The sequence below is a fragment of the Radiobacillus sp. PE A8.2 genome (assembly GCF_045635475.1).
In the GTDB taxonomy this organism is placed as follows: Bacteria; Bacillota; Bacilli; order Bacillales; family Amphibacillaceae; genus JBJGXI01.
The window spans coordinates 1-57671 of the sequence record NZ_JBJGXI010000026.1; the positions used below are offsets into that span (position 1 = coordinate 1).

At 36.1% G+C, this 57671-nt stretch carries 53 protein-coding genes, 1 tRNA gene and 1 pseudogene (1 of these 55 running past the window's edge); 17 read left to right on the forward strand and 38 right to left on the reverse strand.

The features are described 5' to 3' along the window. Window positions 1–143 precede the first annotated feature (143 nt). The 3 genes and pseudogenes from ACI6MV_RS14310 to ACI6MV_RS14320 all read right to left on the reverse strand — a co-directional run bounded on the left by ACI6MV_RS14310 (window position 144) and on the right by ACI6MV_RS14320 (window position 2873). Window positions 144–540, reverse strand: a pseudogene (locus tag ACI6MV_RS14310) (VOC family protein). 249 nt (window positions 541–789) lie between these two features. Beyond that, window positions 790–2373 (reverse strand): sensor domain-containing diguanylate cyclase, encoded by a 1584-nt coding sequence (locus ACI6MV_RS14315; protein ID WP_407270995.1) that lies wholly within the window; start codon window positions 2371–2373, stop codon window positions 790–792. Window positions 2374–2591: 218 nt separating this feature from the next. Next, window positions 2592–2873 carry a DUF3892 domain-containing protein gene (locus tag ACI6MV_RS14320; RefSeq protein ID WP_407271058.1) on the reverse strand — a complete coding sequence of 94 codons (282 nt, stop codon included), beginning with the start codon at window positions 2871–2873 and terminating at the stop codon, window positions 2592–2594. 229 nt (window positions 2874–3102) lie between these two features. Between ACI6MV_RS14320 and ACI6MV_RS14325 the strand changes: the two genes are divergently transcribed. Continuing rightward, on the forward strand, window positions 3103–3327 hold the full coding sequence (locus ACI6MV_RS14325; protein WP_407270996.1) for a hypothetical protein: 225 nt from the start codon (window positions 3103–3105) through the stop codon (window positions 3325–3327). Window positions 3328–3377: 50 nt separating this feature from the next. On the opposite strand, the gene ACI6MV_RS14330 is transcribed toward ACI6MV_RS14325, so the two are convergent. From ACI6MV_RS14330 to ACI6MV_RS14360, 7 genes are all read right to left on the reverse strand, one after another. Further along, window positions 3378–3635, reverse strand: a complete 258-nt coding sequence (locus ACI6MV_RS14330; protein WP_407270997.1) for a hypothetical protein — start codon at window positions 3633–3635, stop codon at window positions 3378–3380. Window positions 3636–3756: 121 nt separating this feature from the next. Next, window positions 3757–4062, reverse strand: a complete 306-nt coding sequence (locus tag ACI6MV_RS14335; RefSeq protein WP_407270998.1) for a hypothetical protein — start codon at window positions 4060–4062, stop codon at window positions 3757–3759. A 617-nt stretch (window positions 4063–4679) separates the two neighbouring features. Further along, window positions 4680–5321, reverse strand: coding sequence for a cytochrome c oxidase assembly protein (locus ACI6MV_RS14340; protein WP_407270999.1), 642 nt, complete (start codon window positions 5319–5321; stop codon window positions 4680–4682). A 201-nt stretch (window positions 5322–5522) separates the two neighbouring features. Next, window positions 5523–6935 (reverse strand): sensor histidine kinase, encoded by a 1413-nt coding sequence (locus ACI6MV_RS14345; protein ID WP_407271000.1) that lies wholly within the window; start codon window positions 6933–6935, stop codon window positions 5523–5525. Then, entirely contained in the window at window positions 6932–7606 is a 675-nt protein-coding gene (locus ACI6MV_RS14350) for a response regulator transcription factor (RefSeq protein ID WP_407271001.1), read from the reverse strand. Before ACI6MV_RS14350 ends, ACI6MV_RS14345 begins: the two co-directional genes overlap by 4 nt. Next, on the reverse strand, window positions 7599–8573 hold the full coding sequence (locus ACI6MV_RS14355) for a YncE family protein (RefSeq protein WP_407271002.1): 975 nt from the start codon (window positions 8571–8573) through the stop codon (window positions 7599–7601). Before ACI6MV_RS14355 ends, ACI6MV_RS14350 begins: the two co-directional genes overlap by 8 nt. A 296-nt stretch (window positions 8574–8869) precedes the next feature. Continuing rightward, window positions 8870–9670, reverse strand: a complete 801-nt coding sequence (locus tag ACI6MV_RS14360) for a FixH family protein (RefSeq protein WP_407271003.1) — start codon at window positions 9668–9670, stop codon at window positions 8870–8872. Window positions 9671–9999: 329 nt separating this feature from the next. Here ACI6MV_RS14360 and ACI6MV_RS14365 point away from each other — a divergent pair, with 329 nt between their 5' ends. Beyond that, complete coding sequence (locus ACI6MV_RS14365; RefSeq protein ID WP_407271004.1) at window positions 10000–11283, forward strand: aspartate aminotransferase type Ic; 1284 nt, start codon at window positions 10000–10002, stop codon at window positions 11281–11283. Window positions 11284–11777: 494 nt separating this feature from the next. On the opposite strand, the gene ACI6MV_RS14370 is transcribed toward ACI6MV_RS14365, so the two are convergent. The 7 genes from ACI6MV_RS14370 to ACI6MV_RS14400 all read right to left on the reverse strand — a co-directional run bounded on the left by ACI6MV_RS14370 (window position 11778) and on the right by ACI6MV_RS14400 (window position 22707). Beyond that, a complete protein-coding gene (locus ACI6MV_RS14370) occupies window positions 11778–14900 on the reverse strand; it encodes an efflux RND transporter permease subunit (protein ID WP_407271005.1) in 3123 nt (1040 codons plus the stop codon). Window positions 14901–15263: 363 nt separating this feature from the next. Beyond that, window positions 15264–16658, reverse strand: coding sequence for a sensor histidine kinase (locus ACI6MV_RS14375; RefSeq protein ID WP_407271006.1), 1395 nt, complete (start codon window positions 16656–16658; stop codon window positions 15264–15266). Then, window positions 16651–17337 carry a response regulator transcription factor gene (locus tag ACI6MV_RS14380; RefSeq protein WP_407271007.1) on the reverse strand — a complete coding sequence of 229 codons (687 nt, stop codon included), beginning with the start codon at window positions 17335–17337 and terminating at the stop codon, window positions 16651–16653. The genes ACI6MV_RS14375 and ACI6MV_RS14380 overlap by 8 nt, the downstream gene beginning before the upstream one ends. Before the next feature lie 38 nt (window positions 17338–17375). Further along, the gene (locus ACI6MV_RS14385; RefSeq protein ID WP_407271008.1) at window positions 17376–18047 is read right to left on the reverse strand and encodes a GTP pyrophosphokinase; all 672 of its coding nucleotides are present in this window, start codon (window positions 18045–18047) and stop codon (window positions 17376–17378) included. 378 nt (window positions 18048–18425) lie between these two features. Further along, window positions 18426–20795 (reverse strand): polyprenyl synthetase family protein, encoded by a 2370-nt coding sequence (locus ACI6MV_RS14390; RefSeq protein WP_407271009.1) that lies wholly within the window; start codon window positions 20793–20795, stop codon window positions 18426–18428. A gap of 183 nt (window positions 20796–20978) precedes the next feature. Next, window positions 20979–22226: an ATP-binding protein gene (locus ACI6MV_RS14395; protein ID WP_407271010.1), complete on the reverse strand. Its 1248-nt coding sequence runs from the start codon at window positions 22224–22226 to the stop codon at window positions 20979–20981. Window positions 22227–22634: 408 nt separating this feature from the next. After that, window positions 22635–22707: transfer RNA gene (locus tag ACI6MV_RS14400), tRNA-Val, on the reverse strand. Window positions 22708–23332: 625 nt separating this feature from the next. Between ACI6MV_RS14400 and ACI6MV_RS14405 the strand changes: the two genes are divergently transcribed. Next, on the forward strand, window positions 23333–23926 hold the full coding sequence (locus ACI6MV_RS14405) for a cell wall hydrolase (RefSeq protein ID WP_407271011.1): 594 nt from the start codon (window positions 23333–23335) through the stop codon (window positions 23924–23926). 86 nt (window positions 23927–24012) lie between these two features. On the opposite strand, the gene ACI6MV_RS14410 is transcribed toward ACI6MV_RS14405, so the two are convergent. Continuing rightward, on the reverse strand, window positions 24013–25023 hold the full coding sequence (locus ACI6MV_RS14410; protein ID WP_407271012.1) for a DUF3231 family protein: 1011 nt from the start codon (window positions 25021–25023) through the stop codon (window positions 24013–24015). A gap of 189 nt (window positions 25024–25212) precedes the next feature. On the opposite strand from ACI6MV_RS14410, the gene ACI6MV_RS14415 reads away from it, so the two are divergent. Continuing rightward, on the forward strand, window positions 25213–25773 hold the full coding sequence (locus ACI6MV_RS14415; RefSeq protein WP_407271013.1) for a CBO0543 family protein: 561 nt from the start codon (window positions 25213–25215) through the stop codon (window positions 25771–25773). A gap of 246 nt (window positions 25774–26019) precedes the next feature. Further along, the gene (locus tag ACI6MV_RS14420) at window positions 26020–27228 is read left to right on the forward strand and encodes a TolB family protein (RefSeq protein ID WP_407271014.1); all 1209 of its coding nucleotides are present in this window, start codon (window positions 26020–26022) and stop codon (window positions 27226–27228) included. Between the two features lie 232 nt (window positions 27229–27460). Here ACI6MV_RS14420 and ACI6MV_RS14425 read toward each other — a convergent pair whose 3' ends face one another. Next, a complete protein-coding gene (locus ACI6MV_RS14425; RefSeq protein ID WP_407271015.1) occupies window positions 27461–27661 on the reverse strand; it encodes a hypothetical protein in 201 nt (66 codons plus the stop codon). 67 nt (window positions 27662–27728) lie between these two features. Next, entirely contained in the window at window positions 27729–28574 is an 846-nt protein-coding gene (locus tag ACI6MV_RS14430) for an SDR family oxidoreductase (protein WP_407271016.1), read from the reverse strand. A 270-nt stretch (window positions 28575–28844) separates the two neighbouring features. Here ACI6MV_RS14430 and ACI6MV_RS14435 point away from each other — a divergent pair, with 270 nt between their 5' ends. The 4 genes from ACI6MV_RS14435 to ACI6MV_RS14450 all read left to right on the forward strand — a co-directional run bounded on the left by ACI6MV_RS14435 (window position 28845) and on the right by ACI6MV_RS14450 (window position 31448). Further along, window positions 28845–29567, forward strand: a complete 723-nt coding sequence (locus tag ACI6MV_RS14435) for an alpha/beta hydrolase (protein ID WP_407271017.1) — start codon at window positions 28845–28847, stop codon at window positions 29565–29567. 99 nt (window positions 29568–29666) lie between these two features. Continuing rightward, window positions 29667–30179: a YjcG family protein gene (locus ACI6MV_RS14440; protein ID WP_407271018.1), complete on the forward strand. Its 513-nt coding sequence runs from the start codon at window positions 29667–29669 to the stop codon at window positions 30177–30179. A 9-nt stretch (window positions 30180–30188) separates the two neighbouring features. After that, window positions 30189–30611, forward strand: coding sequence for a GNAT family N-acetyltransferase (locus tag ACI6MV_RS14445; RefSeq protein WP_407271019.1), 423 nt, complete (start codon window positions 30189–30191; stop codon window positions 30609–30611). A 159-nt stretch (window positions 30612–30770) separates the two neighbouring features. Beyond that, a complete protein-coding gene (locus ACI6MV_RS14450) occupies window positions 30771–31448 on the forward strand; it encodes a DUF421 domain-containing protein (protein ID WP_407271020.1) in 678 nt (225 codons plus the stop codon). Between the two features lie 29 nt (window positions 31449–31477). Here ACI6MV_RS14450 and ACI6MV_RS14455 read toward each other — a convergent pair whose 3' ends face one another. The 3 genes from ACI6MV_RS14455 to ACI6MV_RS14465 all read right to left on the reverse strand — a co-directional run bounded on the left by ACI6MV_RS14455 (window position 31478) and on the right by ACI6MV_RS14465 (window position 33055). Further along, window positions 31478–32377, reverse strand: coding sequence for an MBL fold metallo-hydrolase (locus ACI6MV_RS14455; protein WP_407271021.1), 900 nt, complete (start codon window positions 32375–32377; stop codon window positions 31478–31480). A gap of 90 nt (window positions 32378–32467) precedes the next feature. Beyond that, window positions 32468–32653 carry a hypothetical protein gene (locus ACI6MV_RS14460; protein ID WP_407271022.1) on the reverse strand — a complete coding sequence of 62 codons (186 nt, stop codon included), beginning with the start codon at window positions 32651–32653 and terminating at the stop codon, window positions 32468–32470. Window positions 32654–32809: 156 nt separating this feature from the next. Beyond that, the gene (locus ACI6MV_RS14465; RefSeq protein WP_407271023.1) at window positions 32810–33055 is read right to left on the reverse strand and encodes a hypothetical protein; all 246 of its coding nucleotides are present in this window, start codon (window positions 33053–33055) and stop codon (window positions 32810–32812) included. A 208-nt stretch (window positions 33056–33263) separates the two neighbouring features. On the opposite strand from ACI6MV_RS14465, the gene ACI6MV_RS14470 reads away from it, so the two are divergent. Beyond that, window positions 33264–33716 (forward strand): CotY/CotZ family spore coat protein, encoded by a 453-nt coding sequence (locus ACI6MV_RS14470; RefSeq protein ID WP_407271024.1) that lies wholly within the window; start codon window positions 33264–33266, stop codon window positions 33714–33716. A 74-nt stretch (window positions 33717–33790) separates the two neighbouring features. On the opposite strand, the gene ACI6MV_RS14475 is transcribed toward ACI6MV_RS14470, so the two are convergent. After that, window positions 33791–34330 (reverse strand): CotO family spore coat protein, encoded by a 540-nt coding sequence (locus ACI6MV_RS14475; protein WP_407271025.1) that lies wholly within the window; start codon window positions 34328–34330, stop codon window positions 33791–33793. A gap of 218 nt (window positions 34331–34548) precedes the next feature. On the opposite strand from ACI6MV_RS14475, the gene ACI6MV_RS14480 reads away from it, so the two are divergent. Further along, the gene (locus ACI6MV_RS14480; RefSeq protein WP_407271026.1) at window positions 34549–35172 is read left to right on the forward strand and encodes a hypothetical protein; all 624 of its coding nucleotides are present in this window, start codon (window positions 34549–34551) and stop codon (window positions 35170–35172) included. Between the two features lie 15 nt (window positions 35173–35187). Then, a complete protein-coding gene (locus tag ACI6MV_RS14485; RefSeq protein WP_407271027.1) occupies window positions 35188–35760 on the forward strand; it encodes an SF0329 family protein in 573 nt (190 codons plus the stop codon). A 464-nt stretch (window positions 35761–36224) separates the two neighbouring features. Here ACI6MV_RS14485 and fabI read toward each other — a convergent pair whose 3' ends face one another. From fabI to mgtE, 3 genes are all read right to left on the reverse strand, one after another. Further along, a complete protein-coding gene (gene fabI, locus ACI6MV_RS14490; protein ID WP_407271028.1) occupies window positions 36225–37004 on the reverse strand; it encodes an enoyl-ACP reductase FabI in 780 nt (259 codons plus the stop codon). 580 nt (window positions 37005–37584) lie between these two features. Then, on the reverse strand, window positions 37585–39441 hold the full coding sequence (locus ACI6MV_RS14495; RefSeq protein ID WP_407271059.1) for a cation:proton antiporter domain-containing protein: 1857 nt from the start codon (window positions 39439–39441) through the stop codon (window positions 37585–37587). 20 nt (window positions 39442–39461) lie between these two features. After that, a complete protein-coding gene (gene mgtE / locus ACI6MV_RS14500) occupies window positions 39462–40829 on the reverse strand; it encodes a magnesium transporter (RefSeq protein ID WP_407271029.1) in 1368 nt (455 codons plus the stop codon). Window positions 40830–41130: 301 nt separating this feature from the next. Between mgtE and ACI6MV_RS14505 the strand changes: the two genes are divergently transcribed. Both ACI6MV_RS14505 and prpE read left to right on the forward strand, forming a co-directional pair. Next, window positions 41131–42312: an FtsW/RodA/SpoVE family cell cycle protein gene (locus ACI6MV_RS14505; RefSeq protein WP_407271030.1), complete on the forward strand. Its 1182-nt coding sequence runs from the start codon at window positions 41131–41133 to the stop codon at window positions 42310–42312. 90 nt (window positions 42313–42402) lie between these two features. Beyond that, window positions 42403–43146, forward strand: coding sequence for a bis(5'-nucleosyl)-tetraphosphatase PrpE (gene prpE, locus ACI6MV_RS14510; RefSeq protein ID WP_407271031.1), 744 nt, complete (start codon window positions 42403–42405; stop codon window positions 43144–43146). Between the two features lie 64 nt (window positions 43147–43210). Here the strand turns inward: prpE and ACI6MV_RS14515 are convergent, their stop codons facing one another. Genes ACI6MV_RS14515 through yjbM form a run of 3 tightly spaced genes read right to left on the reverse strand, consistent with a single transcriptional unit; the run spans window position 43211 to window position 45576 of the window. Then, entirely contained in the window at window positions 43211–44080 is an 870-nt protein-coding gene (locus ACI6MV_RS14515) for an RluA family pseudouridine synthase (protein ID WP_407271032.1), read from the reverse strand. Between the two features lie 38 nt (window positions 44081–44118). After that, window positions 44119–44925, reverse strand: coding sequence for an NAD kinase (locus tag ACI6MV_RS14520; protein WP_407271033.1), 807 nt, complete (start codon window positions 44923–44925; stop codon window positions 44119–44121). A gap of 24 nt (window positions 44926–44949) precedes the next feature. Then, window positions 44950–45576 (reverse strand): GTP diphosphokinase, encoded by a 627-nt coding sequence (yjbM, locus tag ACI6MV_RS14525; protein WP_407271034.1) that lies wholly within the window; start codon window positions 45574–45576, stop codon window positions 44950–44952. 266 nt (window positions 45577–45842) lie between these two features. Here yjbM and ACI6MV_RS14530 point away from each other — a divergent pair, with 266 nt between their 5' ends. The 3 genes from ACI6MV_RS14530 to ACI6MV_RS14540 all read left to right on the forward strand — a co-directional run bounded on the left by ACI6MV_RS14530 (window position 45843) and on the right by ACI6MV_RS14540 (window position 47863). Continuing rightward, the gene (locus ACI6MV_RS14530) at window positions 45843–46412 is read left to right on the forward strand and encodes a CYTH domain-containing protein (protein ID WP_407271035.1); all 570 of its coding nucleotides are present in this window, start codon (window positions 45843–45845) and stop codon (window positions 46410–46412) included. Between the two features lie 156 nt (window positions 46413–46568). Then, entirely contained in the window at window positions 46569–46970 is a 402-nt protein-coding gene (locus ACI6MV_RS14535) for a globin domain-containing protein (protein ID WP_407271036.1), read from the forward strand. Beyond that, window positions 46967–47863: a ClpXP adapter SpxH family protein gene (locus ACI6MV_RS14540; RefSeq protein ID WP_407271037.1), complete on the forward strand. Its 897-nt coding sequence runs from the start codon at window positions 46967–46969 to the stop codon at window positions 47861–47863. Before ACI6MV_RS14535 ends, ACI6MV_RS14540 begins: the two co-directional genes overlap by 4 nt. A gap of 543 nt (window positions 47864–48406) precedes the next feature. Here ACI6MV_RS14540 and pepF read toward each other — a convergent pair. The 8 genes from pepF to ACI6MV_RS14580 all read right to left on the reverse strand — a co-directional run. Beyond that, window positions 48407–50218, reverse strand: coding sequence for an oligoendopeptidase F (gene pepF, locus ACI6MV_RS14545; protein WP_407271038.1), 1812 nt, complete (start codon window positions 50216–50218; stop codon window positions 48407–48409). Window positions 50219–50359: 141 nt separating this feature from the next. Further along, window positions 50360–51529: a competence protein CoiA gene (locus ACI6MV_RS14550; protein WP_407271039.1), complete on the reverse strand. Its 1170-nt coding sequence runs from the start codon at window positions 51527–51529 to the stop codon at window positions 50360–50362. A gap of 413 nt (window positions 51530–51942) precedes the next feature. Then, complete coding sequence (gene mecA, locus ACI6MV_RS14555) at window positions 51943–52617, reverse strand: adaptor protein MecA (protein ID WP_407271040.1); 675 nt, start codon at window positions 52615–52617, stop codon at window positions 51943–51945. Window positions 52618–52923: 306 nt separating this feature from the next. After that, complete coding sequence (gene spxA, locus ACI6MV_RS14560; RefSeq protein WP_407271041.1) at window positions 52924–53319, reverse strand: transcriptional regulator SpxA; 396 nt, start codon at window positions 53317–53319, stop codon at window positions 52924–52926. A 286-nt stretch (window positions 53320–53605) separates the two neighbouring features. Continuing rightward, on the reverse strand, window positions 53606–54199 hold the full coding sequence (locus ACI6MV_RS14565) for a GNAT family N-acetyltransferase (protein WP_407271042.1): 594 nt from the start codon (window positions 54197–54199) through the stop codon (window positions 53606–53608). Between the two features lie 644 nt (window positions 54200–54843). Then, complete coding sequence (locus ACI6MV_RS14570; protein WP_407271043.1) at window positions 54844–56055, reverse strand: putative glycoside hydrolase; 1212 nt, start codon at window positions 56053–56055, stop codon at window positions 54844–54846. 284 nt (window positions 56056–56339) lie between these two features. Then, window positions 56340–57275 (reverse strand): ABC transporter ATP-binding protein, encoded by a 936-nt coding sequence (locus ACI6MV_RS14575; protein WP_407271044.1) that lies wholly within the window; start codon window positions 57273–57275, stop codon window positions 56340–56342. Then, a protein-coding gene (locus ACI6MV_RS14580; protein WP_407271045.1) for an ABC transporter ATP-binding protein crosses the window boundary here: on the reverse strand, window positions 57275–57671 show its final stretch. It continues 668 nt past the right edge of the window; the window shows 397 of its 1065 coding nt (coding positions 669–1065); its start codon lies off the right edge, out of view — the gene reads right to left on this strand; its stop codon occupies window positions 57275–57277. Before ACI6MV_RS14580 ends, ACI6MV_RS14575 begins: the two co-directional genes overlap by 1 nt.

Below are 57671 nucleotides of genomic sequence, written 5' to 3' on the forward strand. Positions count from 1 at the left end.
ATGGAACCTTATGACAACCATGCTAACACAGGGGGTTGTCTTACTCTCTTAATTAATGCTACTTCACGATCTTTGATTAATACAACCCCACCTCTGACTCTAATAGCAAACACCGCCTGCACGTTCTATGATTTTATTAAATGTTAAAATTGCGGACTTAATTCACTCCATACGTCAAACTTATTCTCGTCAGGATCATAAAAAACAAAATTCCTCCCAGCATGTCCTCTGTTTTCAATCGCATCAACCTTGACTTCACTTGCGATCAAATCTTTATGTAAGCGAGTGTATTGCATCTAATCCATCCACTTCAAATGTGATTGAAAAACATTCTTTCCCATATATATCGTAGAAGTTTGACGATTGACCAGGATCAGATTTTATTAAGAAAAAACTTTGATTGGCCATATCAATTATTGCTTTATCTTCATCCTGATAATTTAAAATGGCATTTAACTTTTCTTTGTACCAGTCAGCAGATAATTGTACATTTGTGACCGGAATATAGCTGGTTCCAACTCTTAATAGTTTATTGCGCATAACGATTTATCCCCTTTCTTCATTTCTAAAACTACTCATAATTGGATAAATAAGCTCGGATGTTATCAAATCTCGATTAACATTAGTTTATTTCATAATACTGATTTTTAGCTGGCTATATAAAGTAATTATACATAACTGCCTATTTTTTAGACTGGATAGGATATAGCCAAAACACCCACCCAGACCACCGTATTATTGGTGGAAGTAACAGAAAGAGCGTCACTTATATGACGCTCTTTCTGTTGCTTAATCCTGGTCCTTCGACCAAACTGTCGTCTTGTTTCTACCCTCTAATTTTGATTGATATAATGCCTTATCGGCCAACCTAAATAATTCCTCTATAGAATTAGTATGGATTGGAAAGACAGAAATACCAAGAGAAATCGTAATCGGTCTACCAACTGGGCTATCCTTGTCGGCAATCGAAGTTCGTAAATCTTCAGCAATTTTGTATGCATCATTAGCCGTTGTATTCTGTAGAAGTAGAACGAACTCTTCCCCACCATACCTGAAAAGTGAATCCGTTCTCCGTATATCAGATTGAATCGATTGAACAAGAAATTTTAAAACGTCATCACCAGCTTGGTGACCATACGTATCATTTATAAGTTTAAAGTGATCTGCATCGATAGCAACTAACGTAAATAATTGGCCATCCATAGACCATCTTTCCATCACTTCATTAAGCTTTCTCCGATTAGGAATACCTGTAAGTGGGTCTGTCATTGCTGCATCCGTTAATTTATTATTATTTCTCTTTACTTCCTCAATCGCTAGCGAAACACTCTTCGTTAAAATATCCGCTTCTCTGTTCCAATGCGCTTTATTTTCAGGAATAGATACTGATTTTCCGGCCACTAGGTTATCAAAAACATTCGCTAATTCAATAAAAGGCTGTGCAAGCTTTCTCGCAAATATAATAGCGATAAACAGAATTATAAAAAATGGTGGAAGCATGTATATGATAAGTCTTTTAATATGAGTTAAAAGTACTTCATTAACATAAGAGACCGGGGTTTGTTGAACGACTCCCCATCCCGTCTCTAGTACAGCACTGTAAGCGGCAAGCATTGATATCCCTTGCGTATTCGTAACGCGTTCTTTTCCACTTATACCTTTTAATATTTTTTGAACAATTGGATTACTTGTTACATCTTCTCCTATTCTGTTACGGTCAGGGTGAAATAACAACGATCCGCTTGGACCAACAACATAATAATATGATCCATTTTCTTCAACAATGTCATTCCCAAGTATCTGATTAAGTACATTTTGTTCTTGTAAGTAAATGGAACCTGCAATCATACCTTTATAAGTTCCCTGCTTATCATATAACGGTTCGCTCATCAGCACAATCAACCGACCTGATTGTGCAACATAGGGTGATGTTAATGTTTGTTTTTTAGACTCGAGCACTTCCTTGGTAATCCCGGTAGCATCATCACCTTTTAGACCTACGCTAATCGGGGCAATATTACGAACAATTCCTGTTTCATCAATCCAAGACAATGAATTAAAATATCTGCTACTTTTTCGCAAGATTTCCAATTGCTCTTGAATTTCATCATCCGTCATCTCTTCATGGTTAGCAAGAAATTCTTTCGTATCTATTAAACTTAACCGCATTGCTCTAAATATGGAATCTACAGTGCTGCTAATTTTATTTGATTTAGAAAAATTCGAGGAAAGATAAGTATTTGTTAATGTTTCTTTCTCAGATTGATAAGAGGAGAATAGCAAGACTATAAATGTAAAAATGACACAAAGTGACACAAGGCCAGTTAATAATGGTGTTAATTTAAATTTTCTTTTGTAAAAAAAGTTCTTCATTGTGAATAACTCCCAAATCATGCAATTTATATAAATTAACTCCAAAACATGTTGTATTATACACTACTTTTTTAAAAATTCATACATTCATCTTATAGATATAAAGTAGAGACGGGGAGTAAAGATTGATATGTAGTTGAAAAAAAGTAGAAGTTAATACAATCACAGATGCACTAACTTCCATTGTTTATGGTTTATTTACGTTATAAATAAATTGACTAGAAAGAAGGCAAATTATCTAAATTATTTTCACTTATACCATCTGGCTCACTACGGATAATATCCCTACCATACTTATGAAAAACATCAACATTCCCTAATTCACCTGTTTTTGCCTCATCTAATGCGGAAATATAGTCTAATTCTCTTCCGCTATCAGTTTTAAATGCAATTAGATCCCCATCATCATTTTTGCGAACAGCAACTATTTTCTCTTTTCCTTGATCTTGATGTGCAATTTTTTCCTCATCTGCTGCTTGTTTTTTATACTCAGAGAATATCTTTTCAAAATCTTGATTATTAATACGAATCACCTCCATGGCTAGAATTAGTATGGTTGTATCTTTTTGAATTTATGTGTAAAGACAACAGATAGCGTATGTAGTTTGTCTTAGGTTATTACAACTGGGCAATCCGTTAAATTTTGTAATACTTTTCACGTTATATTGTAATATCTCTGTAATATTGCGAATATGCTTTAATAGTACGATTAAGAAATGAGGTATATTCATGCGAAGAATGAACCAATGTTTTCAGTGCTATGACCATATGCTAGTGTTGCTTCATGATGTAACACACAACTATATAAGTAGTGACCATAGAGAAGATTATTTCACCAAATATCAAGCATCCGGACTGGGTAAAATTACTTGTCAGTCATGTGGTCGGGAAGTAGAATATACAAGTCGTGAAAATAATAACTGGTACGAAATGGGAACAAAGAAAGTCAATTAAAGTTACTTTTAGCAAAAGGGCAACACTACATTTGCCCTTTTGCTATTTTTTTATCGGTTTTCTTCTTTATTCCCAGTAACATCCACTGCTGCCATATTATTGTTTAAATAAGCAGTCGGTGTGGATTCATTAGGTTGCTCTTCTGAGTAGAACTTTTCATTAAGCTTCATGTTGGCTTCTGCAGTTTTATTTCTTCCACTGGTACTGTTTTCATTCACTTCAACTTCTCCTTTATAAAATTTCTCATTTAACTTAAGATTTGCATTTTTTGCTTCTTTGTTGATTTGATCCTTCTTATAAACTGACACAGACTTTACCTCCTTTTTCAAATCTGTTGTAGATTACTTTTCCCATTTATCCTAGTTATTACACTTTGATAGTGCTTTCCAGATAAAAAGACCTGACTCACTTGCAGTCAGGTCTCCAATCCTATAAAAAATATTCTCTGTAATAAATTAGTGTTCCGATTAGTGCTACTACTGAATAACCCACAGCGGTATAAAAAGAAATAGATGGGCTAAATTTCCGCTCACTCGTTGTATCTTGCTTAATACCAGTGCTGGACTGAATTTGAAGATCCATGCTCCGACTAGTATAACCTCCTGATGAGTTGAAAAATCGTATTACCACGGCAACGAATATACCAACAAAAACAGCGATATCAAAAAATTTCATTTCAAATATCCATGCAACACCGAAATTGATTAACAAAAGAATTGCAATTGTGATTAACATACTAATAAACGTTCGAATCAGAATCATCCCCTTTTTATATGTAGGCTAATATCTATTCTACGATTCACATTCAAGAATGGTTTCATTTTTCCTTAAATAGGAAAAAGGCAGCATCCGCTTAAGCGTGAAATACTGCTTTTTCTCCATCTATTCATTTTAGAAATAAGCTTCTGTAGGTAATTCGAATTCCCATGGGCCGCGAACAATTACTCCTGGTTTGGTTAAGAGAAATTCTTGCCTTCTCCCCCATTCGAGATGCAACAGCAGTAATTGCAACATTGTTTTTAACGGTGTTCTCCGCGATCTTCATATGATTGAAATGTTTCTGCCTCTGGTGAACAAAAGCGCAGAGCGCCGGTTAGCGACGTACGGACTGGACTGAACCGTAGGACCAGAGTATGCTTCGAAGCTTTACCTCGCACGAAGAAAATTGCTCTATATTTTCGAGGAGATAAAGGAAACACGGTGAACGAAGTGAATCGATGTTGACTTATCGTACGGAGGTGAGGGAAGTCTCGCTAGTCGCTGGCGCTCGGAGCTGGCCGTGGCTAAATAACTCAGCAAGATATCCACAACTGTTTATTTTTATAATTTCCTAGACGACAAGAAATTTTTTCTTATGATTCAAGCTTCCCTACTACCCATAAACTACCTTTATGGAACCCAATCATCATAAATGCTGCTAATCCTTGATTTAAACGTGCCGGTAACAACGTACTTTGTATATCATCTATTGTCATTCCTATCGGGAAACAAAATGCCATCGTATATGTTGAAACCATGCTGTCCACAGGAGAAAAAATTGAATCTATTAATAAGATCAAACAGGCAGGCATAAGAATTAATAAATTTACAAGTGAAAACCGACTCATTTTGTTTTTGCTCCATCCCACTTTAAGACAAAATGGTCGCCAAATGTCAATTGCTAATAGAAACAGAATCCACTTTAACACGGAAGAACTAATACCAATTTGTTGAAACAGTTCAATTCCGAAACTCATGTGTTCTAATGTTATTAAAAGTGCAAAACCCGCTAATGATATGAAGAGGCTTAGATCGGCAATGCTTCGAGCAAAATCGGATAAATTCCATCTAATATTTGAAAATCCATGTAAAAGCATTGGTGGAATTACAAAATATAATAGGCATATTTCTAGCATATGTAAACTGTAGGATAAGGGGTTTATTTTACTAAGTGGGAAAGAAAGTTCAGTTATGAAAAGTAGAATGCCTGTGAGGAAAACAATTGTTTTCCTCATATTAAAATGAAGAGAATAATAAATTAGCAGAAAAAGTTGCACAGGTTTGAACCATAACCTTCGCATTATGTTGATTCTTTGATGCAAATCGTTCACCTACCTTTATATAGCCTTTAATCATAACACCCATATTATATGTATCGATACAAGCTAATTATAACGAACCTAATAAAGAACATGCGTAATTCCACATCTTCTTCATTAGATATCAATATCATACAAAGGGAGCATTATAGTTACGGTAGTTCCGTTATTATTAACCGATTCTATCCTCAAATCGCCATCATGTCTTTTAACGATCTGATAGACAATCGAAAGCCCGATACCTGTGCCGCCTTCCTTTCTAGTTCTTGACTTGTTAACACGATAAAAGCGCTCGAACACATAAGGTAATGCTTCTTCAGGAATCCCTGGCCCTGTGTCCTTTATAAAAAGTTTTGCATATAATCCTTCTTGTTCTAAGCATAGCTTCAATTCTTCTCCTGCAGATGTATATCGCAAAGCATTGTCTATAACATTACTTACCACTTGCTCTAATCTGTCTGCATCACCATTCACAATAATGTCCTCGTCTACATCTAAGATAATCTCAATATTCTTTTGGTTGGCTAAGAATTGGAATCGTTCCACAACGTCTAGAATCAATTGTGCAAAAGGCAATGGTTCCCGTCGGATTGGATACGAATCATCCTCCAATTGTGCCAAATCAAGGAGATCATTCACTATTCGAGTAAGTCGCTCTACTTCATTTTGAATAATGGTTATATATTTGTCGGTATCTTCCTTGCTTACTAGTCCGTCATTGATTGCTTCGGTATATCCCTTGATATAACTTAATGGTGTTCTTAATTCATGCGATACGTTTTGTAGAAACTCTCTACGTTTTTTGTCGACTTCCTCCAATGAAGCAGCAAGCACATTAAATGAATGAGCTAAATTACCAATCTCATCTGCTTTCATTATCTTTATCCGCCTTGAGAAGTCACCCTGAGACATTTTCCCAGCTATATCCTCCATCTTCTTTAACGGTTTAATGATGTGATTAATCATTTGAAGACCTATGACCATAATTAGAATGAACACGATTACTAGTGTAACGACTAGTACATCGCGAATAGACTGAAAGGGTTCATATATGTCAGCAAGTGGCATATAAAGAAAAATGACTGCTTTTAATTGCCTCTCCTCAAGTAATGGAATCGTTACTGCTAGTATTTCCTGATTAAATCGTGGGTGTTTTCTTATAAGAATAACTTGTTCCCCATTTAACAACCGCTGTCTTTCCTCGAAGGTAATTAAATTTGTATCCGCAAATCCCTCAAATGGGATCCCCGCGCTTAATAACATCGGATCATCGGTGAAGATAACTGTAGCATCCGAGGTTTCATCAGTCCATGCAATTTTTTCTAGAAATGCATGATGATCTGCAGTCGATGTGTAAAATGATTTTAATGCTTCTCCTTGCATGACTAGGGAGGATTTTTGTTTTTCAACATAAAACTTCTCATATAAGTAATAAGTTAATCCTGTTCCAATCGTTATCATTATAAGAGAAACAACGATGATCGTTGTCCAAATTTTATACTTTAGCCCATAGTTCGCATTCCGTCTCAAATCTCGAATTTGTACCCAACTCCCCAAACTGTTTTAATATAGGCCCCTGCTGAACCCATTTTAATTCGAAGGGTTTTAATATGCGTATCTACTGTTCTTGGAGTTCCAGTACTGTCAAATCCCCATATTTTATCCAGTAATTGATCCCTTGAAAAGACCTGCCCTTGATGATTTATGAAGAACTGCAATAAGCTAAATTCTTTTCTTGTTAAATTCAAGGTCTGGCCCTCTACTTCCACTTTATGTCCTTCGAGATCAATAACCATGTTATCGACTGTCAACAGTTGTTGAGGTAGTCTAAAATTATTAGACCGTCTTAATAACGCTTCCACGCGAGCAATTAATTCTTTTGGACTAAATGGTTTTACAATATAGTCATCTGCACCAATTTTGAGTCCATGGACACGGTCTAACTCCTCGCTCTTAGCGGTTAGCATAATAATCGGTACGTTCGATGATTCCCGCACTGTTTTACAAACTGAAAAGCCATCTAACTTTGGCATCATAATATCTAATATAAGCAAATCAAATGGTTGCCTCTGCCAATAAGATAATGCCTCAGTACCGTCATAGGCAACTACCGTTTGATATCCTTCCTTATCCAAATAGGAGCCTACTAGAGCCACCATTTGCTCCTCATCATCAGCAATTAAAATTTTATATTTAGTCATGCTCTTCACCTAAAATCATCATATAAGGTCCTTCTGCTAACTGTAGCTGTTCCGATAATTGAAAATTGGAGCGATCTATAACCGATAGCGCGTTACCGTCAATACTAGTCACATAAATATTTTGTCGATTCCCCGTGATGTGATATGGATTTGCAGCAACCTCCATCGCTTGAATAACTGCTCGTGTTTGAATATCCACTTGATAAACCATATTCTCCCCATGACAAACAACATAAACATATTGGTCGTATTGATCACCATAAAAACCAACTGGCATCAGGCCCACTTCGATTCGGTCGATCTGCTCACCCGTTTCTGGGTCATATATGTACACTTGATCATTCAGCGAACCGTATGCTCCGTGCCCACCAATCCAAACATTTTCCCCATCATAAAAGATCCCATTTGGACGTTCTACGATCGGAAATTGTAACACTTCCTCGTTGTTATTTACATCCACCACAGATATGGAAGCAGCCTCTGTGTTCATCACATATAATTGATGCTTATTAGAATTATATACCATAGATGTAGGTCCATCACCTACAGATACGCGCGTTTGTATTTTATTGCTTGTTCCATCCATATATCCAATTTGGTCTGTTTCACTATCGGAGAAAAACAAAAGGTTTTCTGCTTCATTATAAAGTAAGTTATTAAATTCCATACTTGTTTTTACTACCTTATCTATTTTTCCATTAAGTAAATTTAGGTTAAACAAACCATCTTCATTCTGGCTAGAAAAAATGATAGTGTTTTCATCAATTTTTTGCATCGCAGTTATTTGATAATCCAATTCACTCGTCGAAACCGTATTGTTATTAAGATCGACAAATGAGATAACGGAATCTTTTATATGTGAAATGATAATAGATTTATCCATGTCTGTTGGGACCACTATTTTCTCCGAGCTACAAGCAACTAAGCATAGTAAGAAAGCAACAAGTATTACATAGTAATTTTTCACGGGACAGATTCCTCCCTTCTAAAAGATTATAAAATAAGAAAAGTAAAGAGTGCCGCCCGAGAAACGTAGCGACCAAAACGAAGCGACTAAGATAAAGGAATCACGCCCCCCCCATAGGGGGTGTATCGACGTTGGACCATAAATCTGCTTTTAGTCGACCTCCATCAAACCTGAATACATGATGACTTATCGTAAGGCGATTCGTGACATCGCTACGTTTCTGGCGCCCGTAACTAGACAATTTTTATGCTTTCTTATTATATCAAAAACGCCTGATTTAAAATCAGGCGCGATATTTATTCGACTTGCACAGTATTCTCTTGGTGTGTATGCAGTTCGTCCTTTTTTACATGTACGACTACATTATACTCTCCTGCGTCCTGAAAAGTTGTGATTGCTGTGTATTCACCTGCGTTTTCTTCCGTTGCATCTAAGTATTGATGTACATCATCTGAATCTCTCCACACTTCAAATCTAACAGAAGCACCGGAAAAAGGAGCATCATCTTGTAGATGTACCATTAGCGATGTCTCTTGACCCGCAGTTATCGTTTCGGAATTCATGAAATGGATAGCTAAATCTGTTGAGTCGTGTGATTCAGCGTTGTGATCATGTGTACTTTCTTCTGTTTCTGATTCATGTTCTGATGCGTCATCGTGCTCATGAGCGTCTTCTTGTTCTTTTTCCTCACTTATATCGCCAACAGTAAAGTCTATATTGGGCATTGTATGCATATCACGAGCAGTCACATGAGAGATAACGGTATAATTACCGGCTTCATCAAAGCTTTTAGAAATAGCATATACTCCATTTTCGTCATGACTTGCCTCTATCATCTCATGGTCCTCTTGACCATCCTTCCAAACCTCAAACATTACTTCTTGTGCATCATCTACATTTTCATCTCCTTGAGTAACCAACGCAGATATCGTTACTTCTTCGTTAAGTTCCGGGTGTTCAGGGTCAACTTGAATATCTACTTCTACAATTTCTGGTATTTCTTGATTTTCCTCTTCAGAATTCTGATTATTACCACATGCCGCAACAAAAGTAATTAATGCTATGCTAATAAACCATGCTAATCGTTTTAATTTCATCTTTATTCCCTCCACTTTATAGACCATTTTTATATTAAACCATAATTGTGAAATCATTGTGAACTTAGCCCATATTACAGTTAGCTTTATTTGTCGTTAGACAATACGATAATTGCTTATCTCTAGTATTGTTCTGTAAAATTTATAATTATCGATATATTCAAACTGAAGAAAATAAGTAATTGTGGTAAAATATTAATCTAGATTAGATTTAAAATAAAATAGTACGCTTGATCGTTTGAGGCTTATAACAATCCCTCATATTCTCACATAATCTTTAACGTATTACAAATGTACTAAAAGGTGTTATTTCAGGGAGGAGATTAATTTTGACTAACTTAAAAAAATTAGATCATCCAGCATTAGAACAACTGCTTGCAAAATTAGAGACAGATTACAAAGCGGTAAAGCTTGAAAACCTTTCCCTAGATATGTCTCGTGGAAAACCGGGTCCAGATCAACTAGATTTGTCTGATGGTTTACTTGATATTGTAAAATCTACAGATTCACTAGAAGTTGAAGAAGGCATTGATATTAGGAACTACGGTGGTGTTGATGGCCTGAACGAAATGAAAGCATTGTTTGCCGACATCCTTAAAGTAAGTCCTAACGAAGTAATTATTGGCGGTAACTCTAGTTTAACGATTATGCATGATACCGTTGCACGAGCGTTATTACATGGTGTAGTAGATAGTAACACAGCATGGATAAAGGCACCTAAGATTAAGTTTCTCTGCCCAAGTCCTGGATATGACCGTCACTTTAGCATTTGTGAATCATTAAATATCGAGATGATCACCGTTGACATGCTCGAGGATGGTCCAGACATGGATGCGGTAGAGGAACTCGTTAAAGAAGATGCCTCGATTAAAGGGATTTGGTGCGTACCAAAATACAGTAACCCTGAAGGCACTACATATAGTGATGAAGTGGTTGACCGCCTTGCTCGTATGGAAACAAAAGCAACTGATTTTAGAATTTTCTGGGATGATGCCTATACAATCCACCATCTAACAGACGAACCAGATCAACTAAAAAATATTCTAACAGCGTGTAAACAAGCTAAAAATCCGAATCGTGTATTCATATTCGCTTCGACATCAAAAGTAACCTATCCTGGTTCAGGCGTAGCTGCGATGGCTGCTAGTGAAGAAAATATTACTGCTATCAAAAAACAGCTCGCTGTCCAAACAATAGGACCTGATAAAATTAACCAACTCAGACATATTCGATTTTTCGAGAATGCTGAAAACCTAGAGAATCACATGAAAAAGCATGCGGAAATTATAAAGCCAAAATTTGATAAAGTACTTCATGTACTTGAGTCCGAGTTAGGTGAATTGCAAATCGCTTCTTGGAAGGAACCTAATGGCGGCTATTTCATCAGCTTAAATACATTAGATGGGTGTGCAAACGAAGTGGTTGCCCTTGCTTCAGAAGTTGGCGTTAAGTTAACGCCAGCCGGTGCTACATTCCCTTATGGAAAAGATCCAAAAGATCGAAACATTCGGATTGCACCAACGTTCCCAACCTTGGCTGAGCTAGAAACAGCCATTCACGTATTATGCTTGTGTGTAAAGCTAGCTAGTGTGAAAAAATTGCTACAAAAGTAAGAAAAGCTCGGGGGCCAGTTTAGAAACTTAGCGACTGAAGCTAATCGATTGAGATAAAGGAATCATGGCACCCGCATAGGGGGTATGTCGAAGTTGGACGACAAGTCCGATTTTAGTCAACTTTCCATGATGAATTATCGTAATGCCCTTCGTTAAGTCACACAGTTTCTGGTGCTCGGATCTAGACTTTCTTATCTGGTAAAAAAAGAGGTTAACATCCTATTTCTAAGGAGTGTTAACCTCTTTTTAAAATTTCAGTCTTTGAATAATAGTTCACGCTCGTTCACAAATTGCTACCCGTGTCTGCTTGTTTCAATCGTATAAAGCCCTAACGTTTGACCAAGTAATTTTGAAACACATGTAATAACTACTTCTGGTCTAATCAAAAGAACAGTACACAAGAAAAGCATCAATTTTCGGTCTCAAAACATTCTCATACATTTGGAATAAAAAAAATAGAATCCCCTTATGGAGATTCTATTTTTTCTATATTACTATGACTTTTTACGGTTGTTAATTTTAGCAGAAACTTCATATACGATAGGAACAATTACTAGGGTTAACAACGTTGAGCTAGTTAAGCCACCAATAACTGTTACACCTAATCCTTTCGAAATAAGTCCGCCACCTTCTGCACCAATCGCTAACGGTATTAATGCACCAATTGTCGCCAATGCTGTCATTAATATCGGACGGAGACGTGTTGCTCCAGCTTCTAACAGTGCTTCTCTCGTGGACATTCCTTCTTTTTCCATATGAATGACACGATCAATTAAAACAATAGCGTTTGTTACAACAATTCCGATTAGCATCAATGCCCCAATCATGGCTGAAACACTTAATGGTTCGTTGGCAATCCATAGTGCTACTAGTCCTCCAATGATTGTAAATGGTAAGGAGAATAAAATCGAAAATGGTGCCAATGCTCCGCCAAATGTAACTACAAGTACAAAGTAAACAATCGCAATTGCAGCTAACATTGCAAGGCCTAGCTGTGTGAATGACTCGGTAATTTGTTCTGTTACTCCACCAAATTCGACTGAAGTGCCAGCAAGATCTAGATCGGTAATCTCCTGCTCAATGTCTGTTGATATAGCTGCCACATCATTCGATAAAACATCGGCAGAAATAGATGCGTACATTCGTCCATCTCTACGTGATATTGTATCCGGTGATTTGCCTTCTTCAACGTCCATCACATCTTCAATCGTTATTGTAGTTCCTAAAGGTGTTTGGATTTCCAATGATTTAATATCATCAATACTCTCGTATGATTTTTCTTCTACTTCAATATAGACTTGAATGTCTTCTCCCTCATGCTTCACCGTAGTGAGCACGGGCGCTTCACCTGTACTACTTAAGTTCATGCCAACTTGAGCGGCCGTTAAACCATATTGGCTCAACTTCTCTTGATTAGCTACAAGTGTATATTGATCATATGCTTCAGATAAACTAGATTCTGCGTTATCTAGCTCATCTTTATTTTGCATAAGTGGAAGAATTTGATCTACAGCACCTTGGATTTCTTCTAAGTTATCACCATAAACAAATAACTCTATTCCACTTCCACCAGCACCTGTAAAGTCTAGACTTCCCCATTCTCCTCGCGCTGTGTCTTCATTTAAAACGTCAATAATCGCTGAGCTTTCTTCACTAAAGTTCTCAAACTCATCATCATACTCAACAAAGAATAGTGCAGAGTTACCTCCACCCATGCCCATCATTGACATCGGACTTCCGCCACCTATGGAGTATTGATAGGTCGTGACACCTTCACGATTACTTAAAAACGTTTCCGCATCTAGCGCAACAGCTTCCACATCTTCTATCGTTTGACCTGGTTCAGGACTATACGTTGCCATCACCATTTTCTGTTCATCAGAAGGCAAGAAGCTTACACCAATTACTGGGACTAAGAAAAGACTTGCAACCAATACAACTGTTGCACCACCGAATGTGATTAACTTATGGTTAAGTACCCAGTCTAAAATACGCTTATAAAAGTTTGCCAATTTACTTGGTTTCTCTTCGTGAGCTTTATTGTTCACTTGTTTGTTATAAAGATTTTTCTTAAATAACGAGTGAGCAAGCATTGGTACAATTGTTACAGCAACAATTAGTGATGCTAATAAAGCAAACACCACTGCTAGAGCGAATGGTAAGAACATTTCTCCTACTTGTCCGCTAACTAAACCTAACGGTAAGAAAACTGCTATCGTTACAATTGTCGATGAACTGATTGGTACAAACATTTCTCGCGTTGCTTCTCGAATTAGCTCTTTTCCTTGAAGCTTTTCACCAGAAAGGGCCATTCGTCTATAGATGTTCTCAATAACGACAATCGAGTCATCAATAACACGTCCAATTGCAACCGTTAATGCACCTAATGTCATGATGTTTAACGTGATATCCATCTGATGCAAAATTAAGATTGCCATCAATAACGACAAAGGAATGGATACAATCGAGATTAATGTTGTTTTGATACTTCTTAAGAACAGCAAGATAATTAATACCGCAAACAGTGCCCCGAATAATGCTTTGTTTAGCATTGTACTAACGGATTCCTCAATCGGTTCACCTTGGTCAAAGGTAGAAGTAACTGTTAAGCCATATTGCTCTTCAAAACCTGTTATTTCATCTTTCACTGCATTAACGACATCTACAGTATTGGCATCCGCTGCTTTGATAATTTGAATACCAATCGATTCTTCGCCATTCGTTCTTGAAATCGATTCTGATTCACTTACAATTTCGATATCAGCAACTTCAGATAATTGCACTGTCGGTATCCCTATTGTAGTAGGTACCTCTTCAGATGCAGGCTGCTCTTGTGATGGCATTTCTCCTGATGGAGCCTGTCCATTTTGTTGAGGTGTGATCGGTATTTCCATCTGTTTTAAATCCTCAACCGTTGCAACATTACCATCTACGACTAAGTTCTTTACTTCCCCATCAAAGTTTGTTAACCCTAGTGGAAAAGAAATATTAGAAGCTTGAATGATTTGTTTTACCGTTTCTTGCGTTAGCCCATACTGTGCCATCGCATCCTCATCAAACTTCATTCGAACTTCTTGTACTTGTTGGCCAGAAATTTGAGCGTCCGCAAGCCCTTCAATTCCTTGTAACACAGGCAATACACTGTCTTCTACAGTTGTAGTTAATTGCTCTAGTGAAAGGTCTGGATCACTAATACTTAGGGCCATAACTGGTAATGCATTTAAACTTAACCTAGAAACTTGTGGATCATTTGCTCCTTCTGGTAAGGATATATTAGCTAAAGCACTTTGCACCTCATTTTCAACTTCATCCATATCTGTATCAAAATTAAATTCGATTTGGACTGAAGATGCATTTGCTAAAGAAGATGAAGTGACAAGTTCCACTCCGGTAATATTTTGCACCCGTTGCTCTATAGGTACGGTTAATTCATCCGCTACCTCATCTGGTGCAGCACCTGGATAAGTTGTTAAAACCGAGATATTCGGCAAGGTAATATCAGGAAGTGTTTCTTGTTTCATATTTAGTCCTGAGTAAAGCCCCGCAACTGTTACCATAATGGTAAGAATCCAAATCGCAAATTTGTTATTCAATGAAAAATCAATAATCTTCTTCAAATGTAACACTCCTTCTTTCTAATCTACTAACTGACCGGTCAGTCACTACATACGAATAATGTCCATAATACAACGATGACATTCCTTTCTCTATCTATTTTTCAACATGTTCATCTTACCAGTTTATTATGAACAGAAAATGAACAAGTAAATATTTAAAAAATTCCATCCAACTGAGTTAACTTCATATTCCCTTATACAGCTATCTGCATCCATATATAGTTTTTGCTACGGTTCAACACGACTATATATGGATGCGAATAACTAAAAGTCCTTATTATGAAATTGACTAAACTAATTAAGGTAGTTGTTTTAAAGGACCTCGATTATTAGGTCTCAAATAACCTCATCGGAGACCACCTTCTATTTTTTCAAAGGAAGTGTAAAGGTGAATTTCGTGCCTTGAGAAGGACTACTTTCCACTTCAATTGTTGTTTGATGCAGTTCAATAATTTCTTTTACGATAGATAATCCAATTCCCGTACCCACTTTTTGAGATCTTGCTTTATCTTCTTTATAAAACCGTTGCCAGATATTTTTTATATTTTCTTTATCAATACCAGGACCATAATCACGCACGGTAAAAACAGCATTGTTATCTCGTGTTGTTAATGAGACTTCAATATTACTTTTATCTGTTGAAAACTGAATCGCATTACGTATCAAGTTCGTTACTACTTGATCAATCTTATCTGGATCGGCATATACCCATATGTCCTTATCTTCATCTGTATTTAATTGTACTTCAACTTGCTTTTTTGTTAACTCTAAGTCCATGCGGGCAATAATTTTCCGCAATTCCTCAGAAAGGTTATAATTTTCCCTGTTGATTTCTAATTTATTTGCTTCCAATTTGGATAAAGCTAACAAATCATTGACTAACTTTATTTCTCGTTCTGTTTGTTCTTTCATTATTTTGAGATAGTGTTTTTCCTTTTCCTTTGGTATCGTGCCGTCGATAATTGCTGTTAAGAACCCATGTACGGACGTTAGTGGCGTTCGCAGATCATGAGATACATTTGCGATAAAATCTCTTCTCATTTTTTCTAATCCTTCTAATTCATCCGCCATAAAATTAAACGTCTCGCCTAATCTTCCAATCTCATCGTTTGATTTAACTTTTACTCGAGATTTAAAATTGCCCTCGGCTATGTTTTTAGCGATTTCACTCATATTCTTGACAGGTACCGTTATTTTTTTTGATAAGAAAAACAGCATAACAGCAATGATTAAGGTAGTTGGAATTAAGGAATATAAAAACAATTTCTTAGCTGCGTTTATATTGTAATAGGCCTCTAAAGTAGTTAAAATAATGGCATGCTCTTGATAATTCCCTGTCAGTGGTGCCCCCATGATCAACACTCTAGGATCGTTTTCCATTCGTTGGATATGATCAATTGCCTTGCCACTCAATACGTCTTCTACAACACTTTTTTCTATTACTAAGTCTGTTTGGACACCAGCTTTATACAAAAGCTCACCACTATTATCATAGAGAAAGTATGTGGCATTATTACCTGATAAACTCAAATTTATCGTTGATTTTACAAGTTCTTGACTCCATCCTTCTAGATATGCTTGATCTAACAATTCTTGAATTGAAGTGATTTGTTCTATGGTTAACTTATTATGGCGATTTTCGATATCATTTCTAAATAATATAAATGCAATTGTTGACAGCAATATAAAAGAAAAGAACATGGTTCCAATAAATGTACCAAACAGCTTCAGAAATATAGTCGAGCGAAACTTACTCATTAGTTACCACCTCAAACTTATACCCTACGCCTCTGATTGTCTTTAATGTCCAACTTGGATTGTCTTTTATTTTTTCCCGAACTCTTTTTATATGAACGTCTACGGTCCTCGGGTCACCATCGAATTCAAAGCCCCAAAGTACATCAATCAGCTGTTGTCTCGTAAATACTCGATTAGGATGAGATGCTAGGTAATACAGCAAGGATATTTCCTTTAAAGGCATGTCTATTTCTTGCCCGTTCAAATATACCCTGTACTCCGTAAGGTTTACTGTTAAGGAGGGATATGTTACGCATTCCTTGGCAGAAAATCCTGAACTAGTTCTTTTTAGCACAGCTTTTATCCTAGCAACCAATTCCTCTGGTTCGAACGGCTTCACCATGTAATCATCTACACCTAAGTCAAATCCCTTCACCTTATCATACGTCTCGCCTTTTGCCGTTAACATGATAATCGGTGTTTCGAAGTCGATACGGATACGCTTGCACACTTCCCATCCGTCCATTTTGGGCATCATAATATCAAGGATAACAAGATCATACGTATCGTTATAAAAACTATCTAACCCAAACTCACCATCGCTAGCAATTGTAACCTCAAATTCATGTTTTTCTAAATACAGCTGAATGATCTCGCTAATGAACGGATCATCCTCTATAACCAAGATTTTTAGTTTCAAGGCTTGTCTCCTCTCTTTCACCTTTTTGAACACGCACTCTAAGTTAACTTGTAATCATCGAGACGAATGACATTTTGATTTTCATAGCTTGACTTTACATTATCCATCTCATCTTTTATGCTTTCCATTTTCTTGTCTAAATAAGTAACTTGATCGGCTGCATTCTTTAACTCTGATAACAATCGATTTGGAACATTTTGATTGAATTTGTAATATATCTTATGTTCTAGGCTCGCCCAAAAATCCATCGCAATAGTTCGAATTTGAACTTCGACTAGTACCGGTTCCCTACGATCAGTTAAAAATACAGGTATTTCAATAATTAAATGCAAGCTCTGGTAGCCATTTGCCTTTGGATTTTTTAAGTAATCCTTCTTTTTCACGACTGTAATATCATCTTGTTGCTCAAGCATATTATAAATTCGATAAATATCTGAAACAAATGAACACGTGATTCGGATGCCTGCAATGTCTTTCACGAATTTTTTTGCATTAGCAGTCGTCACTTCATATCCTTTTCTATTCAATTTGTCGATAATGCTTTCTGGTGTTTTCAGACGTGATTTAACATGTTCAATAGGATTATGTCCATTCACAAATTGAAAATTCTCATTAAGTATTTTTAGTTTCGTATTAATTTCATCTAATGCAAATTTGTAAACAATTAAGAAATCCTTCCATTCATTTAAAACAGTATTCATTTTGTTCATTTACTTACCATCCTTTAGCTTCATTTGAATTTCATACTAGAGCTATTTTTTTATGAACCTCTTATGCTGATTATATGCAGATTGCACAGTCAGTTACAAAACGGTGTGTGGAGTGATTATCAATTAACTCTCATAAACAACCAATCATCTATTTAACATATAAGCGATAATTTATTTACATAGTAGCATTCCAATATGAATAACAAATGAACAAAGGAAAATTATTTGGGACAATGTTTGTATGCGCGGGATAGTCGAGAATGGAGGATTGAATTGTAAATGACTTGTTTTCATAAAGTATGTAGGAGAGGCAGTATGCCTCTCCATTTTCCTGCTCATTGCTTGCACTAAATGCAGATCCCATGTTTTAATAACGGTCTAATAATTTCGATGAATCATATAACTCAGAAAATGATTTAGAAATGGGCAATGATTTTGAACATCCTCTAATGATTCGGTTGCTAGACAGAAATGCTCCCACATTTCTTTTTTTGCTCCTTCATGACCAAGGATTGATACAAATGTGGAGCTATTGTTTTCTGCATCTTTACCAATTTGTTTGCCTAGCATACTTGCATTTCCTTCTACATCAAGTAAATCATCCTTGATTTGAAAAGCGACACCAGCATGATAGGCGAATTTTTTTAATGCGTTCATTTCGGCTTGTTCGACTTGACCGAGAATCGCAGGCATAATAAGTGCGGCCTCGAATCCGAGTCCAGTTTTATAAAAGCACATTAAATTCAATTGTTCTAGTGTTAGTTGTTTTCCTTTTGATTCTAAATCAAGTGCTTGACCTTTACACATTTCAGCAGTCATTTTTGAAGAATACTCTATCAAACGAAGCACGGTCTTTGAATCAAAATCAAGTGATGCTTGCTCTGAAGTGGCTTTCTGGGTTAGAAAGACACTAGTTAATTCTGCTATTGCAATGTTGTACACCTCATGCAGTGTTGGGCGCCCTCTACGAATTGAAGCGTTATCCTGTGATGGCAAATCATCTAATATCAGAGAAGCAGTATGCATATACTCTAATGATTTTAGAAGAGGTATTATTGCTGACCGGTCTAATTGATACGCCTTTACGCCCATGACCCACGTAACAATTGGTCTTAACCTTTTCCCATCTCCTTTAAGACTGTAATTTGCCGCATCAATGATTGGATCATTCATAGTAGAACTAGAATCTGTTTCAGGAATATATAAGATACTGTTTATTTCTTTACGTATTGATTTTACTTGGTTTTTAAATTCTTGCTTTTCCTTACGATCATTTTTTAGAATCGCAAGAAAATGATCCCGTATTAATTTATCAAAAAAATCCACATCATCGGCTTTACGTACCAGCTTTTGAACAATTCGATTGAATGTTGACATATTTACAGTAAATAACTTCATCACCTGATTATATTCTTCTATACCCACTCGTTCTTTAAACCGCTTTAACCCATTGATTGCGCGATCTAATATCACTTCACATGTTTTCATATCTGATTGATATACATCATGAATCAAGTGTGTAATTACCGCCCAGTATAACTCAAAAGGATTGATAAGATCAGGACGAACGTGATGATATTTCAAATAGTAAGTAAACGGTGTAACTGCGCCTACTTCCAAATCATTAAACATATCAGCGAAATCATCTGCCAGCTGGTTGTAAATGCCATAGTAGAATGTTCTATCTTGAAAACCCTCATCCTCAGATGCACTTATTACAGATCGCGCAATTAAGCGTGAACAAGATGATTTCAGTATGATTGGAATATAGATTTCTTCATTCGTATAATTTTGATTGGATAACTGCTTTATCCGATCCACTTCTTGGGAGTGAAAAAACACATACGATTGCTCGAAAAATGAATTTGCCGTTTCAGGGGGTTGGTGTTTTTTTATATATTCAAAAGCGTCTCTAAGCTCTGAATGAACGAACTTGATTAAAGATGCATTCTCACCTGTCCACTCGCCTAGTTCAGGTACAGATCCAGAAACTAATGTCGTTCGTATTAAATCGGAATATTGCTCTTTTTCTTGTTTAGATAAAACTGCAGCATCAAGAAGATCATCAATGAAGGGATATGTTAGACCATAAGAAAAACCAAGCCTAATAGCACGATCAAGCTTTTTTGTACGCTCTTTAACCTGTATTTCTGTATGCATTTCTTCCATCTCGTGCATGACAACTCCGGCAATTGTTTTGATAAGCTTACGCTGTGCATGTTCCACATCCATTCCACTTGGAATATTGGTAGACACTGTCCTTAGTTTATCAATTACCCATATAACCGCTGATTCAACTCCTTCTCGTTGAGCCCACCGGTACAAACCTGCCATAGTAAAATCCTGACCACTGTCACCTTGATCATTTATCACCTGATTTTTCAAGCTTTTGACGACATCTTGAATCCTATCCTGTGTTTCAGACGAAGCCAAAGATTTACCTAAATCCCTCATATAAATATAGGAGATACTTCGATCTAAGTAATTTTCTAGCTTGCCGCTGTGATTGAGCCATTGAATATACTTGTGATACCCCAACTTATCCGAATTTCTCTGGCCACGAACAAATAAAGATAGTATTGAACGGTGGTGTATGTGGTTTGGTTTCCAAGCTTGGAAATCTTTCGTTAAGATCGGCACATACGCCTGCTTTTCGATTTGCACAAGAAGTGAAGTAAAATAGGCAGCAGCCTTTTCTTCCGCTTTCCGATAGCATCTATCGGCATTAATAATTGATTGTTCTTTCATTATGCATACCTCGACTTCATTATATATCTATCGGTCTTGTACTTAAAAATTTTCCAACAAAGTTTCCTCTTAAAAATAAAGTAACATTTTTCATAACAAAAAGCATTTATATCTAGAATATTGTGTTTCAATTAAAAAGTGCCAGAACCCACCTAGTTAGATTGTCTTTGATGGATTCGGCACCTACTTTTTATCGTTTATACGTTGGTATACAGGCATTGTAAGGCTCACGGTGGTTCCTTTACCCTCTTCACTCTGAAACTGAATTTCTCCGTTATGCTCTTTAATTATTTTAAAGCTTACCATTAAACCAAGGCCCGTACCTCCTGATTTTGTTGTATGAAATGGATTACCAAGTAATTCAAGATGCGCTTCCGGAATGCCATATCCTTCATCAGTTATAGTTATTTTAATCTTATCACTTTGTAAGCTTTCTACCTTTATGGTTATTTTTCCACCATCTGGCATAGCTTCCATACCATTTTTAATGATATTGATTAATACTTGTTTTATTTGCTGTGAATTACATTCAACCTCGGGAATATCCTTATCTATTTCATTATTAATTGTAATCGTATCTTGTGTACCATTATGATTCAAAATTTCAACAACATAGTTAATCATTTCATGTATATCGTTCTTCACAAAAACAGTGTCTTTTGGCCTCCCAATAACAAGAAGATCATCAAGTATTGAACTAATTCTCTCAATCTCATCCGTCATTATTTGAAAATACTGATCTTCTGGGTACTTTTCCTTTTGCAACTGTGTTAATCCCTTAAGGGATGTTAGTGGATTTCTTACTTCATGGGTAATCGAAGTAGCCAATTGTCCTACTATAGCCAGTTGTTCAGACTGTTGCAACTCTTCTTTTATCTTTAATCGCGCTTCAAGGTTTGAATAAAAACGAGTTAAATATATGTAAGATAGTATAGCTAAGAAACTGTATAAAACAATAGGTAATAACACTTCTAAATACTGAAATAGTAGACCTATAATAATATATTTACCAATAATTCCAACTAATGTGTAATAGAAGTATCTTTTATTAATAAATAATGATGAAAAGAATATAAACACTAATTCAACGGCACTTCCAGTTGCAAATATATTCGTTGTTCCATAATAAATAAGAAAATTATTAATAATATCGATAACAATAAAACTGAATAAATATACATACTTAACGGCATATACTTTTTCTGTCTTAATTAAATAAAAGGTAGGAATTAGTAAAGGTATGAATATGATGTAAAACCATATGCCAAATCCTCCTGTAGTTATTTCTTTTGGTACATTATATGCTAACGGTGCAGCATAGTTGTACATTAAGTCAAAACCAATAAGAAACAAATAAAAAATGGTTAAAAACAACTTTAATCCTTTAACTTCTTCGTCTTGTAATAGATTGTTAATCGTTTGCTTACTCATAAAGTTACTCTCCCGTATTGAATTTGCTTGACAAAAAATTACGGTTCCTATAAATACTATCATATCTTAAAATAGGAAGTAAGTGGGAAATATTCGTAGATTTTTGCATTATTTTGTAACTTAGACTATCGATACGCGTTGTACTATGTCGAATATTGCGGCTATTTATCTTTCTTTCATTTATGTTATTTGTTTAAATATAAAATAATAATTAACTATTTCCATACTGAATTTCTTGATTTGCAACTTTCAATCATCACACCTATAACCTGAAAATAAAATACCCCCACACAAGATCAATGATTCAGTTTCAATGGGAGAACACCATGTTCCTCATTATTATATTTCCATTAAAAATAGAAGAGTCTAAAACCTTTAAGCAACAAGGATTCAGACTCTTCTCAAGAATGATTCCGACTGGGCTCGAACCAGCGACCTCTACCCTGTCAAGGTAGCGCTCTCCCAGCTGAGCTACGGAATCGTTATATTAATGTTTCTGGGATAATTATTATAATATAAATAACTGTAACACTTGTCAATATAAAATTGCATACATATATATTAACAAGCTTTGTTGCACAAGTATTTTTTGAGATATTACTAAACTTCAATCTATGACTGATGTGCAACTTACGATTTGAAAGCAACATTCATTAATTCTAATAGCAATTTTAAAATACGGGTCAGTTCTCCTAATGAGAAGCTGACCCTTAACTAGTCTATTTATAATTACTTTACACAGCTATCTACAACAACATTTGGTTGTTATATAGTCGGCATGAATTAGTCACTAATATGTTATGTTGTTATCATATTAGCAATTTCTTATATGTATGTCAAAACTCTTATTTGCAGATTATTAAAAAATAACCTAATCTTTTATTACAGCATTGTAATACTCGTTACAATCCATCCAAGATTGACTAGGTGTACCAAAACATTCCATATTTTCACTGTAGGAAGGCATTTCCATACACTCTTTCTATCTATATCTATCAATAGATACCACATCTACTCTAGTATTTACTATTTTTTGGTTAGTGAATTACTATGTTACAGCTGATAGCCTTAAGTAGAAAGCTAGTCTACTAGGAGGTCATCAACGAATGAAAATTATTAAAAGCTTACTATTGACAGCCGCTATTACTTTAGGTGTATGTACGTTGCCAAATGGAGCAGACGCGGCATCCTATAAAGTCCAGTCTGGAGATTCGTTTTGGAAAATTTCAAATAAGTACGGTGTGTCTCTTTATACGTTGCAAAAAACGAATAACCGCCTAGGTAGCAGTCTTTTATATACTGGTGAAACGATTGTAATTCCGGGTTCAATCTCTCAATCTGATAAGGAATTAATGGCAAAACTTGTTCATGCTGAGGCAAAAGGAGAACCCTATGCAGGGAAGGTTGCGGTAGCTACAGTTATTCTTAACCGCGTCGATCATACTGAATTCCCTGACACAATAAAAGGTGTTATTTATGAGCGCTCATCAGGTGGATACTATGCCTTTACACCTGTTCAAAATGGTTACATTAACAATGCAGCTGATGCAGAAGCAATCCGTGCAGTAAATGAAGCATTGGCATTCCGTGGAGAAGGAAGTGGCTCTATCTACTTCTATAATCCTAGAACAGCAAAAAGCAACTGGATTCTTTCTCGTGAAGTAACAATAACGATCGGTAATCACCGTTTTGCTAGATAAAAAACATAGACAAGGACGTACCAGGATAACCTGATGCGTCCTATATCACTTACATAACCCAATCCGTTCGATTGAGTACTCTAAATTCATTTTTTATCTTTTTCCTTCGAAAGATATTCACGATCCGAAGCCTGTGGCGGTCGTTCAAACCAACCATTCTTAATCATTAAATTTGCTCCATCCTCAGCAAACAATCCGATGTCTTTAATATCTTTTGCGTACATGGCAGCGATATCTCGTCGGAAACTAAGTGCTAAAGAGCCGCCAGAATTGCCAATTGACAATGCATTTAATGTCGTTGTTTGAAATAACATGAGCTTGTCAGAGAACGGAGAAATTGTAGAGTTAGAAACCTCTGAATCCCATGTCATTGGAGCAGGAAGTGTACTCTCTTCAAAGATTAATCGATACTTTCTTAAGATTTTCCTAGCTAGTTCCTGTCCTCTAATGAAATAATTTCTCAATTCTTCTGAATTTGCAACCTGCGAAAAGCCAATCATTAACGCTTTTCCATACGTATTATTTGTATAATTCATAAAAATGTGAGCTGCTTCATCCGCTGTAATCGTTCTTTTTTCACCAAACCATCCACGTAAGAAGCTCTGCTTTTCAACAAAATTCGCTCTGTCGGGAAAATCCATATAAGGAGCACGGACAAAAATACCCTTTGATAACATAATCGCTTTTGTTTCATCTTCTAAATCAGCTGATTCATTTAGATAATTTCTGTACAATTTTCTAATGTCCTCTCTCGCAGCCATAGAGAAGGCTGCACCATTAGCAACGATACCTGCTTCACCTAAATTACGAAGGAAATAAAGCATATATGTATCCGAAAACAGTCGTGGAGCTGTCACATTGACATCTTCACTTGAAAACCCAATCGGTACAGGAAATTTTTCATCATTGAAAATATCGGTTAACGTTTTTATGTGATGTTCAGACATCTTAAGTGCTTTCTGAACTACACTCTTTACTTCTTTATCCTCTACTTTTTCTGAAAAATATTGTAATACCGGTAGTGAAGCACTTTCCATCATGTAACTACTCCACAAGGAACCAATTTCGGATGATGCTAACTTAATATTGTGTTTCATCATAATTTACCCCCTATTTTTTTACATTTATATTGCGATAGTCTTTACTACTTTGATAAATATATGAATGTAAACGGGGTATTTCTGGCAAAATCATCTTAACCGTGTTGTAATATCCAAAAGTTATTGGATGTGCTTGGTACTTCGGTAGCATAATAAAGAAAAGAATTATTAAATGAAGGAGATTTTATGACAAGCAATATTGAAATGATGTGGGATGTCGTAGAATTACATAAGAAATTTATACAAGCTGATTTTCAAAGATGGATTACCTATGAGCTCTTTAGTTGGTCATGGTGGTTATTAGTGCTTTTCTTAATCATTCCTTGGATAATTTGGATCAAGTTTTTTGATCGTAAACGATTCATGGAAATCATCTTGTTTGGCGCTTTAACTGTTATACCAACCACATACTTAGATGCGATTGGAAGCGATTTAGGATTCTGGATATATCCGACTGAATTAATACCAATTACGCCGAGAGCGATTGCCTTTGATATGTCACTTGTTGCTATAACCTATATGCTGTTATATCAGTACTTTACAACCTGGAAATCTTTCCTCATTGCTCAGGTCATTATGGCATTACTTTTTGCATTTGTGGGAGAGCCCTTAAGTCATACTTTGAACTTAGTCCTTTACATGAAATGGGTTTACCTTTATTCCTTTATTTACTATATCATTATTGGGATAGCCTCTAAAGCAATCTTGGAAAAAGCAAAACAAATGTACCCACCATATAATTCTTGATTGCAAAAAAAGGAGTCAATTGCATAGTTACCTTACACCAAGCAATTGCGATCTACATATTAGATGCAATTCAACCATAGAATTTCAGTGTTATGAAATCGACTAAGATAGCGAGCTGAAAAAACGAGAGAATTTCGAAAGGTTTTTCTTAGATTTTTTTCTTTACCAGTTAATCCTGATGTTCAATACTTCTCGTACATAATCCACCCAGGAAACAAGATATTAAAATATAAGAGGTGAAAGAAGTTGCGAAAAACAATCATTGCAGTTGTCCTAGTATTATGTTGTTGTCCGATATCTTCTGTCGTGTCCAAAGCAGAACTAGTAAAAGCTGTGTTTATGAGAGATAACAATGTATGGCTGTTACATCAAGGCAAGGAAAAACAAATTACCAACTCAGGTTCTGTTTTTTCTACACCAAGCTGGTCTCATGATGGACAATGGCTATTATACCAACAAGAAGCTCAAGCTGAATTTCAAGAAGTTGGAATGCAGCTTGAGCTTTGGGCTTATCATGTCGATACTGGGAAAAAGCAAAAAATTTTCTATCATGCTTTTTCACCATTATGGTCCTCTAAAGAAAATCTGATCGCATTTAACGCACAAGGAATTTTGAACATTTCAAATCTGAATTCTTTTAACAATGTCGCAACTGGCGTAAATAGTTATACATGGTTACCGGACGCTACTGGCTTCTTGTTATCATCATCAGCTGTGTTGCGACCAGATGGATGGACAAGTCCGATTCTTTTCACTAAAAATATAAACTTTGATCACGATGACCTTGTATTTAATGGTGTTGAAAAGATGTTTACCATACCAAAGGAAATCGAACTTGGTAACCAAAAAATCAATTCAATAAATGCTAGTAGCTTTGAATTCTCTCCTAGCAATCAATGGATATCCTTTATCGTTTCACCAACAGCCTCGTTGTCGATGGATAGTAATGTACTCTGCGTGATTTCAAAGCATGGGGATGATTTTCACGTGTTGGATGAGGTGATTTTTGGTGTTGGTGAACCCAAATGGGCACCAAATAGCGATACCATTGCTTTTATTGCTGGTGGGGGTAGAATTGTTTTTGGTTTTAAAGACAAGCAAATAAAAGTAAAGGAAATGCCCACAACAGGAACGTACACACCTGAAAATTATGCAGAATTAGATTTTGATTGGGTTTCAGATTTTTCACTTGTTACTGCTCGAATCGAAGAACAAGAATGGTCGAATGATTTTAGTAAGCATCCATATCCTGCGTTGTACCTCATAGATCTAAACAAAAATACCCAAACAAAAATAACAAATCCGCCGACAGGATACGGTGATTACAATCCGCAATATTCGAGATCGCTAGAGAAATTAGTTTGGTTAAGAGGTACATCAATTACGATAAAAATCAGGAATTATGGAAAGCTAATCCTGATGGAACAGAAACCGTACCCTGGATTAAAAATGTAGATGCCATTGTTTTTTATGAACCTAACTAAGAAGTTGACAACTATCTTTTCACAGTGTCTTTAAAACATATATTCAAATCATTGCTGAGTATGAACATCAGCAGCTAATAACCGCATTTATTTAACTCGGTGAAATAATAATATTGACTTGCCAGGAGCTATACGTCTTCGATTCTTGTCTAATTAAATAGACGCTTGGAATATTCTCCAAGCGTCCGTATCAAGCACTCTAGTTATCCGCCCATTTTTCTGCGAGTCACACTAGCTTTTTTCGCTTGCTGACTTTTCATTTGAGGCTTTGAGCCATTGCTAAAGCTTGAATTATTACCACCGTTTACTTGTGCCTGTTTCTTACGTTCAAGTTGTAACTTCATTTTTTCTTGAACGGTTAATTTTTTTGTTTCTTGTGCATCATTGTTTTCTATATTAGACATCATTTGTCACCTCAATTTTTACTCATCATACAGCATAATTATAATACATTGCATCTAAAATAGCATCTTAATTTTTAAAAATAACCTTTAAAATGATTCTTTCCCACTGTTGCCACGACAACAATTGTTTTATCCGCAATGTAGTAACTAATCCCTTTCCAATTGGATATCGTAGTTTTTTCACTTGTTTCATTTGGGCCAACTTAGTTATAAGCTTGGCAACCAAAATCGGATCTTCATGCTTTGTCTTACCAGACTCCAACGAGTCAGTAATCCTTTTCATATAGCTGTAGTATGGAGATTTTTGATTCGTTGATTGCTCTACAATTTCCATCCCAGAGCCCCAAATATTTGTGCTAAATGACCCCGGTTCTACAAGCGCAACGTTCACACCAAATGGTTTCATCTCTAATCGTAAACTCTCTGTGTAGCCTTCAAGCGCAAACTTGGATGACACATATGCAGACAAACCTGGAAATGCAGTTCGGCCACTCACACTACTCACATTAATAATTGTTCCACTTCCTTGCTCTCGCATGAGTGGTAATACGACCTGCGTGACAGCCATAACACCGAATACGTTTGTTTCAAATTGTCTGCGATACGTACTTACTTCAATATGTTCGGCGAAGCCACCAATCGCAAAGCCAGCGTTATTTATTAAAACATCTATTTTGCCAAGTGTTTGTATCTTTTCTGCAAAACTTGCAATCGATGCTTCGTCTGTTACATCTAGTTGACAAGGATGGATTCGGTCTAATATCCGTTGATCTGTTGTGTGCAATCTAAATACATCAGCTTTTTCGATGTTACGCATCGTTGCTAGCACACTAAATCCTTGCTTAGCAAGTTCCAATGTTGTTAATAAACCAAAGCCACTGGAAGAACCAGTAATAATAGCTATATTCCCCAAAAATCTGCCTCCTTATTATTTCATTTAATTTTCATAATTAACACACGCTCAGTGGAGAAAGGCTGATCCTATTATATGTGGCGATGAATAGCTGAAATCAAGAATTTGAAATTGATTAATTCACTATTGTTATATATTCTCTTCAGTACAAGTATATCCGATTATTCGTTGTATAGGAATGATACGTTAACATCCATGTTGGTATTAGATATGGTAAACTAAATGTATGTAATTTTAATTGGAAAATCCGTAGATTAAGAGGTGTGTACATTGGGTAGAAAGGGAAAGATGATAGAAAGGCAACTAAATAGTAGCTACTTAGACGAGACGATGACAATAAAATGCTACTTGCCAGAAGTTTTTACACCACTTGGTAACTATCACATTTGTATCATGCAAGATGGGGATGATTATTTTCGTATGGGAAGGGTTGCAACAGTGAGTGACAAGCTTCATGATGACGGAGAAATCGAACCGACTGTTTTTGTCGGTATTCATTATAATGATAAATACGATCGTAAGGAAAAATACCACCCGACAGGATCAAAGCAAAAAGCATATATTGATTTTCTTGTCCGGGAAGTTGTTCCGTTATTAGATGAAGAAATACCTTCTGATCAAGTTGGGGCAAGCCGAACATTAATGGGAGATTCACTTGCAGGTACATTGGCGCTCCAAACGGCAATCACATATCCGCAAACTTTTGGTAAAATTATTATGCAATCACCATATGTCGATAACACGGTTCTGGAAATGGTCGAGCGAGCAGATACGTCTGTTAGTCTTTCGATTTACCATACCATCGGCACAGATGAAACAGTTGTAGAAATGTCGACAGGTGGAGAAATGGATTTTCTCACACCTAATCGTAAACTTGAACAATTACTTAGCCATAAACCATTCAATTACAGCTATTATGAATTAGACGGTCCTCACACATGGAAGCCATGGCAGACGGATCTACCAAGAGCACTAACAAGCATGTTTGGTTAGTGTGGTATTTTACGATGCTTTCGATAGCATCACTTGCTCATTCGCCTGGTATAATATAGGATAATAACACAACGAACAGTAAAAAGGAGGCTATTAAAAATGAGATATGGTATCGTTATATTTCCATCGAAACAACTACAGGATGAGGCTAATTCTTATCGAATGCGTTATGACCCACATTATGCATTAATACCACCACATGTAACGCTTAAGGAACCATTCGAAGCGAATGAGGATGATTTGAAGCAAATTATTCCTGATCTTAGGAACATTGCTAAAGAAACGAAACCCTTTCCTTTGACTGTAAAAAAAGTAAGTTCATTCTTTCCAGTGACAAATACAATCTACATGAAAGTAGAACCGATTGAGGCATTGCTTGATGTAAACGAACGACTTCATTCTGGAAAGTTGCCAAAAGATCAAGCTTTTGCATTCGTACCGCATATTACAATTGCCCAGAAGCTTTCCGATGATGAGTTTTCTGATGTATTTGGAAGCTTGCAAATGCAGCAGTTTGACTTAGAAGAAACAGCGGACCGTTTCCAATTAATGTATCAATTAGAAAACGGATCATGGACAGTATTTGAAACTTTTAAGTTTGGTGAGGAGTAAACACGAGAAATGGAAATAACAATTGTAGAAACAGACAAACAAAAAAATGATGCATACTATGTTAGAAATACGGTATTTGTACAAGAACAAAACGTGCCACCAGAGTTAGAAATTGATGATTTAGAAGCAGAAGCTACTCATTTTGTCGGATACGTAGACGACCAACCGATCGCAGCTGGTCGTCTACGGCTCGTCGATGATTATGGAAAACTAGAACGAATTTGTGTACTAAAGGAATACCGTGGTCTTGCTTACGGACAAAAACTCATATCTGCTATGGAGGCACATATTCAAACGAGCGGATACCCAAAAGTGAAATTAAATGCACAAACACATGCAGAGAATTTTTATAAATTCATCGGTTATGAAACAGTTTCGGATCAATTCATGGATGCTGGTATCCCACATGTAACGATGATTAAGCAATTATAACATTCAAAACTAATGGTAAAACACACGTGATATTTGATAATTTCGTGTGTTTTTTTTATGTTGTTGGCTGGAAATCGTCTAGCACTTTTCACTTATTCTAGTATGAATTCATCATCAATTGTCTATCATGATGAAAGAAAGAATAAAAGGTGGGGTTTTATGGATCATGTTATGCCTTTACTAGTGGAAACATTATTTGGCTTCTTCGTGCTATTTGTCGTCACGAAAGTATTAGGCAAAACACAAATCAGGCAATTAACTGCTTTTGACTTTATTGCTGCACTTATTTTAGGTGAATTAGTTGGTAATGCATTATTTGATGATGAATATGGATTATTTGAAATTGGCTTTGCAGTTTTCCTTTGGGGAGCATTGCTTTATATTACCGAAATAATAACGCAAAAATTCAAGCGAACACGTGCCTTGTTCGAAGGCAAACCAACAATCATTATCCATAAAGGAAAATTACAACGTGAGGCAATGGCCAAATCAAAATTGGACATTAATCAATTACAGCATTTACTTCGTGCAAAGGGCGCATTCTCTGTAACAGAAGTTGATTATGCTGTTCTTGAAACGGATGGTACAGTTTCCGTATTAAAGAAATCATTAGATCAGAACCCCTCACGAAAGGATTTTAATCTGATGGAAGAAAAGGTAACCCTGTCAATGACTCTCGTGTGTGACGGTGAAATCTTTCTAGATAATTTATCGGAAGCTAATCTTGATCAACAATGGCTTGATAATGAATTAAAAAAGCAAAAAATCAATTCAATAAAAGATGTTTTCTATGCTGAATATAAAGAAGGAGAAGCCTTACATGTACAAGCGTACTAGGCTCCTCCTTTTTTCTAGTTAAACTATTTTTATCTGTTGGCAATAAAAATCCATCTACCACCGGTAATATGATGGGAAATTTTTTCTTTTTTGATTAAGGCAAGCAGATAACTGGTTACCGCCGTTCTCAACAACACCCATTGTGAAAGTAGTTTTTCGCCTAGACCAAAATGCTGACACATCTCAGCTACAATCGTTTCGTGACTGATTCCGTTAGGGTATTCTTCCACTTTAGCCTCAACCCAATTTAATAACTTTTCGTGATAGTTAATATTAGCTTGCACGGTTTTATTAAAATCCTCCTCATATTCGCCATGCCCCGGAACAGCGCCTTGGCACCTTATTTCAGTTAATTTGTTCAAACTCTCAATCGCTAAATCTGCATCCGTCATATATGGTAACTTATGCTTATGTAAGTATTGTTCACTTAAATATGCATCACCAGCAAATAAAATATCATCGATTAAAATTGCAAGCTGGTAATGGGTATGACCTGGGAGATTAACAGTTTCAAAAGAAAAATCCCCAACTTGGTAGTGTCCTTCCTCAATGACTTGATCAATTGTGATTGGATTTCCTTCTAAAAATTTGTTCCGTAAATCCTCTAACGGTTCATTACCGCCGAATAAATAGATTGGTTCCATAATCGGATAACGCATAACCGCTTCCTCAAAAATCGGAGCAATTGTATGTACTTCAAACTGTTGTTGTAAGTATTGCGCACCCCCAAAATGATCAGCATGGGCGTGTGTAACAAACAAGTGCGTTATCGGTAACTCATGCTCCCTCAACTGCTTAATTACTTTTTTCATTGCAGATTTATCAATCCCCGCATCAATTAACATCCCCTCCTCGCCAAGATGCACATAGCCAATGTTGACCGGTCCGTGGAAATAAAAACATGTTTTATTCAATTGTTGAAATTCCATATTATTTCTCCTTGTTGAAATTCTTTGTTAACAAATACCACATTATATTATTGCATATTTTATTAGCAATATTAAGTTAAGTACAATTCACTACTCCATGTAATCTTCTATCTGTTTTATTGCTTTGCTAAATTCTTTGTTCCAAAGATCAAATTCTGTCTGAAATTCATTCATCTGCTTCTCGGGGCGTTGCAACCATTTTTCGTTTTTATACAAATGCTTGTCGATCGCTTTTATATGCTTCATCCACTTTAAATCTGGGATTTCATTAGTCATTTTTGTTAACCTCCATTATGTTTACTTATATTTTTAAACAGCTAGAAAAAACGCGCTGAATCTGCCTAAACAAATTAAGTTACTAAGCTTCTTACGCTTTTCATCCGTTCGTAAAAGAAAGAATAGGCAACCCTGGGAGTTGCCTATCTTATCATATTATATCCAAGAAAAAGGTCTTTTTTCTCCTTCATCATCGTCTTTATAATCGTCTCTTTCTTCTTCTACGGATTCTACTTCATCATGTTTTTCATGTCTTTCTTCTTCTACAGCTTCCACTTCTTCTCTTCTAGGTCCAAAGAATGGGTCAACCGGACGACGACGCTTTGGTGGTTCGATCGTTACGTTATCTGCTTTAATTACTAAATCTTTAACGTAGATAACTTTTTTCTTCTTTTCAGACATAAAGATTTTCACTCCTTTGTTGAAAACTTAATCGATATATTCTATGTGAATGTCCTGCATTTGTAATGGACATTCGCCCGATTCTTGTTAACATACGATTTTTTCAAACATTTTTTCAAGAAAAGGTGTTTGCCCACACACTACGGCCGATAATACATACTCTATTAAAGACAAATAAGTCAATAATTATGGAAAGGGGTTAGATACAATGTCTTGTGGAAGTGAATATCACACAGGTAACTGTGTATGCGACATTTTAAGAGATATTGCTGATGCTCAGTCTGACATTATTAGTGATTGTACGACTAGCTGTGAGCAGTCAATTGCCGATTTATTAGGTGATTCTTCTCCTTCAGCTAACGATTTAGACACAGTACCAGTTCTACTTTATTGCAAAGATTGTAAACCATTTAAAGGATTTGGTGCACCTACAGGAGCAATCAACGACGTAACATCAAGCTTTTATTTCCGCGTTAAAACAGTAGATGAAGATTGTTGTGCTGTATTAGAATTATTGCGTGACCCTAACGATCAGGACGACACACCAAGATCTCCAGTAGAGCAGTTTACTGGTAATTTAGAGGCAACTGGCATCTGCATTACTGTAGATGTAAAATGCTTCTGCCACATTACTTGTTTACCTGCTATTAGCGCATTGTAATTTAACGCTAACTAACAGAAGTAATTGGGTCTGCCTGTCTAGGGCAGACCCTTTTTTCATTAAAAACTACTATTCTAAAAACCCATTAATCTAATGTCAATTATCTCATCTATATCTAATTCAATTTTCTTTCTGCCTCTAATCACTACCATAAATACAACTTTATTATCATAATCATAAATTACGCCCCGATAAGATTGTTCTGCTGTTTTCACTTCACATTTCATCTTAGGCACCTGTTTTGGAAGACTTACGAAATAGTTCACTTTTTCTTCCACAGTCATATCTCTAAATCGTTTTCGGTTAGATTGCTCTGTTCCCTTCTCTTCACTTTCCTCTAAGTTGTAATCATTATGCTCATCTAATTCTCGGTCGACAACTCCCTTTTCTACCTCTGCTTCTATTGCAGGTTGTTCTGATTCTTGTTTCAGCTTCATCTTTTTTCTTCTTATTGTTTTTTCATTGGAAGCTGTTGCATCCGCACTTTGTTTATCTATCGTTCTTTTTTTTGGAGTTCGATAACTAGACTGCATGCTAGCAGATGGTTTTTCTAACTTCGGTTGAGTAATATAAAGCATTGGATTATGCAAATGCTTTTTTCTTTTTTTGGGCATAAATAGCTCCCTCCCCTTTTCGCTACTCTTCACGACAGTATATGTAGATGGCTATGATGTGTGCCCAGTTTTTATATTAGATTTTTGCAATCAATTATTAAATAACTGATGATTAACTATAAGAGGAGAGATAAACATTTACTCTGTTTAAAGAAGTGGTTGCTATTTTTTTACTCTGGAAATAAGATGTAATTATATACTATACGAGGAGGAGACAGATGAAGCACTATATATTGTTCTATTCGATACTATTTGGACTAGGTCTTCTATTAGGATTTTTGCAGGTGGACCTCATTTTATCATTTATTATTATATTATTGTTTGGACTACTATTTGTTGGGATCACTTTTCATCCAATATTAATAACGAAAAATGTTGAAAAAACAGAAAATTATTTGATGAATAATAAAAAAAATCCGGTTTACCATTTATATTATGCAATCTCAAACAAGCTAGATAATGAAGTTGAAGATGCAATGGCTCGCGCATTAGCAAAATACAAACGACCGAATAAGGTAGCTATCTTTCAAGTAATCTATTCCATGTATCATGATGATCTTGATAAGGCAAAACAATACGTGGAATTTATTCCTCAAAAAAATTATCAACTTTATTACTATGCATCGATTTTAATTGAGGAAAACAACTTGGACGACGCAACTATTGCCGCTAAGGAACTCCGTGCTTCCGAATGGATGAAGTCAATCATTCTGGGTGAAATCGAACTAAAACAGGAAAACCAAAATGAGGCTAAGCAATATATTCAAAAAGCATTTGATAAAACAAGAGGGATGCAAAGATATAGTATTTACAAGCATTATCAAGAATTGTTGGAGAAGTAAAGAGGTGATACATACTTGCAATTTAGTAAATTTAAAGCAACATTAGAAAGCTTTTTATGTGAAAAATTAATTGGACGCGTGAAAATAAACGCTGCTGTCTATCGAAAAACACATGATCAAACAGGACGTGTATGGATCTCCTTTGATAAACAGGAGATTCTACATGCCTCTACGATAACTTATGAAATGATGCATTCAAAAGTATATAATCAATTAATTGAAGAAAAGCGTTTAAAGCCAATTCCATATAACCAAGATTGGAAAGTGATGTTAGCGTCGGAGAAACGAAAACAGTTGGTGCACGCATCCGACCAGGCAGAGCAACAGCTAATGGAACAAGAAATTTTTAGTGAATATGATGTCTACAATGCACTGTTGCACTATCATTGTTTATCAATCGAACAGGCTTTGAATTCCGATCATACAATCGTAAAGGCATATGCTATGTTTGATAGAAGATTAGGAAAAAGAAAGCTACTAAAACTTATGCCTGTTACAGTTGGACATCCTTTAATTGCAAAGTTTTATTCAATTCGTTGTACTATTGAAGGTATTCGATTCAATGAAAAAAACCTTGCGGAAAGTTAATTCCATCAAGGTTTTTTTGGTTCATTTCGTAAAGTGTGTTTGTTGAACGTCATAGTTGAAGTAAACTCCGTCGTAGTACTCGTGATTTCCGCTCCGGGCAGTCGCTTTCCGCGGGCACGGCTTCAGCTAACTCAGAAGCAAATGTTTTCGGTGGGACGAGTAATCGCAGTCCCAAAATGCGCTTCTGAGTGGATCTTCAGCTCGCGCTGTCCCGCAGGAGTCGACTGCCCGGAGCTCCAATCACCCGACGCAAAGAGAAATCCCGTTAGCAGCGGAGGAAATCCACTTCGACTCCTGCGGGAATAGTGGACTAAGTGAGACCCCACAGCGCGAAAGCGCGAGGAGGCTCACTAGCCCCCCGCGGAAAGCGAAGTGGATTTCCGGAGCGGGTTAACCACTCTCCAAGTTACGACGCATATTAGGATATTTTCCGCAATAACAACAAACTTTAAAAAACAGCTTTTTTAAGACAATCCTAAAATGTTGTAACCAGAGTCAACGTGTATAATTTCCCCAGTTACGCCACGAGAAAGGTCACTTAATAAATAATAAGCTGTATCTCCTACCTCTTCTTGTGTAACGGCACGACGAAGTGGAGCTTTTTCTTCAATTTCTTTTAGTACAGAGTTAAAATCACCAATCCCTTTAGCTGATAACGTACGGATTGGTCCAGCAGAAATAGCGTTTACGCGAACTCCGTGCTTACCAAGATCATTGGCGAGATACTTCATGCTTGCATCCAGACTTGCTTTTGCCACACCCATGACGTTGTAGTTTTGTACAACACGTTCGCCACCTAGGTATGTTAACGTAACAATACCGCCACCCTCTGTCATTAATGGCTGTGCCGCTCTTGCAACAGCAACTAATGAATAAGCGCTGATATTATGAGCAAGTAAATAGCCATCACGGCTTGTATCAACAAACTCACCTTTTAAGTCTTCCTTATTTGCAAATGCAATACAATGCGCCAATCCGTGAATAGTACCCACATCTTGCTTGATCTGATCAAATGCTGCTTGAACACCTGCATCATCGGTTACATCACATTCGTAAAACAAAGCGTCCTGGCCTTCTAGCGTTTCAACAAGATCTTTCACCGGTTTTTCAAAACGCTCATTTGCATATGTGAAAATTAATCGTGCACCTGCTTCATGCAACGAACGTGCAATTCCCCATGCAATACTTCGTTTATTAGCTACACCCATGATCACATATGTACGTCCTTCTAATGAAAAGTTCATTAGTATCCTCCTTGGAAAACCATTAATTTTTATAACTTGTTATTAGTACCTACTACTATTTTATCTTATCTAGTTCTCAAACTCAATCTGTATCACAAAAATTCTAACATATCTTCATTTATCATAATACATAACGAAAATCACAGGACGACCGTTTCTGGGAATCAAACCCAAGAAAACTTCTTGTTTCTGCTGTTTAGATATATTGTAGCTTTCCATAGTGAGATTACTCGTTCCACCGAAAACATATGCATATACCTCTTGTACAATGGTGAGGAATTTATCCTTAGTTGTCGGACGCTAGAGCTAGCCACTAATGAATTTTATATTCGAACAAAAGCGCAAGCGCCCGTTTAGCGACGTATGGACTGGACTGAACCGTAGGAGATAAAGGAAACACGGTGAACAAAGTGAACCGATGTTGACTTATCGTACGGAAGCGGGTGTTGTCTCACTAGTCGCTGGGTGCTGGAGCTGGATGTGGCTAAATAACTTAGTAAGATATCTACAGTTGTTTAATTTTATAATTTCCTAGACAATCAAAAAACCTGCCCCATTCGTAATTGGGCAGGTTAGTATATTAGCTAAATTCTAATGTAATCCTTAATTCTTCCACATATTCCTGTGAACCTGTTACAATCAGGCGATCACCCAACTTTAATTCTGTATCACCGTGTGGAACAATGGAATCTTTCCCACGAAAAATACGAACCATGATAACGTCACCTGTAAATGGAAATTCTCTTAAGGTAATACCGCTGTATAAAGGATTATTCATGTTAATTTCATACAAAGCACTTTCCTGTGTTGTTAAAATATCAACTACATGTGGTGCAACGATTAATGCTTTTAACAGCGTTTTTGTTGACAATATAACCGAAAATACGTGGATGCCCTTCTCTTTTAAAGCTATATCAGTCTGTGCTGATTCCGCTCTAGCAATAACACGCTCTATGCCTTGTTCTTTTGCATAGATCGCAATTTCTGCATTTTTTGCCTCATCCCCGGTTGTTACTACTAGCATATCGACATCAAATACACCATTCTCAATTAATGTGTCTAGGGAATAATCATTTAACTCCGTAATATCAAATACGGATCGTGTAATTTTATCATCAATTTTTTCTAATTTAGCATGGTACAAGTGAGCTTCAAATAATGATTGGTCCAATTCACGAACAACTGGTAAAGTTGCTTGATTAGAACCAACAAAAGACACGATTTGCTTATGATCATCATCCACCTGACGCACATAAAATTTCTTAAAGAAAGGTGGTGTAATTATACAGGTAAGTACGGCTGTTAAGATTAGCGCACTTTCCATTTGGCTATCAATGACTCCAATTCGTTCACCAATTGTAGCGGCTGCGATCACGAGAGAAAGTGTTGAAGTTAGAATCATTCCCGAGCTAATTACTGCACGCCAGTCGTACCACTTTTTCATAATTAACACTGGTACTAATTTGGACAACAATAAAGCGATAAGCAGTAATGGAATAAGTAGCAACACCATTGGATCACCAAAAAGTGTCCATATGTCAATTTCCACACCAATCATCACAAAGAAGATTGGGATTAGAAATCCATAACCAAAGCTGTCCATTTTATGGACAAGATCCTGATTTGGTGACAGGAGAGAAACCAATGCACCAGCTAAGAACGCACCAAGTATGTTTTCAGCTCCGACAGTTTCGGATAAAGCTACTAAGAAGATAATTAATGTAAAGACGGCCCTTGTACCAATTTGGATCGTCCCTTTAGACATCGTTTCCACAAACGTCTGATTCCGGAAATACTTTCCAACGAAGTAAAGCAAAATCCCTGCTCCAAACAATATAAGTAATAACCACATGTTACCCGTTTCTTCTCCATATATGGAAACAAATACGGCAAGCAAGATCATCGTAATTAGATCAGCAATAACAGCAATAAGTAAAATCGTTTGACCAATTGTCGTCTTCATCGCTTGTGCTTCCTTAAGTGTTGGCACAACAACACCTAAAGAAATCGTTGATATGATCAATGTCATTAAAAAGACATTATCTATAAATCCAGACAGTACAAATAAATAACTTAGCAGTAATGACAAAATTAAAATTCCAATAAAAACAAAAGAAGCTAGAATTACTGGATTAGGAGCATTGGCAGTACCGTTATTCTTTTGTTTATGATGTTTCTTTTTATTAGCAAAAATCGAAAAGTCTATCTCTAATCCACTTAGAAACATTAAGAAGATAAATCCTAATGTTGATAATGTTTCAAGCCAATTGCTCTCTTCGACAATATTAAACCCACTATGACCAATGATTAACCCAATAATAATTTCTGCTACAACTACGGGTATTGCTTTCAGTCGTAGTCGGTGCATTAATATCGGTGTTAAAAATGCAGCGAGAATAACGATGACCAACGAGGTGACAGATTCCCCATGCTCCACCATACTTTATAAATCCCCCTTTATTTCAATAATACATCCATAAATACAGATGCCATACCAAAATATATTAATATAGAAATAATATCATTAATTGTTGTAATGAACGGTCCTGATGCAACAGCCGGATCAATTTTGAATCGGTGCATGATTAGCGGAACTATAGAACCTGCTAAAGTTGCTATAACTAGTGTAGCCATAATTGAAATACCGACTAACAATCCAAGAGCAAAACTGTTTTTCCATAAAAAGACAACCAACGTTATGATAATACCACAACATGTCCCTGTTATAAGCCCTGTACATGCTTCTCGTATAACCAGTTTCCATTTTCCTTCTTTTCCATAATCACCAGTTGCAATCCCTCTGACTGCAACTGCAAGGGCTTGGGTACCTGTATTCCCAGCCATACCTGCAATTAATGGGATGAAAATAGCTAAAACCGCAACTTCATCTAGGGTTGCCTCAAATTGCCCAATTAGACTAGCAGTAAGCATCCCTAAAAATGATAAGATAATAAGCCACGGAAGTCTTTTTTTTGCTGATGAAAAAGCACTGTCGTCCGGACGCTCTGTATCAGAAATACCTGCTAATTTTGAATAGTCATCGCTAGCTTCTTCTTCCATTACATCCATAATGTCATCAACAGTAATAATTCCTAATAAATGATTTTGAAAATCGACAACTGGAAGTGCTAGAAAGTCATAATCGCGCATCCGGTGCGCCACTTCTTCCTGATCTTCTCCCACATCAACGGACACAACACGATCACTCATTACATCAGCAATCAGCCAATCTCCTTCGGCTACGATTAAATCCCGAAGCGATATTACACCTACCAATCTTTTTTGATTGTCGACAACATAGTTATAATAAATCGTTTCCGCTTCTGGTGCTTCTTTCCGTAACTGTCTCATTGCTTCTTTAACGGTTTGTCCTGCATGTATAACTACAAATTCATTGGTCATGATACTACCAGCAGTTTTTTCTTCGTAATGAAGTAACTCTTTAATTTCTGCAGCAGCCTCTTTGTCCATGATCGTTAAAAAGCTCGCAACTTTATTTTTGTCTAATATATTTAAAATATCAACGGCATCATCCGTAGACATTTCAGCAAACACTTTAGCAGCAAAAATCGAATTCATTTCTATAAAATAATTTTCTACCACTTCAATATCTACATTCTCCATTACATCTGCTACTTCTTCTGGAGATAAATATGTATATGTACGATAACGAAGTTCCTCAGAAAGGCTTTCGAATACTTCTGCCTGATCGTAAGGATGCATTTCTAAAAATTCAGCTCTAAACTGGTCTATTTGTTCATTTAGTAAGGTTTCTTCTACCTTAGCAAGTTGTTGTTCTTTATCTTGTACTTCGATGTTTTCCATAACGATCCTCCCTATGGCGATAACTTGTTTATCGTAATTGTCCTTATTATTTTTGTCAACGCAGGAATTTGTCTTCTAAGAGAAAACTTTTCTTAAAAAATAGTTATTTATGATGTAAACTAAGATTAGTTGTTTTTAAAATATTTTTGAAGTTTTTTCAAAAAAGTAGTTTAAATTAGATTCCTAAGTTTTTAATTCAACAACTAATAATTCTTATTTTATATGAAAAAATAAATTGCAAACACTATTTTGTCTTATTTGCTTACAAATAAATTCTCCCTTTAGAAAGAGGAATAACTAGATGAACCGTAATAACACACAATACAACAATATAGATTACTCACTTATTTTTATCGTTTTATTACTCGGCATAATAAGTTGCTTCACTTTATATACGATTGAACCGACGCTACCTTCAAAATATGATGAATCAGATTTTTTCATCCATCAGGTAATATGGTACATTCTAGGCTCTATAATGATCGTGCTGATTATGTTAATCGATTATGATCGTCTACGGCAAATTGTTTGGTTTATGTATGGAGCAGGAATAATTGCACTTTTAATGTTACACTTCAATTTTCCTTCTACTATCGTTCAAGAAATAAACCATGCTCGGAGCTGGTTTATATTCCCTGGTGTTGGTACCATTCAACCAGCTGAGTTTATGAAAGTGGTTCTAAGCATAACGCTTGCCCATGTGATCGTACATCATAATGAAAATTTTAAGTATCGTACAACAAAAAGTGATTTAATATTACTTATTAAGATTATTTTACTCGCACTTCCCCCTATGATACTCATTGCGTTGCAACCGGATTTAGGAAGTTTTCTAGTACTAGTAGCAATTACAGCTTGTATTATTTTAGTGTCCGGGATTAGATGGAGAATATTATTTTCCATTGTTGGTATGGCTGGAATTGGAACTGCGCTAGTAATAATTGCTTATATGGTATCACCGGGAAAAGTACAAAATATCCTTAATAAAATTGGATTTGAACATGTTCAAAGTCGCTTTTACGGTTGGCTATACCCTGAAACCTATGGCGACTCGGGATATCAACTAATCCGAGCAAAGTTAGCAATTGGGTCTGGTCAAATGTCAGGAAAAGGTATTGGTGATTTTGAAGTTTTATCGATCCCTGAACGACACACTGATATGATTTTCACAGCGATAGCCGAGCAATTTGGCTTTATAGGCTCAAGTGTATTGATTACATTATTCTTCTTATTAATATACCGGCTTATCTATATCGGACTACAGAGTAATGATCAGTTTGGCAGCTTAATTATCACAGGTATTATAGGAATGTTTACTTTTCAAATTTTTCAAAACATCGGCATGTCAATACAGCTATTGCCAATTACCGGGTTACCACTTCCTTTTATAGGTTATGGCGGAAGCTCAACAATGACATATCTACTCGCAATCGGAATTGTACTAAATATTCATCATCGAACGAAGGAATATATGTTTGATTAGAATACCCTAGGGTGGTTAATGCTATAAATTGTAGCTGCAACCACCCTTTTTACATACCTAATATGAACAATGATGAAAGGAAGTGTGCAGATGAAAGTAGACATCATCGGTGATATTCATGGTTGCATGGATGAACTAACACAATTATTTGATGAACTTGGTTATCGTTGGGAGAATAATATACCAAAGCATCCTGAGAATAGACTGCCTGTTTTTGTGGGAGATTTAACCGACCGTGGTCCCAATTCAATTGCAGTAATCCAACTCGTCTACCGTCTCGTCATTGAAGAACAGCTTGCCAAGTACGTCCCTGGCAATCATTGTGACAAACTGTATCGGTATTTCCAGGGCAATAAAGTGCAGCAAAAGCACGGATTAGAGACAACAGTAGCAGAGTATCAAGCATTAAATAATAAACAACAAAAAAGTGTCCGATATCAATTCATGACATTGTACGAGCAGGCTGATTTATATATTGTTTTACACGATGTAAATGCAGTTGTAGCACATGCAGGTATTAGTGAAGAATTGATTGGTAAAACAAGCAAAAAGGTAAAAACCTTTGTACTATATGGGGATATTACCGGAGAGTCACACGAAGATGGACGTCCTGTTCGCAGAGATTGGGCTCAGGAGTATACAGGGTCACAATGGATTGTCTATGGACATACCCCTGTAAAACAACCTAGGATTATTAATAAAACGATTAATATTGATACAGGTTGTATTTTCGGCAATGCATTAACTGCTTTTCGTTTACCTGAAGAAATATGTGTTTCTGTTCCCTCAAAACAACCATATGTGGAAGAGAAATTTCGCTATTTTGACGTGTAGGCAAGCGTATTTATAACTACATGACCTTGAGGCTTCCAATGTGTAATACATGGAAAGCCTCATTTTAACAAATTTCACTTAGGTCATCAGGTAATTTAGATGTAAAATTCATTCGCTGTTTTGTCGTCGGATGGGTAAAGGATAATGATTTACAATGCAAAGCTTGTCGTTTTACAAACTCGATGCTGCCACCATACAAATCATCACCTGCTAAAGGGTGACCCCAATATGCAAAATGAACACGAATTTGATGGGTGCGTCCAGTTTCGAGTTTTACATCTACTAATGAGAATCTATCCGTTTGTGAAATAACTTGAAAATGGGTGATCGCACGTTGACCATTGCTTGTAACCATTCGCTCTATAATGGAATCATGCTTTCTTCCAATAGGTGCATCAATCGTTCCACTTCCCTCTGTAATCACACCTTCCACAATAGCAAAGTAACTACGATTTACCTTACCTGCTTTTTGGTCATTTGATAGAATCGAATGACTAAACCGGTGTTTGGCGACTAACAATAATCCGGAAGTATCTCTATCTAGCCTCGTGACAATATGCACAGTGAAATTTATATCATGCGCATCATAATATGCAATAATACCATTAGCAATCGTTCCAGTCATGTGATGAATAGAAGGAATACTTGCAATACCAGCTGGTTTATTAATAATGAGCACATCTTCATCCTCATAAATAATATCTATAGGGATATTTCCTGGTTGAATAAATGGTCCTCTTGCCTCTGGTGGAAAGTTAACCTCCACAGTATCACCGGGGCTTATTATTGCCCTCACGGTTGATAAATGACCATTGACTAATATACTTCCACCTTGAAATTTTATTGCTTTTATAATTCGACGTGATAGCTCTTTCTGTTTTAGATAGTCTCCTACACTAAGGCCTTCCTGCTGCTTTGTTACGGTCCATTTCACCTTGTTGTCACCTTTCTGGTGTTAAAAAACATGTTCATTTACCGTTCATCAGCAACGAACGAGTCGTGCACCCTTTTCCAAAACGGAAAAGATCTAAATCGAGCAAAACGGATCTTTTCATTTGCAACCGAGCATTCAATTGTTTTCACATTTGTATATGTCTTTGTAATATGGTCTATCGTAATTAAAAAGCTACGATCATCATGGATCGGTTTTAATTCGCACTTATGATGTTTTGGTAAAATAAGTGGAGAACCAATTGTACGGAATACACGATTATTAATCGATGCCATTTCCGCTATCTGAATCGATTCAAGTGATGGATGTATAATCGCTCCACCAAGCGCCTTATTATAAGCTGTACTACCCGACGGTGTAGAAATGCATAAGCCGTCACCGCGAAATCTTTCAAAATGTTCACCTTTAATAAGTAAATCGAGTACAACCGAACCATCAGCGGTTTTTACCGAACATTCATTTAAAGCTAAAAAGCGGTCAACCTGTTTCCCTTCCTCTGGGAAAATCTTCACTTCAAGCAACGGATACTCAACGACTTGGAATGGATTTTTTGCGATTTCAATGATTAATTTCTCCATTTCTTTTGGTACCCAATCAGCATAAAAACCTAAGTGACCTGTATGAATGCCAATGAATGCCGTCTTGTCTAAACGATGAATATATGTATGAAACGCTTCTAAAAAAGTCCCATCCCCTCCAACCGAGATCACAAGGTCTGGCTCTTCTTTATCGTAAACTAAATTAAATTCAAGCAAATATGATTTTATGTCTTCTTTTAACTTATTCGACTTTTCATCGCCCTTGGATGTTATCGAAAATTTCTTCACGTTCTATACTCCCCCTTATTTTTATCACTCTATAGGTTTATTCTTATTTGTGTGAAAAACACGTTGTGCTTCCTGAACCTCGTCTTTAATTTTGGACATTTCTTCATCTAATTTAAAGGCAGCCTCTGCCGCTCTTTTTAGTCTCGCCTTAATGTTTTTTGGAATTTGACCTTCATATTTATAATTTAAAGAGTGTTCATTTGTTGCCCAAAAATTCATCGCTAAGGTGCGAATTTGAATTTCGGCAACGACCTGTTTTTCACCACGAATTGTTTCAACTGGATATTCAATAATAAGATGAAAGGATCGGTACCCACTATCTTTCTTTTCTTCAATATAGTCCTTCTCTTCAATTATTGTGAAATCATTTCTTGTACGAAGCATTTCTACTATTGCATAGATGTCATCTACAAATTGGCAAACAACGCGCATGCCCGCAATATCCTGAATTTCTCTCTCTATCTTTTCCATTCCAATATTTCTTTGATATGCCTTGTCCAATATACTTGGTACAGGCTTAACTCGACCCGTGACAAATTCAATTGGTGAATGTTGTGACTCATATTCAAATTGGGCTCTCATCCCTTTTAATTTCACTTTTAATTCTTCTACAACTTGTACGTAAGGTGCTAAAAAAGCTTCCCAGTTCAATCGTTACACCACCTTATATTACCCTATTAATTATATGTGCGTTATAACCAGAAGTTGATGCTACTAAGTTTAGTTAATTTCTTAAACAACGCCCGTTGATAATAGACGAACAAAAATGCCCACCCTATTAATTAGTATATCAAACCTTACCATGATTGTACCACGAAGTGCATATACTACTTTTACGTAAGCAGTTTTATGATTAGCGTTTTATTTGTCGATTGCAATCTTTTTAAGTAGACTAAACTATACGAGGAGGTTTCAATATGTCACAGGAAATTGAAATTGAATTTAAAAATTTATTATCAAAACATGAATATGAAACACTTGCACAGGTTTTTGGTGTCAAGGACCAACAAGGTGTTGTTCAAACAAATCATTACTTTGAAACAAATGATTTCAAACTTAAACAAAACAAATCAGCTTTACGGATTAGAGAAAAGAACAATTTATGGCAACTAACGTTAAAGGAACCACATATGGAGGGATTGTTAGAAACACATGATACGCTCTCTGAGATAGAAGCTCAATCTTGGCTTAATGGGGATATTTTACCTAAACCCGAAGTGGCAAAGCAACTAAACCAATTAGGTATTGATTTTGCAAAGCTAACATATGGCGGATCTTTAACTACTACGCGTAAGGAAACAACTTTTAAAAATACAATTGTAGTCTTAGACGTTAGTCAATATAACGGACAACAAGATTATGAGTTCGAGCTTGAAGCAAAAGACAGGGAGCATGGAGAGCTTATATTTAATGAAATTATGCATGCTCACGGTATAAAAATAAGAAACACACCAAATAAAATTGAGCGGTTTTATAATGCGCTTTAGCTGTACTTTCTTTACTTTTAAACAGCCATTATCCAATGGTTGGTTTGTTGCCAAAACAGATAAGTTGCCCAACCTGGCTATAGCTTGATACAATAAATTACAAATAATTATTGCATGGTGATTTTTTCATCATTAGAAAAGGGGTTTTGTACCCATATGGAACAAACTGGTTCAATTTACGAAGCAATTGGTGGTTCCAGTAAGATAGAGGAATTGGTACATGCATTTTATAGTCTTGTAGCAGAAGATCCAGATTTACATCCAATTTTCCCGGATGATCTGACTGAAACTGCTCGTAAACAAACACAATTCCTTACTCAGTTTTTTGGTGGTCCACCATTATATATACAAGAGCATGGGCATCCTATGTTACGAAGGCGGCATTTAAACTTTCCAATTACTCCTGCCAGAAAAGACGCTTGGCTAATATGTATGGACGAAGCACTTGATCAAGTAAACATAGAGGAGCCATACAGAAGTATCATTTTTGAACGTCTTACAATGACCGCACACCATATGATGAACACAACAGACGAACAGAAAGGAGAATCGACGTGAATTGGAATCCATCTGGGCCATCAGACAACCCAAACCAAAACTCCACGGCACAGTATGGCTTTTTTGATTTACTGAAAAAACCAATTGAAATTTATGTATTTATTGATCCACTTTGTCCGGAATGTTGGTCATTAGAGCCATATTTAAAAAAACTATCGATTGAATATGGAAGATTTTTCACGATTCGTCCTATTCTTAGCGGACAGCTGACATCATTAAATAAAGACATTTTTGATAAACCAAAACGATTGAAAGATATTTGGGAGAAAACTGCTAGTCGCACAGGGATGAGTTGTGATGGTGATTTATGGATAGAAAATCCGATTAGCTTTCCTTGGATTGCATCAATTGCCATTAAAGCTGCTGAATTGCAAGGAAAAAAAGCAGGTAGAAAGTTTTTGCGGAAGGTACAAGAATACGCATTTCTTAAAAAGAGTGATATCTCCGTTCAAGATGTATTAATTGAATGTGCACGTGACGCCTCATTGGATGTAGAAGAATTTGAGAATGACCTTTATTCTAATTCTGCCAAGAAAGCACTACAATGTGACTTAAAGTTAACAAAAGAAATGGATGTAGAATATATTCCTACCATTGTATTTTTCAATGAGGCTGACGATGAGGAAGGGTTAAAGATTTCTGGACTTTATTCTTATGATATTTATGTAAAAGTCCTTAAACAGATGCTTCAGAAAGATCCAGCTCCAGCAAAAAAACCAGATATAGAAGATTTCTTGTCTTTTTATGATTTTGTTGCTACGAAAGAGATTTCTGTTGTTTATGACTGGTCAGAGGAACGAACGGAAAAAGAAATGAAAAAGCTACAATTAAAACAAGTTGTAGAAAAAGTGCCTGTGAAATATGGTTCATTTTGGAAATATATCAACAATTAACTCTCTGATTAAGTTTTAATCAGGGAGTTTTTAAATATCAACCACTTAAATTTGAGCAAAATAAAAAGGATACGTCCGTCGACATATCCTTTTTTATCCAAGTCTATTTCTAGACAAGGGGGATGGGAGAAAGTTTCAGGTCAAACAAAGGGGTTTTGTTTGTTTAACATCTCACATTTATAATATAACAAGTTCAGTTATTACTCGCAATACTTTTGCTCACCTTTTCACAAAAGTGTCACAATTCTAATTCTACATGTATCTACATAGTATAGTAGTAATGATAAGTACGAGGAGAGGATATAATTGCCAAGGTATATTCCTTTGTTATTTTTGATGCTGACAATGATTAGTTTTGTTTTAAACATCCTTGGTCTGATGCGATTAATCCCAATAATCATTACTTTACCAATGTTGTTTATTTCTATATACCTAACCATCTTTTCCTTCACACATCGCAGAGCATTTAAAGGTTTTAGATAAGAGTAAAAAGCCCATGGGATCTCTGTAATAGAAATCTCATGGGCTTTTTTGTATTCACAATTAATAACCGAGCAACTGTTCCATCTCCGTTAATTTTTCTTCGAATACATCTAGGGCTGCTAGTATCGGCTGTTTATCTGTCATATCAACCCCAGCCTTTTTCAATACTTCGATTGGATAGTCGCTATTGCCTGCTTTTAAGAATTCAACATATCGATCTACGGCTGGCTGCTTTTCTTTTAAGATTTGCGAAGCAAGTGCCGTTGCGGCAGCATAGCCAGTTGCATATTGATATACATAATAATTGTAATAAAAATGAGGAATTCTTGCCCATTCTAATCCTATTTCCTCATCAATTATAATGTCTTCTCCAAAGTATTTTTTATTTAATTCATAGTACAGCTCTGTAAGGCGGTCTGCTGTTAGTGCTTCACCGTCTTGAGCAGTTTTATGAATTGTGTGTTCAAATTCTGCGAACATCGTTTGTCTAAATACTGTTCCACGAAAGCCTTCGAGGAAATTATTCAAAAGATATAGTTTTTGTTTTTCATCCTCTGTATTATTAATTAAATACTCATTTAATAGTGCTTCGTTACACGTCGATGCAACTTCAGCAACGAAAATAGAATAATGACCGTAACGGAACGGTTGGTTTTCTCTTGTGTAATAGCTATGCAGTGAATGTCCAAGCTCATGTGCAAGTGTAAACACGTTATTAACATTGTCCTGCCAATTTAGCAAAATATATGGATTCGTACCGTACGCACCTGAAGAATAAGCACCGCTTCTTTTACCCTTGTTTTCTTCTACGTCGATCCAACGTTGATCATAGCCCTCGCTCACCAGTTTCGTATATTCCTCACCTAGTGGTGCCAATCCTTTTAAGACATATTGCTTAGCTTTTTCGTAAGGTATTTTCATATCTACATCTTTGACTAAAGGCGTATATAAATCATACATGTGTAACTCATCTAAACCAAGTACCTTTTTCCGCAAATTTACATATCGTTGTAAAAGCGGAAGTCTTTCATTTACTGCCTCAACGAGATTATCGTATACTTGCTCAGGGATATTATTGGTATCAAGTGCTGCTTGTCTTGCGGAGTCATAATTTCTTATTTTAGCATTGAAATTATGTTTCTTCACCGCACCACCTAGAGTAGATGAGAAAGTATTTTTAAAGCCTCCAAACGTATCATACATCGCTTTAAATGCCTCTTTACGTACATTTGGATCATCGGATTCTAAAAAGCGAATATAACGTCCATGAGTAAGATCTATTTCGTTACCTTCTTCATCCTTTACAGCAGGAAACGTTAAATCTGCATTATTTAGCATCCCAAATGTCTGAGAAGGGTTATCCATCACCTCTGATGCTTCAGCTAATAACGCTTCTTCTTTTTCGGATAATATATGTTCTCCTTGCCGCGTAATTTCATTTAATGCATGCTCATATAGTTTTAATTGTTCATTATCCTGCAAAAATTGTTTAATTGTTTGTCCATCGATTGTTAATAGTTCTGGAACAACAAAACTCATTGCACTCGAAACCTGCGTGATCATGTTCTCAGCTTTTGCATTGACAGCTTGATAAAATGAATTCGTTGTATCCTGATCATAGCGCATGTGCGCATATGTATAAAGCTTGCCAATCCGTTGCGAAATTTTATCCTGTAATGAAAAAAGACTATACAAAGTATCTGCCGATTCATGTAATTTCCCTTGGTATTGCTTAAACTCTGGAAGCATTTCTTTTATCGACTGTAATTCTTTTTCCCATGCTTCATCTGAAGAAAAAATATCCTCTAGCTTCCAAGTATTCTCTTCCGGTATCTGCTCTCTTTTTTGCAATTCTTTTGTTGCTTGTGTCAAGTTAAATTCCTCCTTTTATACGCTTTATTACATTATTCTGTAATTCTTTTCAAATATCCTTTGAGAGATATAACATTTTCTCTTTTAGTTATTATATCTTACTTTGGCCGGAAAAATGCTTGAAACGTCTTAACCTTTATTTCAGATGTTTTTTAAAAAACTAATTAGTTTAGCGTCTTCCTTTAATGCTTGTTCTATTCCTGTTGGAAACTTAATTTCTTTCACTTTTTCATATATTTGTTTATCCGTATGGTGAAAATAGTTTAATTTCACTAGAAGTTGAAGATACTCTTCTATTGGATTATAAGCTGTTCTTATTAATGGATAAAATCTTGGAGATTGTATGTGGGCTTTCAGGTACGTATTGCACCTTTGTAGTGTTAATTTACCTGATATTGGTAAAGGAGATAATATATCTAGACATAACCTGCTTTGCCATACCCATGGAGGACTATTTGCTAGGAATTGATTACGTATTGGCAAATGAATGATTGACGGAAGTAAACTTGGGTGGCTTCTCTTTAGATACAGCCATTGACGCCATTTTCTTTCTTGAGTAGTCATGTGAGGAGAAGGCCTCGTTCGTACTAAATACTTCTGCCGCTGCCAAAATGACCAGAGTGCTTGTTTATCATGTTGTACTGAAACAAATAAATCTGTAATTCGGACCTTATTTAAATCAAGATATCGGATGTCGGCAAAGGCCAATCTTTTTCCTGTTAACTGAATGTTGTTCGCAATGGAAAATTGTCTTGCATTGGGGCAATAAAAAAACATCAATAGTGGAGATTTAAGGGTAGGATGTTGAAGAAAGAGCATGTCATTCGGAGTAATAGATAGTAGATTCATTCCTGTACGCTTAAATCGATTCCCTCCCAATATCCAAAGAGGAAAGATATTTAATTGCTTATAACCCTGATTACGATGATAAAACTCTTCTGCACTCATTCTTGCGCACTGAAATTCTATTGCAATTAACTTGTTGTTGATCTGAAGCAATATATCTGGACGTTGCTTAATCTCAGGTAAATATGCTTCTAATTGAATAGATAGTCCTTGTTTTTTAAGCCAATTGAATAAGTGTAATTTGCCTCGCTCATGGTACTCTCCCTCTCCTCCATTATCGATTGAACATCTGCTTTTTGCTTGATGAGCAAAATGTGGGATGACCTTATTTCCAAATTTCACTATTACTTTTTCCTTACACACAGGGCAGTAAAATTCGTTTTGAAGTTTATGTTTTTGCACCTCTTCTCTAGTCAGTATTGCTAAAGTAACAGCTTCTCCTTGACTACTAGTGGCTTGTAGCATGCTGCGATCAGCTCCTTCTTATTTTGTTGTAATAGAGTTAGTTTCATAATAACCTTACATAGCTATTTACATCCATATATCGTTTGGAGACGAGTTAACCAACAATATTTGGATGTGCATTGCTTGTAGTCATTATCATGAAATTGGCTGAATTGAGAAAGTTATACTAAATGTAGTTTGTTATATAGAGGTAAATTTGCGGTGTCATACATAGTTTACCACAATTTTGATGAAGTTTCATAATATGAGGATAGTAAACGGATTGTTGCCCAAAATCAACGTGTCATGTAGGAAAGTGCCCTATCGGAGTAGTACTATATCCATTTGCTTTTTGGAAGGTAGCTTGACCTATAGAAGTAGTCTGTAAGCTTCCTATACTATTAAAGAAGGCATTCGTTTTAACGAATGCCTCTTTACTTTTCAGGAAAGAACTTTTTGGTTTGTCTAAGTGCGTCATCTTCAAAAATAATTTTGCCGTATTCATGAAGTATATGATTTGTAACATTTGATTCAAGGCCAAACTCTAATAATTGGCTAATAAAGTCTTCTTGCTCGTCATCACTTAACTGTTCATCATCAAATTGGACAAATAATAAATATTGATTTTCAAAATGGTACAGTCGATCATTAACACCTTCAAATCCTAGAAAATGGTGACTCAATTGGATAACATCTTCAAAGTCTTTGAAACCAATAATAAAAGAAAATTCCTCTTCAAATGCTTGGTCATCCTCTGAATCATTTCCGAATTTATCGTCAAGTAAGGACTCGATTTTCTCATCAACCGGAACATCAATTGTTTTTCCTTGTTCTACTGGAAGCTCCAAATTTTGTCCATCCTTTGATAGTTGCGCTTTAGTCACAACGATCTCCAAACCTTTATCTAGTGCTTGAACTTGTATCCATAAAGGACCATCTATATTAAAATCATCTTCGGTGTAGTTTACTTCGTCCATTACTTGCCAGAATAATTGCTCACTTTTGTCACGATTGTACCAGATTTCTTCTCTGTCAAATCCACGATCTTCAATATCCAAATATGAGATATAAAATTTCACTGTATTCTCGTTAATTCTTTCTATTTCCATACTTTTCTCTCCCTTCGTATGTCGTATAGGTGGAAGGGATAACTTCACCTAGTAGATGCTCCTATTCATACATTAAAAATAGGAACTGCAATTTAACATCAATAACAAGTTTAATCGCCTTAATTCTATTTTATGATAAATATAGCTAAATTGAAAATAGAAATACTTAGAAATTTTTAAAAAAGGCATTTATCACAGGAACTTTTGTTGTGTTAATTAATTATTATAATGGTTTAAGAAATATTTGTCACTTGATTCATATAAAAACAAAACGCAGATCTTTTTATTTCGATCTGCGTTTTACATTTAGTTAACCATGCGTTGCGCTTCACGTAATTGAAACGTACGAACCGTACGAGGTAAGAAGCGACGAATTTCATCTTCATTATAACCTACTTGCAAGCGTTTCTCATCAAGTATAATAGGTCTTCGTAACAAACCAGGATTCTCTTGAATAAGATTAAAAAGATCCTTTAAAGGTAATTGATCAAGATTCATATTTAATTTTTGGAAGACTTTTGAACGAGTTGAGATTATCTCGTCTGTACCATCCTCAGTCATTCTCAAGATTTCCTTAATCTCATCCAACGTGAGTGATTCTGAAAATATGTTCCGCTCACGAAATGGTATGTCATGCTCTTCTAACCAAGCCTTTGCTTTCCGGCACGATGTACAACTCGGTGAGGTATAAAGTGTTACCATATAAAACTTCACTCCTCATATTTGAATTTATTTATAATTATTCTAACATTTGAAGAACTTATTAAATTAAAATTAGTTTAAATAACTCTTCTACGACAAGTATACTATATTTGTCAAGCTATGAATAGCTAATTTAAATTAATTAACAGATATGTAACATTTAAAATTATATCCTATATTTAAAGTTATTACCCTTACTTCTTACCGTTAAAACATGATTTTCAAAAATGATCCCTTGTGTCCATTATGGTGACAAGGGATCATTTTCACCATACCTTTTGTTTGTTTATGCTTTCTCTGCTTGCTTAATACTACTGAATATGTCATCTGAGTCACGTTTTTCATCGTAGGAGAGCACTTCATCAACGTGTTGATAGGATTTACCATAAAATTCTTCATCCTTATACGTATGAATATCCTCATACATCCGTTTCATCTTTTGAAAAATGACCTCTTCTCCTTCATCACTCGGAGACCAGTATAGTATTTCCATTGGATTTTCTTTATTCGTAGCTAGAGAACGTCTATTATAGCCTATTGATTGTGCATGCTTAAATCCTGCTTTTCTATAGAAACGTAATCGTTTTTCTGAATCTGAATCTTCGTAATCAAGGGGTTCTACTTCTAAAAGAATAGGCTTATTCTTCGTTTTTAACTTTTCGATAAGCTTGTTCCCTATTCCTTGACCTCTTGCAGTTGCTGATACATATACATAGTCAATAAATATAAATGACGGAAATTCTGCATACATCAGCACATGATTTGGTCCTTCATCTTTATAGTAAACATCGCCTTTTTCCTTCAACAGCACTTCCATGTGTTGTCTTGATTTCATTTCTTCTACAGGAAAGTACTTATTTAACTTCTCATACCAATTCATTGATCTACTCCTTATAATTCGTAGTCATATTTATTATAACGAAAAATGAACGGAATGTTAAACCCATTTTCATTATTTTATCTATACCCTTAATCACAACTTTTAATCCTAAGTTCACATCTATTCCTTTTTTAACAAATGCTCTTTTCGTAAAGCATGTTGCTTCTCACTTCATATTTGAAGTAAAATGCGTCGTAGTAGTGATTGCTAATCCGGCGCTGTGGAAAAATACGCCCTTTCCGCGGGGAACGCTCTACTCCTCCTCCCTCGCAAAGAGCGCTCACTGCGGGGTCTTCAGACTGTTCCTTTCCCGCTGGAGTGGCGTATTTTTCCACAGCTTAGGGTGGTTTTCTGTTAAACACCTTTAATGAAGCGTAGTCCCTACACTTTGACTCCTGCGGGACTAGCGGCGTAAGTGAGACCCCGGAGCGCGAAGGCGCGAGGAGGCTCACTAGCCCCCCGCGGAAAGCAAAGTGTAGGGACGGAGCGTGCACATGTAAGAGCAGTGATCAGCTTTGCACTATGACGCATATTAGCTATATTGTGCAATAGCCAACAATTTATATATTTAAATAAATTTAAAGCAAACGCACCCAACCCAATAACACAATAAAGAGCCCTTCCGAAGAAGAGCTCTTTATCAATTATGGTGTATAATCAACATTTTCGGAATACTTATTACTTGCGTTCCAAATGAGAAATTCATTAATGCCATTCTCATTTAGCGCCTTTATTTGAGCTTCAACTTCTGCTTTATCATACTGTGTTGCTGCTCCACTATAAAGCCATGGAGCTTCAAAATCTTGAATCCAAGGTCGTGAAGTCGGTGGATCCTCTAATGCTCCTAGAACTTCGTTTTCAACTTTAGCATATTCTGTAATTAACCGATACGGTTCTTTATCAGGAAAATCAATACCAAAGTACGATGTCCAATGACTCGGATAAATCATTGATGAAATAACATCAACGTTTGAAGATATTTTCGAGAAATTTTGACCTATTCCAGGTGTTTCAGTTATTGTCGCAGCATATCCAAATATGTCAACAGCAACGTCAACGTCGTAATATTCTAATTCCTGTTTAGCATATGCAACAAAGTCAGTAACTGCTTGAACACGAAGTTTAATATCATTGAGATCTGATCCTTCATAGTCACCAAGATCATAGGTAAGTTCCTTATCTCTTCGTTCAAATCCTTCTGGGAAACGAACATAATCAAATTGGATCTCTTGAAAGCCCATTTCAGCTGCCATTTTAGCAATGCCTACATTATATTCCCAAACTTCCTTTTTAAAAGGACTTACGAATGAATCGCCTTTATTATTCGTCCAAACCTTGCCATTGTCTAAGAAAGACCATTCAGGATGCTTCTTTGCTAACAATGTGTCTTTAAATACAACAACACGCGCAATTGGATAAATTCCTTTTTCCTCTAGTGTCCTCATTAATTTCTCAGGATCATGAATATACCTTTGAGCTATATCTGCATATGGTGAGTTCTCGTCAGGGATAAAGGTTAGGTTCCCATGATCCTCTTTAATATCAATCACCATCGCATTTAGATCTGTTGAGTCAACAAGGTTTAACAATCCTTCAAATCTGTTCACACTAGTTGTTGGGCCGGTTACATAAATACCTCGGACAGCATCTGGATATTCAAATGTGTAACCAGAATCAAACGTATAACGCTTAATTTTGTTTGGAAGCTTGTACATTTCTAAATTTATCTCTCTGAGCTCGTGCTTTGCCATTACTTTCTGTTCTGTTTCTTCTTCTGCGCTAACACTCGGAATAAATGTTAACATTAACAAAATAGTAATAATCAAGGTAATGAATGGTTGTCTTGTTGTCCTCATTGCGAATCAAACTCCCGTTATTTATATTATATACATACTTTATTATAAAAGAAGTATTTGCATGAATGGAAGGAAAACTTTCAACTTTTTCAAAATAGTTTAAATTCAGGAAATTCCTAATTCTTTTTTTTTGGCAATTTCCAGTCGCAAATAATTGGATTCCATCCCCATACAATAGGCAAACAGCCGCAAAATACTGTGTATGCAAGTTTCAAAATTGACTGCATTAAAGAAAAAGCTAGCCCTATCCAAAGACTAGGGCTAAAAAAGACGATCATTCAATTTTATTTTTCCTCTATTTCTTTTTTATATGCTTCGAATTCTTTTGTCGTACATAAAACCCAGTGTTTAGGACGAATTTCTCTAAATACCGGTTCTTCACTTTGATCATGCTCACTTGGATCATACGTAATACGTGTTCGATTACGCTCATAATCTGGATCTGGTAATGGAATAGCTGATAAAAGTGACTTTGTATAAGGATGTAATGGGTACTTATAAAGCTCATCACTATCCGCAAGTTCAACCATTTTACCAAAATACATTACGCCAATACGGTCACTAATGTATTTAACCATAGATAAATCATGGGCAATAAACAAATATGTGTATCCATGCTTGTTTTGTAGCTCCTTCAATAAGTTAACTACTTGTGCTTGAATCGATACATCTAATGCAGAAATTGGCTCATCGGCAATAATAAAATCAGGATTTACTGCAAGTGCGCGCGCAATTCCAATTCTTTGACGTTGGCCACCACTAAATTCGTGCGGGTATCGATTTGCGTGTTCTTTATTTAATCCGACCGTTTCAAGAAGTTCTTCTACTCTTGCTTTACGTTCTTTATCATTAGCAGTTAAATTATGCACATCAAGACCTTCTGCAATGATATCCATAACGGTCATCCTTGGATTTAATGATGAATATGGATCTTGGAAAATCATTTGCATTTTTTGGTTAAATTTTTTAAGTTCAGCTTTTGATTTTTGGCCGTGCACATCTTCGCCTTTAAACTTTACTTGTCCATCTGTCGCATCGTAAAGACGAATAATACTGCGACCAGTTGTTGATTTACCACAACCAGACTCTCCAACTAATCCAAAAGTTTCGCCTTGATATATATCGAAGGTGATGCCATCTACTGCTTTTACGACACTGTGTCTGCCAGTCCTAAAATGCTGTTTAAGATTGGAGACTTCTAATAATTTTTCCTGACCCATTATTTTTCAGCCTCCCCATCGTTGGATGCAACACCCATGCTAGCAAATCCTTTCATCCGTTTTTTAACGGCTTCAGGTGGTTCTACTTTTGGTGCATATTCATGTAGCAGCCATGTAGCTGCATAATGCGTGTCAGAAACCTTAAACATTGGAGGTTCCATCTCATGATCGATTTCTAATGCAAATTCGTTTCTTGGTGCAAAAGCATCACCTTTTGGTGGATTAAGCATGTCAGGCGGCGATCCTGGGATAGCGATTAAGCTTTCTTCTTCACTATCAAGTGTTGGCATTGAACCTAATAATCCCCACGTATATGGGTGTTTAGGATTATAGAATATTTCATCTACAGTACCAATTTCAACGATTTTACCACCGTACATAACAGCCACGCGGTCA

Coding starts and splice junctions, on each gene's coding strand:
- ACI6MV_RS14505 (WP_407271030.1), top strand. CDS start 41,131: ATGAACCGTAATAACACACAATACAACAATATAGATTACTCACTTATT.
- ACI6MV_RS14375 (WP_407271006.1), bottom strand. CDS start 16,658: ATGAGTAAGTTTCGCTCGACTATATTTCTGAAGCTGTTTGGTACATTT.
- ACI6MV_RS14440 (WP_407271018.1), top strand. CDS start 29,667: ATGAGATATGGTATCGTTATATTTCCATCGAAACAACTACAGGATGAG.
- ACI6MV_RS14325 (WP_407270996.1), top strand. CDS start 3,103: ATGCGAAGAATGAACCAATGTTTTCAGTGCTATGACCATATGCTAGTG.
- ACI6MV_RS14415 (WP_407271013.1), top strand. CDS start 25,213: ATGACAAGCAATATTGAAATGATGTGGGATGTCGTAGAATTACATAAG.
- ACI6MV_RS14455 (WP_407271021.1), bottom strand. CDS start 32,377: ATGGAATTTCAACAATTGAATAAAACATGTTTTTATTTCCACGGACCG.
- ACI6MV_RS14475 (WP_407271025.1), bottom strand. CDS start 34,330: ATGCCCAAAAAAAGAAAAAAGCATTTGCATAATCCAATGCTTTATATT.
- ACI6MV_RS14570 (WP_407271043.1), bottom strand. CDS start 56,055: ATGAGGACAACAAGACAACCATTCATTACCTTGATTATTACTATTTTG.
- ACI6MV_RS14335 (WP_407270998.1), bottom strand. CDS start 4,062: ATGTTAATCACAATTGCAATTCTTTTGTTAATCAATTTCGGTGTTGCA.
- spxA (WP_407271041.1), bottom strand. CDS start 53,319: ATGGTAACACTTTATACCTCACCGAGTTGTACATCGTGCCGGAAAGCA.
- ACI6MV_RS14565 (WP_407271042.1), bottom strand. CDS start 54,199: ATGAATTGGTATGAGAAGTTAAATAAGTACTTTCCTGTAGAAGAAATG.
- ACI6MV_RS14575 (WP_407271044.1), bottom strand. CDS start 57,275: ATGGGTCAGGAAAAATTATTAGAAGTCTCCAATCTTAAACAGCATTTT.
- ACI6MV_RS14460 (WP_407271022.1), bottom strand. CDS start 32,653: ATGACTAATGAAATCCCAGATTTAAAGTGGATGAAGCATATAAAAGCG.
- ACI6MV_RS14360 (WP_407271003.1), bottom strand. CDS start 9,670: ATGAAATTAAAACGATTAGCATGGTTTATTAGCATAGCATTAATTACT.
- ACI6MV_RS14450 (WP_407271020.1), top strand. CDS start 30,771: ATGGATCATGTTATGCCTTTACTAGTGGAAACATTATTTGGCTTCTTC.
- ACI6MV_RS14425 (WP_407271015.1), bottom strand. CDS start 27,661: ATGTCTAATATAGAAAACAATGATGCACAAGAAACAAAAAAATTAACC.
- ACI6MV_RS14385 (WP_407271008.1), bottom strand. CDS start 18,047: ATGAACAAAATGAATACTGTTTTAAATGAATGGAAGGATTTCTTAATT.
- ACI6MV_RS14410 (WP_407271012.1), bottom strand. CDS start 25,023: ATGAAACACAATATTAAGTTAGCATCATCCGAAATTGGTTCCTTGTGG.
- fabI (WP_407271028.1), bottom strand. CDS start 37,004: ATGAACTTTTCATTAGAAGGACGTACATATGTGATCATGGGTGTAGCT.
- ACI6MV_RS14445 (WP_407271019.1), top strand. CDS start 30,189: ATGGAAATAACAATTGTAGAAACAGACAAACAAAAAAATGATGCATAC.
- ACI6MV_RS14405 (WP_407271011.1), top strand. CDS start 23,333: ATGAAAATTATTAAAAGCTTACTATTGACAGCCGCTATTACTTTAGGT.
- ACI6MV_RS14530 (WP_407271035.1), top strand. CDS start 45,843: ATGTCACAGGAAATTGAAATTGAATTTAAAAATTTATTATCAAAACAT.
- ACI6MV_RS14340 (WP_407270999.1), bottom strand. CDS start 5,321: ATGAGGAAAACAATTGTTTTCCTCACAGGCATTCTACTTTTCATAACT.
- ACI6MV_RS14395 (WP_407271010.1), bottom strand. CDS start 22,226: ATGAGTAAGCAAACGATTAACAATCTATTACAAGACGAAGAAGTTAAA.
- ACI6MV_RS14480 (WP_407271026.1), top strand. CDS start 34,549: ATGAAGCACTATATATTGTTCTATTCGATACTATTTGGACTAGGTCTT.
- ACI6MV_RS14550 (WP_407271039.1), bottom strand. CDS start 51,529: ATGCTACAAGCCACTAGTAGTCAAGGAGAAGCTGTTACTTTAGCAATA.
- ACI6MV_RS14350 (WP_407271001.1), bottom strand. CDS start 7,606: ATGACTAAATATAAAATTTTAATTGCTGATGATGAGGAGCAAATGGTG.
- ACI6MV_RS14315 (WP_407270995.1), bottom strand. CDS start 2,373: ATGAAGAACTTTTTTTACAAAAGAAAATTTAAATTAACACCATTATTA.
- ACI6MV_RS14390 (WP_407271009.1), bottom strand. CDS start 20,795: ATGAAAGAACAATCAATTATTAATGCCGATAGATGCTATCGGAAAGCG.
- mecA (WP_407271040.1), bottom strand. CDS start 52,617: ATGGAAATAGAAAGAATTAACGAGAATACAGTGAAATTTTATATCTCA.
- prpE (WP_407271031.1), top strand. CDS start 42,403: ATGAAAGTAGACATCATCGGTGATATTCATGGTTGCATGGATGAACTA.
- ACI6MV_RS14535 (WP_407271036.1), top strand. CDS start 46,569: ATGGAACAAACTGGTTCAATTTACGAAGCAATTGGTGGTTCCAGTAAG.
- mgtE (WP_407271029.1), bottom strand. CDS start 40,829: ATGGAAAACATCGAAGTACAAGATAAAGAACAACAACTTGCTAAGGTA.
- ACI6MV_RS14470 (WP_407271024.1), top strand. CDS start 33,264: ATGTCTTGTGGAAGTGAATATCACACAGGTAACTGTGTATGCGACATT.
- ACI6MV_RS14465 (WP_407271023.1), bottom strand. CDS start 33,055: ATGTCTGAAAAGAAGAAAAAAGTTATCTACGTTAAAGATTTAGTAATT.